Origin of the sequence: Nocardioides deserti (assembly GCF_014266025.1) — a bacterium.
GTDB lineage: Bacteria > Actinomycetota > Actinomycetes > Propionibacteriales > Nocardioidaceae > Nocardioides > Nocardioides deserti.
Genome location: NZ_JACMYC010000003.1, coordinates 1 through 55,772, shown reverse-complemented (window position 1 = coordinate 55,772; position 55,772 = coordinate 1). Strand labels below are relative to the sequence as shown.

57 protein-coding genes, 1 rRNA gene and 1 riboswitch are annotated in these 55,772 nt (G+C 73.4%); of the genes, 44 read left to right on the top strand and 14 right to left on the bottom strand.

What is annotated here, in order from left to right:
- Positions 1-76 precede the first annotated feature (76 nt).
- The 5 genes from H7344_RS05920 to H7344_RS05900 all read left to right on the top strand — a co-directional run bounded on the left by H7344_RS05920 (position 77) and on the right by H7344_RS05900 (position 5,573).
- Positions 77-2,143: a primosomal protein N' gene (locus H7344_RS05920; protein WP_186345113.1), complete on the top strand. Its 2,067-nt coding sequence runs from the start codon at positions 77-79 to the stop codon at positions 2,141-2,143.
- A gap of 128 nt (positions 2,144-2,271) precedes the next feature.
- On the top strand, positions 2,272-2,817 hold the full coding sequence (gene def, locus H7344_RS05915) for a peptide deformylase (RefSeq protein WP_186345112.1): 546 nt from the start codon (positions 2,272-2,274) through the stop codon (positions 2,815-2,817).
- Positions 2,818-2,820: 3 nt separating this feature from the next.
- Complete coding sequence (fmt, locus tag H7344_RS05910; RefSeq protein WP_186345111.1) at positions 2,821-3,747, top strand: methionyl-tRNA formyltransferase; 927 nt, start codon at positions 2,821-2,823, stop codon at positions 3,745-3,747.
- 4 nt (positions 3,748-3,751) lie between these two features.
- On the top strand, positions 3,752-4,174 hold the full coding sequence (locus H7344_RS05905; protein WP_186345110.1) for an MmcQ/YjbR family DNA-binding protein: 423 nt from the start codon (positions 3,752-3,754) through the stop codon (positions 4,172-4,174).
- Positions 4,167-5,573 carry an RsmB/NOP family class I SAM-dependent RNA methyltransferase gene (locus tag H7344_RS05900; RefSeq protein ID WP_186345109.1) on the top strand — a complete coding sequence of 469 codons (1,407 nt, stop codon included), beginning with the start codon at positions 4,167-4,169 and terminating at the stop codon, positions 5,571-5,573. Before H7344_RS05905 ends, H7344_RS05900 begins: the two co-directional genes overlap by 8 nt.
- 3 nt (positions 5,574-5,576) lie before the next feature.
- On the opposite strand, the gene H7344_RS05895 is transcribed toward H7344_RS05900, so the two are convergent.
- A complete protein-coding gene (locus H7344_RS05895; protein ID WP_186345108.1) occupies positions 5,577-6,311 on the bottom strand; it encodes an AAA family ATPase in 735 nt (244 codons plus the stop codon).
- Positions 6,312-6,344: 33 nt separating this feature from the next.
- Between H7344_RS05895 and ligD the strand changes: the two genes are divergently transcribed.
- The 3 genes from ligD to rpe all read left to right on the top strand — a co-directional run bounded on the left by ligD (position 6,345) and on the right by rpe (position 9,734).
- Positions 6,345-7,325 carry a non-homologous end-joining DNA ligase gene (gene ligD / locus H7344_RS05890; protein ID WP_186345107.1) on the top strand — a complete coding sequence of 327 codons (981 nt, stop codon included), beginning with the start codon at positions 6,345-6,347 and terminating at the stop codon, positions 7,323-7,325.
- A 70-nt stretch (positions 7,326-7,395) separates the two neighbouring features.
- Complete coding sequence (locus H7344_RS05885; RefSeq protein WP_222130327.1) at positions 7,396-9,015, top strand: RecQ family ATP-dependent DNA helicase; 1,620 nt, start codon at positions 7,396-7,398, stop codon at positions 9,013-9,015.
- Positions 9,016-9,068: 53 nt separating this feature from the next.
- Entirely contained in the window at positions 9,069-9,734 is a 666-nt protein-coding gene (gene rpe / locus H7344_RS05880; RefSeq protein WP_186345106.1) for a ribulose-phosphate 3-epimerase, read from the top strand.
- On the opposite strand, the gene H7344_RS05875 is transcribed toward rpe, so the two are convergent.
- Entirely contained in the window at positions 9,665-10,267 is a 603-nt protein-coding gene (locus tag H7344_RS05875; RefSeq protein ID WP_186345105.1) for a TetR family transcriptional regulator C-terminal domain-containing protein, read from the bottom strand. The two genes, rpe and H7344_RS05875, sit on opposite strands and share 70 nt — an antisense overlap.
- Before the next feature lie 213 nt (positions 10,268-10,480).
- Positions 10,481-10,624, top strand: a riboswitch (FMN riboswitch).
- A gap of 83 nt (positions 10,625-10,707) precedes the next feature.
- Between H7344_RS05875 and ribD the strand changes: the two genes are divergently transcribed.
- Genes ribD through ribH form a run of 5 tightly spaced genes read left to right on the top strand, consistent with a single transcriptional unit; the run spans position 10,708 to position 14,940 of the window.
- The gene (gene ribD / locus H7344_RS05870) at positions 10,708-11,817 is read left to right on the top strand and encodes a bifunctional diaminohydroxyphosphoribosylaminopyrimidine deaminase/5-amino-6-(5-phosphoribosylamino)uracil reductase RibD (RefSeq protein WP_229707082.1); all 1,110 of its coding nucleotides are present in this window, start codon (positions 10,708-10,710) and stop codon (positions 11,815-11,817) included.
- Between the two features lie 3 nt (positions 11,818-11,820).
- Positions 11,821-12,447: a riboflavin synthase gene (locus H7344_RS05865; RefSeq protein ID WP_186345104.1), complete on the top strand. Its 627-nt coding sequence runs from the start codon at positions 11,821-11,823 to the stop codon at positions 12,445-12,447.
- On the top strand, positions 12,447-13,130 hold the full coding sequence (locus H7344_RS05860) for a nicotinamide mononucleotide transporter family protein (protein ID WP_186345103.1): 684 nt from the start codon (positions 12,447-12,449) through the stop codon (positions 13,128-13,130). Before H7344_RS05865 ends, H7344_RS05860 begins: the two co-directional genes overlap by 1 nt.
- Positions 13,127-14,464 carry a bifunctional 3,4-dihydroxy-2-butanone-4-phosphate synthase/GTP cyclohydrolase II gene (locus H7344_RS05855; RefSeq protein ID WP_229707083.1) on the top strand — a complete coding sequence of 446 codons (1,338 nt, stop codon included), beginning with the start codon at positions 13,127-13,129 and terminating at the stop codon, positions 14,462-14,464. The genes H7344_RS05860 and H7344_RS05855 overlap by 4 nt, the downstream gene beginning before the upstream one ends.
- Complete coding sequence (gene ribH / locus H7344_RS05850) at positions 14,461-14,940, top strand: 6,7-dimethyl-8-ribityllumazine synthase (RefSeq protein ID WP_186345102.1); 480 nt, start codon at positions 14,461-14,463, stop codon at positions 14,938-14,940. Before H7344_RS05855 ends, ribH begins: the two co-directional genes overlap by 4 nt.
- Positions 14,941-14,952: 12 nt before the next feature.
- Here the strand turns inward: ribH and H7344_RS05845 are convergent, their stop codons facing one another.
- The 4 genes from H7344_RS05845 to H7344_RS05830 are packed head-to-tail and all read right to left on the bottom strand — an operon-like array spanning position 14,953 to position 19,331.
- Positions 14,953-15,324: a response regulator gene (locus tag H7344_RS05845; RefSeq protein WP_186345101.1), complete on the bottom strand. Its 372-nt coding sequence runs from the start codon at positions 15,322-15,324 to the stop codon at positions 14,953-14,955.
- Positions 15,324-15,899, bottom strand: a complete 576-nt coding sequence (locus H7344_RS05840) for a hypothetical protein (protein ID WP_186345100.1) — start codon at positions 15,897-15,899, stop codon at positions 15,324-15,326. Before H7344_RS05840 ends, H7344_RS05845 begins: the two co-directional genes overlap by 1 nt.
- Complete coding sequence (locus H7344_RS05835; protein WP_186345099.1) at positions 15,892-16,401, bottom strand: pyruvoyl-dependent arginine decarboxylase; 510 nt, start codon at positions 16,399-16,401, stop codon at positions 15,892-15,894. Before H7344_RS05835 ends, H7344_RS05840 begins: the two co-directional genes overlap by 8 nt.
- Positions 16,398-19,331, bottom strand: a complete 2,934-nt coding sequence (locus H7344_RS05830) for an ATP-binding protein (RefSeq protein WP_186345098.1) — start codon at positions 19,329-19,331, stop codon at positions 16,398-16,400. The genes H7344_RS05835 and H7344_RS05830 overlap by 4 nt, the downstream gene beginning before the upstream one ends.
- 97 nt (positions 19,332-19,428) lie before the next feature.
- Here H7344_RS05830 and H7344_RS05825 point away from each other — a divergent pair, with 97 nt between their 5' ends.
- The 3 genes from H7344_RS05825 to H7344_RS05815 are packed head-to-tail and all read left to right on the top strand — an operon-like array spanning position 19,429 to position 21,009.
- Positions 19,429-19,692: a phosphoribosyl-ATP diphosphatase gene (locus H7344_RS05825; protein ID WP_186345097.1), complete on the top strand. Its 264-nt coding sequence runs from the start codon at positions 19,429-19,431 to the stop codon at positions 19,690-19,692.
- Between the two features lie 17 nt (positions 19,693-19,709).
- Positions 19,710-20,561: an ATP phosphoribosyltransferase gene (gene hisG, locus H7344_RS05820; RefSeq protein ID WP_186345096.1), complete on the top strand. Its 852-nt coding sequence runs from the start codon at positions 19,710-19,712 to the stop codon at positions 20,559-20,561.
- Positions 20,545-21,009 (top strand): PH domain-containing protein, encoded by a 465-nt coding sequence (locus H7344_RS05815; RefSeq protein ID WP_186345095.1) that lies wholly within the window; start codon positions 20,545-20,547, stop codon positions 21,007-21,009. The genes hisG and H7344_RS05815 overlap by 17 nt, the downstream gene beginning before the upstream one ends.
- A gap of 42 nt (positions 21,010-21,051) precedes the next feature.
- Here the strand turns inward: H7344_RS05815 and H7344_RS05810 are convergent, their stop codons facing one another.
- The 4 genes from H7344_RS05810 to H7344_RS20480 are packed head-to-tail and all read right to left on the bottom strand — an operon-like array spanning position 21,052 to position 24,262.
- Positions 21,052-21,969, bottom strand: a complete 918-nt coding sequence (locus H7344_RS05810; protein WP_186345094.1) for an aldose 1-epimerase family protein — start codon at positions 21,967-21,969, stop codon at positions 21,052-21,054.
- A gap of 4 nt (positions 21,970-21,973) precedes the next feature.
- On the bottom strand, positions 21,974-22,555 hold the full coding sequence (locus tag H7344_RS05805; RefSeq protein ID WP_186345093.1) for a uridine kinase family protein: 582 nt from the start codon (positions 22,553-22,555) through the stop codon (positions 21,974-21,976).
- The gene (locus tag H7344_RS05800; protein WP_229707084.1) at positions 22,533-23,753 is read right to left on the bottom strand and encodes an amino acid deaminase/aldolase; all 1,221 of its coding nucleotides are present in this window, start codon (positions 23,751-23,753) and stop codon (positions 22,533-22,535) included. Before H7344_RS05800 ends, H7344_RS05805 begins: the two co-directional genes overlap by 23 nt.
- Before the next feature lie 56 nt (positions 23,754-23,809).
- On the bottom strand, positions 23,810-24,262 hold the full coding sequence (locus H7344_RS20480; protein ID WP_186345092.1) for a cellulose synthase: 453 nt from the start codon (positions 24,260-24,262) through the stop codon (positions 23,810-23,812).
- 46 nt (positions 24,263-24,308) lie between these two features.
- On the opposite strand from H7344_RS20480, the gene H7344_RS05790 reads away from it, so the two are divergent.
- The 7 genes from H7344_RS05790 (at position 24,309) to H7344_RS05760 (ending at position 28,906) form a co-directional block, all read left to right on the top strand.
- Positions 24,309-24,887, top strand: coding sequence for an SseB family protein (locus H7344_RS05790; RefSeq protein WP_186345091.1), 579 nt, complete (start codon positions 24,309-24,311; stop codon positions 24,885-24,887).
- Between the two features lie 290 nt (positions 24,888-25,177).
- Complete coding sequence (infC, locus tag H7344_RS05785) at positions 25,178-25,861, top strand: translation initiation factor IF-3 (RefSeq protein WP_186345441.1); 684 nt, start codon at positions 25,178-25,180, stop codon at positions 25,859-25,861.
- A gap of 91 nt (positions 25,862-25,952) precedes the next feature.
- Complete coding sequence (gene rpmI / locus H7344_RS05780) at positions 25,953-26,147, top strand: 50S ribosomal protein L35 (RefSeq protein ID WP_166195813.1); 195 nt, start codon at positions 25,953-25,955, stop codon at positions 26,145-26,147.
- A 119-nt stretch (positions 26,148-26,266) separates the two neighbouring features.
- On the top strand, positions 26,267-26,659 hold the full coding sequence (rplT, locus tag H7344_RS05775; RefSeq protein ID WP_166195815.1) for a 50S ribosomal protein L20: 393 nt from the start codon (positions 26,267-26,269) through the stop codon (positions 26,657-26,659).
- Entirely contained in the window at positions 26,656-27,483 is an 828-nt protein-coding gene (locus H7344_RS05770; protein ID WP_186345440.1) for a TrmH family RNA methyltransferase, read from the top strand. The genes rplT and H7344_RS05770 overlap by 4 nt, the downstream gene beginning before the upstream one ends.
- A 50-nt stretch (positions 27,484-27,533) precedes the next feature.
- Entirely contained in the window at positions 27,534-27,818 is a 285-nt protein-coding gene (locus H7344_RS05765; protein WP_186345090.1) for a hypothetical protein, read from the top strand.
- A 23-nt stretch (positions 27,819-27,841) separates the two neighbouring features.
- Entirely contained in the window at positions 27,842-28,906 is a 1,065-nt protein-coding gene (locus H7344_RS05760; protein ID WP_186345089.1) for a sensor histidine kinase, read from the top strand.
- 44 nt (positions 28,907-28,950) lie between these two features.
- Here the strand turns inward: H7344_RS05760 and H7344_RS05755 are convergent, their stop codons facing one another.
- Entirely contained in the window at positions 28,951-29,871 is a 921-nt protein-coding gene (locus H7344_RS05755; protein WP_186345088.1) for an aldose 1-epimerase family protein, read from the bottom strand.
- A complete protein-coding gene (locus H7344_RS05750; protein ID WP_186345087.1) occupies positions 29,868-30,692 on the bottom strand; it encodes a DeoR/GlpR family DNA-binding transcription regulator in 825 nt (274 codons plus the stop codon). The genes H7344_RS05755 and H7344_RS05750 overlap by 4 nt, the downstream gene beginning before the upstream one ends.
- A 317-nt stretch (positions 30,693-31,009) precedes the next feature.
- Between H7344_RS05750 and H7344_RS05745 the strand changes: the two genes are divergently transcribed.
- From H7344_RS05745 to H7344_RS05720, 6 genes are all read left to right on the top strand, one after another.
- On the top strand, positions 31,010-32,089 hold the full coding sequence (locus tag H7344_RS05745) for an ABC transporter substrate-binding protein (protein WP_186345086.1): 1,080 nt from the start codon (positions 31,010-31,012) through the stop codon (positions 32,087-32,089).
- A gap of 7 nt (positions 32,090-32,096) precedes the next feature.
- Complete coding sequence (locus tag H7344_RS05740) at positions 32,097-33,734, top strand: sugar ABC transporter ATP-binding protein (protein ID WP_229707085.1); 1,638 nt, start codon at positions 32,097-32,099, stop codon at positions 33,732-33,734.
- Entirely contained in the window at positions 33,731-34,720 is a 990-nt protein-coding gene (locus H7344_RS05735) for an ABC transporter permease (RefSeq protein WP_222130324.1), read from the top strand. Before H7344_RS05740 ends, H7344_RS05735 begins: the two co-directional genes overlap by 4 nt.
- Positions 34,717-35,724 carry an ABC transporter permease gene (locus tag H7344_RS05730; RefSeq protein ID WP_222130323.1) on the top strand — a complete coding sequence of 336 codons (1,008 nt, stop codon included), beginning with the start codon at positions 34,717-34,719 and terminating at the stop codon, positions 35,722-35,724. The genes H7344_RS05735 and H7344_RS05730 overlap by 4 nt, the downstream gene beginning before the upstream one ends.
- Before the next feature lie 92 nt (positions 35,725-35,816).
- Positions 35,817-36,752, top strand: a complete 936-nt coding sequence (locus tag H7344_RS05725; protein WP_186345085.1) for a TolB family protein — start codon at positions 35,817-35,819, stop codon at positions 36,750-36,752.
- On the top strand, positions 36,749-37,957 hold the full coding sequence (locus H7344_RS05720) for a hypothetical protein (RefSeq protein WP_186345084.1): 1,209 nt from the start codon (positions 36,749-36,751) through the stop codon (positions 37,955-37,957). The genes H7344_RS05725 and H7344_RS05720 overlap by 4 nt, the downstream gene beginning before the upstream one ends.
- A gap of 28 nt (positions 37,958-37,985) precedes the next feature.
- On the opposite strand, the gene H7344_RS05715 is transcribed toward H7344_RS05720, so the two are convergent.
- The gene (locus tag H7344_RS05715; protein WP_186345083.1) at positions 37,986-38,819 is read right to left on the bottom strand and encodes a phytanoyl-CoA dioxygenase family protein; all 834 of its coding nucleotides are present in this window, start codon (positions 38,817-38,819) and stop codon (positions 37,986-37,988) included.
- Between the two features lie 137 nt (positions 38,820-38,956).
- Here H7344_RS05715 and H7344_RS05710 point away from each other — a divergent pair, with 137 nt between their 5' ends.
- The 4 genes from H7344_RS05710 to H7344_RS05695 all read left to right on the top strand — a co-directional run bounded on the left by H7344_RS05710 (position 38,957) and on the right by H7344_RS05695 (position 44,358).
- Positions 38,957-39,964: a LacI family DNA-binding transcriptional regulator gene (locus H7344_RS05710; RefSeq protein WP_186345082.1), complete on the top strand. Its 1,008-nt coding sequence runs from the start codon at positions 38,957-38,959 to the stop codon at positions 39,962-39,964.
- Between the two features lie 115 nt (positions 39,965-40,079).
- Positions 40,080-41,186 carry a phenylalanine--tRNA ligase subunit alpha gene (gene pheS / locus H7344_RS05705; RefSeq protein ID WP_186345081.1) on the top strand — a complete coding sequence of 369 codons (1,107 nt, stop codon included), beginning with the start codon at positions 40,080-40,082 and terminating at the stop codon, positions 41,184-41,186.
- Between the two features lie 7 nt (positions 41,187-41,193).
- Positions 41,194-43,689: a phenylalanine--tRNA ligase subunit beta gene (pheT, locus tag H7344_RS05700; protein ID WP_186345080.1), complete on the top strand. Its 2,496-nt coding sequence runs from the start codon at positions 41,194-41,196 to the stop codon at positions 43,687-43,689.
- A gap of 48 nt (positions 43,690-43,737) precedes the next feature.
- The gene (locus H7344_RS05695; protein WP_186345079.1) at positions 43,738-44,358 is read left to right on the top strand and encodes a maleylpyruvate isomerase family mycothiol-dependent enzyme; all 621 of its coding nucleotides are present in this window, start codon (positions 43,738-43,740) and stop codon (positions 44,356-44,358) included.
- Positions 44,359-44,382: 24 nt separating this feature from the next.
- Here H7344_RS05695 and H7344_RS05690 read toward each other — a convergent pair whose 3' ends face one another.
- Positions 44,383-45,189, bottom strand: coding sequence for a maleylpyruvate isomerase family mycothiol-dependent enzyme (locus tag H7344_RS05690; RefSeq protein ID WP_186345078.1), 807 nt, complete (start codon positions 45,187-45,189; stop codon positions 44,383-44,385).
- 134 nt (positions 45,190-45,323) lie between these two features.
- On the opposite strand from H7344_RS05690, the gene argC reads away from it, so the two are divergent.
- The 11 genes from argC to H7344_RS05635 all read left to right on the top strand — a co-directional run.
- Positions 45,324-46,382 carry an N-acetyl-gamma-glutamyl-phosphate reductase gene (gene argC / locus H7344_RS05685; protein ID WP_222130322.1) on the top strand — a complete coding sequence of 353 codons (1,059 nt, stop codon included), beginning with the start codon at positions 45,324-45,326 and terminating at the stop codon, positions 46,380-46,382.
- The gene (gene argJ, locus H7344_RS05680) at positions 46,379-47,530 is read left to right on the top strand and encodes a bifunctional glutamate N-acetyltransferase/amino-acid acetyltransferase ArgJ (RefSeq protein ID WP_186345076.1); all 1,152 of its coding nucleotides are present in this window, start codon (positions 46,379-46,381) and stop codon (positions 47,528-47,530) included. Before argC ends, argJ begins: the two co-directional genes overlap by 4 nt.
- Positions 47,527-48,471, top strand: coding sequence for an acetylglutamate kinase (gene argB / locus H7344_RS05675; protein WP_166195848.1), 945 nt, complete (start codon positions 47,527-47,529; stop codon positions 48,469-48,471). The genes argJ and argB overlap by 4 nt, the downstream gene beginning before the upstream one ends.
- Entirely contained in the window at positions 48,468-49,697 is a 1,230-nt protein-coding gene (locus H7344_RS05670) for an acetylornithine transaminase (protein WP_268238547.1), read from the top strand. The genes argB and H7344_RS05670 overlap by 4 nt, the downstream gene beginning before the upstream one ends.
- A complete protein-coding gene (argF, locus tag H7344_RS05665) occupies positions 49,694-50,629 on the top strand; it encodes an ornithine carbamoyltransferase (RefSeq protein ID WP_186345435.1) in 936 nt (311 codons plus the stop codon). The genes H7344_RS05670 and argF overlap by 4 nt, the downstream gene beginning before the upstream one ends.
- On the top strand, positions 50,629-51,168 hold the full coding sequence (locus H7344_RS05660; protein ID WP_186345075.1) for an arginine repressor: 540 nt from the start codon (positions 50,629-50,631) through the stop codon (positions 51,166-51,168). The genes argF and H7344_RS05660 overlap by 1 nt, the downstream gene beginning before the upstream one ends.
- A gap of 3 nt (positions 51,169-51,171) precedes the next feature.
- The gene (gene argG / locus H7344_RS05655; protein ID WP_186345074.1) at positions 51,172-52,605 is read left to right on the top strand and encodes an argininosuccinate synthase; all 1,434 of its coding nucleotides are present in this window, start codon (positions 51,172-51,174) and stop codon (positions 52,603-52,605) included.
- The gene (locus tag H7344_RS05650) at positions 52,605-53,117 is read left to right on the top strand and encodes an NUDIX hydrolase (RefSeq protein WP_186345073.1); all 513 of its coding nucleotides are present in this window, start codon (positions 52,605-52,607) and stop codon (positions 53,115-53,117) included. Before argG ends, H7344_RS05650 begins: the two co-directional genes overlap by 1 nt.
- Entirely contained in the window at positions 53,117-54,538 is a 1,422-nt protein-coding gene (gene argH / locus H7344_RS05645; RefSeq protein ID WP_186345072.1) for an argininosuccinate lyase, read from the top strand. The genes H7344_RS05650 and argH overlap by 1 nt, the downstream gene beginning before the upstream one ends.
- Positions 54,525-55,106, top strand: a complete 582-nt coding sequence (locus tag H7344_RS05640; RefSeq protein WP_186345071.1) for a DNA-3-methyladenine glycosylase — start codon at positions 54,525-54,527, stop codon at positions 55,104-55,106. The genes argH and H7344_RS05640 overlap by 14 nt, the downstream gene beginning before the upstream one ends.
- A 439-nt stretch (positions 55,107-55,545) precedes the next feature.
- Positions 55,546-55,772: ribosomal RNA gene (locus H7344_RS05635) — 16S ribosomal RNA — on the top strand; the annotation flags it as partial.

The window sequence follows — 55,772 nt, the reverse complement described above, 5'->3', positions numbered from 1 at the left end:
ACGCGTCACGGACTCCCCGCTGTGCCCTCTCGGGCCTGCCGCGTGCACCGTCGGCGCCCGCTGGGAGACTTCGCTCGTGAGCGGACCGGAGGAGCAGCCCGAGCTGCTGCCCGGCCATGAATGGCGGAGCGTCCGGGCGAGCGTGAAGGAGTCGCAGGCCAAGGCGCGGGCGACCCGTGCCCGCAAGGCGGCGGAGGCGGAGGTCGCCGAGGTCGACCCGGTGGCGCGGGTGCTGGTCGACGTGCCGCTGGCGCACCTCGACCGCCCCTTCGACTACGCCGTGCCGGCGTCGATGGCCGAGGCGGCGCGGCCGGGCGTCCGGGTGAAGGTGCGATTCGCCGGCCAGGACGTCGACGGCTACCTCGTCGAGCGCGCCGCCACCTCCGACCACACCGGCCGGCTCGCGCCGCTGCGGCGGGTGGTGAGCGACGAGCCGGTGCTGAGCCCCGCGGTCGCGGGTCTGGTCGCCGCGGTGGCGGAGCGGTACGCCGGGAGCCGCTCCGACGTGCTCCGGCTGGCGGTCCCGCCGCGGCACGCGACCACCGAGAAGGAGCCGTCCCCGACGGAGCCGCCCGTGCCTCCCGCCGGCCCGGGCGAGGCCGCCGGCTGGCCCACCTACGAGCACGCGGCGGCGTACCTCTCCCACCTCGCCGGCGGCGGCGCCCCGCGCGCGGTCTGGTCGGTCGCGCCGGGGGAGGACTGGCCGCGCCGGCTGGCCGAGGCGGCCGCCGCGACCCGGCGGGCGGGGCGCGGGACGTTGATCTGCGTGCCCGACGGCAAGGACGTCGACCGGGTCGACCGGGCGCTGACCGACCTGCTCGGGGCGGACCACCACGTCACGCTGACGGCGGACGCGGGGCCGGCGCAGCGCTACCGGGACTTCCTGGCCGTCAGCCGCGGGACCCGCCGGATCGTCGTCGGCACGCGGGCGGCTGCCTTCGCGCCCGTCCACGACCTCGGCCTCGTCGTCGTGTGGGACGACGGGGACGACCTGCACGCCGAGCCGCGGGCGCCGTACCCCCACACCCGCGAGACGCTCCTGCTGCGCGCCGAGCGGGAGGGCGCGGCCGCGCTGGTCGCGGGGTTCGCGCGCAGCGTCGAGGCGGAGTACCTCCTGCGCACCGGCTGGGCCCACGAGCTCGCCGCCCCGCGCCCGGTGGTGCGCGAGCGGGTGCGCGTGACCGTCGCGGGTGCCAGCGAGCTCGACCTGCGCAGGGACCCGCTCGCTCGCGCGGCGCGCCTGCCGCACCAGGCGCTCGAGGCGATCCGCGAGGCCGTGGCCGAGGGGCCGGTGCTGGTGCAGAACCCCCGGCTCGGGTACGTCGCCGCGCTGGCCTGCGAGCGCTGCCGGACACCGGCGCGGTGCGACGTGTGTCGCGGCCCGCTCGCGCTGACCGGGCCGACCACCCCGCCGGCCTGTCGCTGGTGCGGCACGGAGGTGCCGGGCTGGGCGTGCGGCGAGTGCGGCCACCGGGGGCTGCGCGCGCCGGTCATCGGTGACGCGCGGACCGCCGAGGAGATCGGCCGGGCGCTGCCGCGGGTGCGGGTGCTCACCAGCTCGCGGGACCGGGTGCTCGCGACCGTGGACGCACGGCCGGGCGTCGTCGTGGCGACGCCGGGGGCGGAGCCGGTCGCGGAGGGCGGCTACGCGGCGGTCGTGCTGCTCGACGCGTGGCTGCTGCTCGGCCGCACGGACCTGCGCACCGAGGAGGAGGCGCTGCGCCGCTGGTGCGACGCGGTCGGGCTGGTGCGCCCCGGTGGCCGGGCGCTCGTCGTCGGCGACCCCGCGCACCCGGCCGTGCAGGCGCTCGTCCGGTGGGACCCGGGCGGCTTCGCGGCCCGGGAGACCGTCGAGCGCCAGGAGGCCCACCTGCCGCCGGCGAGCCGGCTGGCGACCATCACCGGCGAGCCCGGCGCCGTCGACGACGCGCTGACCCTGCTGAGCCTGCCCGAGGTCGGGGAGGTGCTCGGACCGGTCCCCACCTCGCTCGGCGAGCAGGAGGAGCCGGAGGTCCGCGCCGTCGTGCGTGTCCCGAGGGCGCAGGGCGCCGCGCTGGGGCGCGCCCTCGGCGAGCTGCAGCGCGTCCGCTCCGCCCGCAAGCTCGACGCCGTCCGGATCCAGGTCGACCCGCCGTCGCTGTAGCGCGGTGGGTCGTCTGCCGGAGGACGCGGGCGCGCGCGTGCAGGGGCACACGACCGGCGCTGGTGGGTCGACGCCGGCCCACTAGAGTGGACCGCTGCCCCGCACGACCACCGACCGACAGGAGAACCGTGGCCATCCAGCCGATCCGACTCTTCGGGGACCCGGTGCTGCGCAAGCCCGCGGTGGAGGTCGTCGACTTCGACAAGGAGCTGCGCCAGCTGGTCTCGGACCTCACCGACACCATGCTCGACGCGCCCGGCGCGGGCCTCGCGGCGCCGCAGATCGGCGTCGGGCTGCGGGTGTTCACCTGGTACGTCGACGGCGAGGTCGGCCACCTGGTCAACCCGACGCTGGAGCTGTCCGAGGAGGTCCAGGACGGTCTCGAGGGCTGCCTGTCGCTCCCGGAGCTCACCTACGAGTGCCGGCGGGCGATGTCGGTGGTGGCGCAGGGGTTCGACATGCACGGCGAGCCGCTGACGATCCACGGCTCCGAGCTGCTCGCCCGCGCCATCCAGCACGAGACCGACCACCTCGACGGGGTCCTCTTCATCGACCGTCTCGACCAGGCAGCCCGCAAGGCCGCGATGAAGGAGATCCGCGAGTCCGAGTGGTTCGGCCTCGAGAAGCCCCAGGTCAAGATCAGCCCCCATCCCACGAACGGTTTCGGTCTCTAGTCCATGCGCCTCGTCTTCGCCGGCACCCCCGAGGTCGCCGTGCCCTCCCTGAACGCCATCGCCGACTCCGGCCACGAGCTGGTCGGCGTCGTCACCCGCCCCGACGCCCCGGCGGGTCGCGGCCGCAAGCTCGTCGTCAGCCCGGTCGCCCAGCGCGCGGAGGAGCTCGGCGTCCCGGTGCTGAAGCCCGACCACCCGCGCGACCCGGAGTTCCAGGAGCAGCTCAAGGCGCTGCGCCCGGACTGCTGCCCGGTCGTGGCGTACGGCGCCCTCCTGCCGCAGTCGGCCCTCGACATCCCGCCGCACGGCTGGGTCAACCTGCACTTCTCGTGCCTGCCCGCGTGGCGCGGTGCGGCGCCGGTGCAGCACGCGATCTGGGCCGGTGACGAGGTCACCGGCGCGACGACGTTCCGCATCGTCAAGGCGATGGACGCCGGCCCGACGTTCGGCGTGATGACCGAGCGGATCCGCCCCACCGACACCGCCGGCGACCTGCTGGGCCGCCTTGCGGAGGGCGGCGCCGGGCTGCTCGTCGCCACCCTGGACGGCATCGAGGACGGCTCGCTCGTCGCCCGCGAGCAGCCCGAGGACGGCGTCAGCGTCGCCCCGAAGATCCTCGTCGAGGACGCCGAGGTCGACTGGACCGAGCCGGCCGTCGCCGTCGACCGGCGCATCCGCGCGTGCACGCCCGGCCCCGGTGCCTGGTCGACCCACGAGGGCGAGCGGCTCAAGGTCGGCCCGGTGAGGATCGAGGAGGGCACCCGGCTCGAGCCCGGTGTGCTCGAGGTCCGCAAGAACGCCGTGCTCGTCGGCACCGGCACCGACGCGGTCCTGCTCGGCGAGGTCAAGGCGTTCGGGAAGAAGCAGATGGGCGCGGCCGACTGGGCCCGCGGCGTACGGCTGGAGTCCGGCACCCGCCTCGGTGCCTGAGCGCATGGGCCGCCCCGCGACACCCGACGACGTCGACACGATCTGCCGGTCGCTGCCCGAGGTCGAGCTCGGTGTGACGTGGGGCGACCGGCCGACGTACGTCGTCCGCGGCCGCGGCTTCGTGCTCTTCCGCGCGGCCGACCACCACGCGGTGGACCCGGCGACCGGTGAGCCGTACGAGGACCTGCTGGTGATCACCACGCCGACGACGGACGCCAAGGAGGCGCTCGTCGCCGACCCGTCGACGCCGTTCTTCACGATCGACCACTTCCGCCGCACCAGCGCCGTGCTCGTCTCGCGGTCCCGGCTCGGCGAGCTCGACGTCGAGGAGCTGCGCGAGGTCATCACCGAGGCCTGGGCCGCCCGCGCGCCGAAGCGCCTGGTCCGCGAGCACCTGGCTCACGTCGAGGGGGAGACCGATGGTTGACCGGCGCCGACCGGGGTCGCGGAACCAGAAGGCGAAGCCGAAGGCCAAGCCGAAGATGGACGTCCCGCGGCTGGCGGCGTGGGAGGTGCTCAAGGCGGTCCGCGTCGACGACGCCTACACCAACCTCGTGCTCCCGTCGGTGCTGGCCGAGCACGGGCTGACCGGCCGCGACGCGGCGTTCGTCACCGAGCTCGTGTCCGGCACGATCCGGCGCCAGGCGACGTACGACGCCGTGCTGGCCGCGTGCGTTGACCGGTCGCTGGCGAAGGTCGAGGCGAAGGTGCTCGACGCGCTGCGGCTCGGGACGCACCAGCTGCTCTCGATGCGCGTGCCCGCCCACGCGGCGATCAGCACGACCGTCGACCTGGTCCGCAGCAAGGTCGGGCCCGGGGCGGCCGGCTTCGCCAACGCCGTGCTGCGCAAGGTGACCGCCCACGACCTCGACGCCTGGGTCGACCGGGTCGCGCCCGACCGCGGGACCGACCCGACCGGGCACGCCGCGGTGGCGTCCAGCCACCCCCGGTGGGTCGTCGACGAGCTGCGCCGCGCGGTGGGCGCCGACGAGCTCGACGCGCTGCTGGCCGCCGACAACGAGCCGCCGCGGGTCACCCTCGTCGCCCGTCCGGGCCGCGCGACCCTTGAGGAGCTGCCGGGGCAGCCGACCCCGTGGTCGCCCTACGGCGTGGTGCTGGAGTCCGGCGACCCCGGCGCGGTGCCGGCCGTCGCCGAGGGCCGTGCCGGGGTGCAGGACGAGGGCTCGCAGCTTGTCGCCGAGGCGGCCGCCGCCGCCGCGGTCGAGGGCCGCGACGAGCGGTGGCTCGACCTGTGCGCCGGTCCGGGCGGCAAGTCCGCGCTGCTGGCGGCGTTGGCCGCCGGGCGTGGCGCGCGGCTCGTCGCCGGCGAGCGCCAGCCCCACCGCGCCCGCCTGGTGGCGCGCAACCTCCGCGGTGCCGACGGTCCGGTCGCAGGGGTGGCCGGCGTGCTGACCGCGGACGGCACCCGGCCGCCGTTCCGCGAGGGCACCTTCGACCGCGTCCTGGTCGACGCGCCGTGCACCGGCCTGGGGGCGCTGCGCCGCCGGCCGGAGGCCCGCTGGCGACGCCGGCCCCAGGACCTCGCCGACCTGGTGGCGCTCCAGCGTGCGCTGGTCGGCTCCGCGCTGGACCTGGTGCGGCCCGGCGGCGCGGTGCTCTACGCGACCTGCTCGCCGGTGCTGGCCGAGACCGCCGAGGTCGTCGAGGCGGTGCTGGGGTCGCGCGGCGACGTACGCCTCGAGGACGCCTCGGGGCTGCTCGCGCACGTGCCGGACGCCGCCGGTCCGCTCGAGGGCACCCTGCAGCTGTGGCCGCACCGGCACGGCACCGACGCGATGTTCCTCGCGCTGATGCGCCGCACGTGACCGTCAGTCGAGCACGTGGCGCAGGTACCGCTGCGGGTCGGTGAGGTACGCGCGCCAGTGCTCGACCAGCTCGAGCTCCTCCCACCCGGCCGGGCGCAGGCCCCACGGGCCCACCTCGAGGATCGTCGCCCCGGGCATGGCGGCGAGCACGGGGGAGTGCGTCGCGCACAGCACCTGCCCGCCGCGGCCGACCACCTCGTGCAGCACCGAGACCAGCCCCAGGGTCGAGGAGAACGACAACGCGGCCTCCGGCTCGTCGAGGCAGTAGAACCCCGGCGAGGAGAAGCGCGTGCGCAGCACCTCGAGGAACGACTCCCCGTGGCTCATCTCGTGCAGCAGCGCCTCGCCGGCGTCGAGCCGGTTCTCCTCCAGGTAGGTGTAGAAGGAGTGCATCGTCTCGGCACGCAGGAAGAAGCCCCAACGCGGCGCACCGATCCCGCGGCGCAGCTCCAGCGCCGCACCGAGCGGCGACTCGGACGGCCTGGTGCGGTGCCGGGCGCCGGTCGAGCCGCCCTCGACGCCCATGCCGTAGGCCTCGGCCACCGCCTCGACGATCGTCGACTTGCCCGAGCCGTTCTCGCCGACCAGGAACGTCACCCCCGGAGCGAGGTCGAGCCCGCGCCGCACGACGTGCTCGACGGCCGGCACGGTCATCGGCCACTGGCGCAGCGGCAGCTTGTCCGCCCGGCCCTCCCGCGGCACGGACACGCGGACCACGGGCGGTTGGTCGAAGCGCACGGGCCTCACCGTACGGCCCACTACGGTGGACGCGTGGCTGCCTCGAAGTCCGCGTCGAAGTCCCCGTCCGTCGAGATCGAGGTCGACGACCGCGTCGTGCGGGTGAGCAATCCGGACCGCGTCTATTTTCCGGAGTCGGGTGCGACGAAGCTCGACCTGGTCGAGTACTACCTCGCCGTCGGCCCCGGCATCGTCAACGCGCTGGAGGAGCGGCCCTGCATGCTGCACCGCTTCCCGAAGGGCCTCGCCGGGGACAAGGTGCACCAGAAGCGGCTGCCGCAGGGCGCGCCGCCGTGGGTGGAGACCGTCCGGCTGCACTTCCCGCGCTGGAACCGCACCGCCGACGAGCTGTGCGTGACCGAGCTGGCGAGCGTCATCTGGGCGGTGCAGATGTCGACGGTCGAGTTCCACCCGTGGAACAGCCGGCGTGCCGACACCGAGAAGCCCGACGAGTGGCGCATCGACCTCGACCCGGGGCCGGACTGCGACTTCGACCGGGTACGCCGCGTGGCCGGCGTCGTCCACGAGGTGCTCGACGAGCTCGGCGTCACCGGCTACCCGAAGACGAGCGGCAGCAAGGGCATCCACGTCTACGTCCGGATCCGTCCCGACCACGGGTTCAAGGAGGTGCGCCGTGCCGCGCTGGCCTTCGCCCGCGAGGTCGAGCGGCGCGCACCCGACGACGTCGACCTGACCTGGTGGCGCAAGGACCGGGACCCCGCGACGGTCTTCGTCGACTACAACCAGAACGCGCGCGACCACACCATCGCCGCGGCGTACTCCGTGCGCGGCCTGCCCGACGCCCGCGTCTCCACCCCGATCCGCTGGGACGAGGTCGCCGACGTGGACCCGCGTGACTTCACGATCTTCACCGTCCCGCAGCGCTTCGCCGAGCTCGGCGACCTGCACGCCGACATCGACGACCACCCCTGGGACATCGCGCCGCTGCTGGAGTGGGCCGAGCGCGACGAGGCGGAGGGCGCCGAGCCGCCCGCGGACCCCGACGGCGAGTGACGAGTGACGAGTGACGGGCGTCCCCCGGAGGGGTGAGGTCCGAGGGGAGACGGCTGGGTAACGGCTCGCGGTGACCTCGCGACAGCAGCTCCTGACCAGGGTCGAGAAGGCCGCCCGCGAGGTCTTCGGACACGAGCACCTGCTCGGCGGCCAGGCCGAGGCGATGACCGCGCTGCTCGACGGCCACGACGTGCTGCTGGTCTCGCCGACCGGGTCGGGCAAGTCGCTGGTCTACCAGGTCGCCGGCGTCCTCACCGAGGGCTGCACGCTCGTCGTCTCGCCGCTGCTCGCGCTCCAGCAGGACCAGGTCGACGGCATCCGCTCGGCGCCCGGCGGCCTGACCGCGTGCCGGCTCAGCTCGGCGGAGTCGGAGGCGGAGAAGCGCGAGGTGGTCGAGCGGGCCACGGCCGGAGAGGTCGACTTCCTCTTCTGCTCGCCCGAGCAGCTGGCCAACGACGAGGTGCGCGCCGCGATCGGCGCCGCCGGCATCCGGCTGGTCGCCGTCGACGAGGCGCACTGCGTCTCGGCGTGGGGCCACGACTTCCGGCCCGACTACTTCCGCCTCGGAGTCCTCCTCGCCGACCTGGTCGACGAGCACGGTGCCCCGCCCCGCGTGGTCGCGATGACGGCCACCGCCGCCCCGCCGGTGCAGGAGGACATCGTCGACCGGCTCGACCTCCGCGAGCCGCGGACCGTCCTGACCGGGTTCGCCCGCGACAACCTCGCGCTCGAGGTGACTCGCGTCAACGAGGAGGCCGACCAGCACCGCGCGGTGGTCGAGCTGGTCGCCGCGGCCGAGGGGTCGGGCATCGTCTACTGCCGCACCCGCCCCAAGGCCGAGGAGTACGCCACCGCGCTGGCCGAGGCGGGCCGGCGCACGGCGGTCTACCACGCGGGCCTGACCCACCGTCGCCGCGAGGAGACCCACGAGGCGTTCATGGCCGACGAGGTCGACGTCGTGGTGGCGACCTCCGCCTTCGGCATGGGCATCGACAAGCCCGACGTGCGGTTCGTGGTGCACGCGCAGGTCCCGGAGTCGCCCGACACCTACTACCAGGAGGTGGGCCGGGCCGGCCGCGACGGCGAGCCGGCGACCGCCACCCTGGTCTACCGGCCCGAGGACCTCGCCCTGGGCCGCTTCTTCTCCGGCGGCATCCCGAAGAAGAAGGACGTGCACGCCGTGCTCCGCGCCGCGGGCGAGGTCGGCACCGAGCCGAAGGACGTCGCCGAGGCGTCCGGCTTCGGACCGCGCAAGACGGGCCGGATCCTCAACCTGCTGGCACTGGTCCACGAGACCCGCCCGGAGGCCAACGCGCCGGACGACGCCGTCGCCGCGGTGGTCGAGGTGGCGGAGTCGCACCGCCAGCTCGAGCGGTCGCGGGTCGACATGATGCGCGGCTACGCCGAGACCGACCGGTGCCGCGCGGCGTATCTCCAGGGCTACTTCGGGGAGCAGGCGGAGCAGCGCTGCGGCCGCTGCGACAACTGCCGCGCCGGAGTCGCGGAGGATCCCGTCGTCGAGCAGGACGCGGCGTACCCCGTCCAGAGCGACGTCGTTCACACCGAGTTCGGCCCCGGCGTCGTCACCGACGTCGAGGACGACCGGGTCACGGTGCTCTTCGACTCGGTCGGCTACCGCACGCTGTCGCTGGACGTCCTCGACGAGCAGGACCTGCTCGAGCTGGCCTGACTCGACCTACCTGACCTGCTCGGCGGACCGCGCGCTCCCTAGACTGACGGCCCGTGGGCCACCTCCAGATCACGCCGAGCATCCTCAACGCCGACTTCGCGAACCTCGGGGCGGAGGTGGCGCGGATCCCCGGCGCGGACTGGGTCCACGTCGACGTCATGGACAACCACTTCGTCCCGAACCTCACCTTCGGCCCGACGATGGTCGAGGCGCTGGCGCGCAGCACCGACACCCCGCTCGACGCCCACCTGATGATCGAGGACCCCGACCGCAACGCCGTGACGTACGTCGAGGCCGGCTGCGGCTCGGTCACCTTCCACGTCGAGGCCACTCGCGCGCCGGTCCGGCTGGCCCGCGAGATCCGCTCCCACGGCGCCCGCGCGTCGATGGCGCTGCGTCCCGCGACGCCGATCGAGCCCTACGCCGACCTGCTGCCCGAGCTCGACATGGTGCTGCTGATGACCGTGGAGCCGGGCTTCGGCGGACAGAAGTTCCTCGACCTGGTGCTGCCGAAGATCCGGCGCACCCGCGCGCTGCTCGACGCCCACGGCGTCGAGACCTGGCTCCAGGTCGACGGCGGCGTCTCGCTCGAGACCATCGGCCGCTGCGCGGAGGCCGGCGCCGACGTCTTCGTCGCGGGCTCGGCCGTCTACTCCGCCGACGACCCCGACGCCATGGTCGCCTCGCTGCGGGAGGCCGCGGCCGCTGCCGTCAGCTGAGGGACGCCCTCGACCAGGGCCGTGCGCGCGAGCTCTGGGTCCAGCCCGCGCGGCCGGAGGGTCACCGCGAGCTGGAGGCCGCGCACGAGGGCCAGCACGGACTCGACGAGCGCGTCGGTCGGCTCGTGGTCCAGCTGGCGCTGGAGCCGGCCGGTCACCACGGAGCGCTCGCGGGCGTGCCGCACGTCGAGCACGTCGCCGAGCTCTCGGTCGGCTCGCCCGAGCTCGCTCCAGGCGAGCCAGGCCCGGAGCACGAGGAGGTCCTCCTCGTCCCGTGGGAGGAAGCCCGCCCATCCCTCGGTGAGCGAGCGGACCTGCGTCCGGGCGAGGTGCTCGTCGTTGGTCATCACCGCGAGGACCCGGACCAGCCGCTCCCGGTTGGTCAGCTGGTGGACGATCGACGATGGTGCGATTCCGACCTCGTCGCCCAGACGGCGGAGGGTCACCGCGCGCGTGCCGCCCTCGTCGATGAGTCGCCACGAGGCGTGCATCAGCTCCTCGGCGCGTGACCGGGTGTCCGTGAGATGCGGCATGGCGCCAGCCCACCACGGACGAGGGTCTGTCGGCGCGGGCCATCCACAGCCTCGGTCTTGATCGAACGTTCGATCAAGACGCGAGGTGCACCCTGCTCGCCGGCCGCGACCGGCTCGGACCAGCTCGGCCCCGACGCCGTCCCACCCTGTGGGCCGCCTCACGCCGCCGGCGAGGGACCGCTGTGGCAGACTCGGCCGCAGACGAGCGAATGCTCGCGTGCTCTGGGGTCGGTGAAATTCCGAGCCGGCGGTGACTGGAGGGATCCAGAAGTCCGCGACCCGGTCACAGCCAGTGACCGGTTGACCAGGTGAGAGTCCTGGACCGACGGTCAAAGTCCGGATGGGAAGCGCACGCAGGCGGCTCGGCACGCCACGCACGTGCCTGCGCCGCCGTCAGGCCCCGGAGTCCGCGACGACACCGGACACGAGGGGCCAGCGAGATGAGCACCAGCGACGCGGAGCTGCGCGCGATGCGCCGCGCCCTCGCGCTCGCCGCGAGCCCCGGCGTTCCCCTCGGGCCGAACCCGCGGGTCGGGTGCGTGCTGCTCGCCGACGACGGCACGACCGTGGCGGAGGGCTACCACCGCGGCGCGGGCACCGCCCACGCCGAGGCGGACGCGCTGGCGCAGGCGGGGGAGCGGGCGCGGGGGACGACCGCAGTCGTCACCCTCGAGCCGTGCAACCACACCGGCCGCACCGGGCCGTGCGCGCGAGCGCTGGTGGAGGCGGGGGTACGTCGCGTGGTGTACGCCGCGGCCGACACCAACCCGGTGGCCGTCGGCGGCGCGCAGACGCTCCGCGCGGCCGGCGTCGACGTGGAGGCCGGGCTGCTCGCGGACGAGTCGCGCGCGCTCAACCGGACCTGGACCTTCGCCGTCGAGCACGGCCGCCCGTTCGTCACCTGGAAGCTCGCGACCACCCTCGACGGCCGGAGTGCCGCGGCAGACGGCACCAGCCGCTGGATCTCCAGCCGCGCCGCCCGGCTCGACACCCACCGTCTCCGCGGGCAGGCCGACACCATGCTGGTCGGCACCGGCACGGTCGCGGTCGACGACCCGGCCCTCACCGTCCGCGACGAGCACGACGTACCGCTGCCCGACCAGCCGCTGCGCGCGGTCATGGGCCTGCGCGACCTCGACCCCGGCCGCCGCGTGCTCGACGACCACGCCGAGACGGTGCTGCTGCGCACCCGTGACCCGCACGAGGCGCTGGCCGCGCTGCGCGCCCGCGACCGCCAGCACGTCTTCCTCGAGGGCGGCCCGACCCTGGCCGCGGCGTTCCTGCGCGCCGGCCTGGTCGACGAGGTGGTGGCGTACGTCGCGCCGATGTTCCTCGGCGCCGGTCTCGGCGCCGTCGCCGACCTCGGAATCACCACCATCGCCGACGCGTTCCGACCCACGGTCACCGACGTGGCCGTGCTCGACCCGGTCGAGGCCGGCGAGCAGCCGAACCTGCGGCTGACCATGACGCCCGCACCGAGACCCGCACCGAGACCCGCACCGACACCCGCGCCGGCCACGGCGACGGTCCAGCACGACGAGGAGCGCTGAGCAATGTTCACAGGGATCGTCGAGGAGCTCGGCACCGTCGCGGCCGTCGAGGACCAGGGCGACGCGATCCGGCTCACGATCCGCGCCGCCACCGTCCTCGAGGACGCCGCGCTCGGTGACTCCATCGCCGTCAACGGGTGCTGCCTGACCGTGGCCGCCCGCGACGAGGACACCTGGACCGCCGACGTCATGCAGGAGACGCTCGACAAGACCAGCCTCCGCGGCGTCCAGCCGGGCGACACGGTCAACCTCGAGCGCGCCGTGACCGCCGCGACCCGGCTCGGGGGGCACATCGTGCAGGGCCACGTCGACGGCGTCGGCGAGGTGCTGCGGCGCACCCCGAGCGAGCACTGGGAGGTCGTCGAGGTCTCGTTGCCGGCCGACCTCGCGCGGTACCTCGTCGACAAGGGCTCCATCACCGTCGACGGGGTCAGCCTGACCGTCGTGGAGGCGGGGGCGGCCTCGTTCACCGTCAGCCTCATCCCCGAGACCCTCGCGCGCACCACCCTCGGCAGCCGGCAGGTCGGCGACCGCGTCAACCTCGAGACCGACGTCATCGCCAAGCACGTCGAGAAGCTGCTCGCCGGCCACCTGCCCGCCGCCACCCCGAGCACCACCGAGGAGGCCTGATGCTCGACTGGCTGCTGCACGGCACCATCGCCGTCGGCGACGGCACGCTCGCGGTCCGCGAGGTCGTCGGCAACGGCTTCGGCCTGGCCAGCGCGCTGCTCGGCATGCGCCGGCTGGTGTGGGCCTGGCCGATCGGCCTGGTCGGGAACGTCCTGCTGTTCACCGTGTTCGTGAGCGGCGAGCTCAGCGGCGCGACCTCCGAGCCGCTGTGGGGCCAGGCCGGCCGACAGGTGATGTTCGCGCTGGTCGGCGTCTACGGCTGGTGGCGCTGGCGCTCGGCACGCCGCTCGCCCGACGAGGCCGCGGTCGAGCCTCGCTGGGCGACCGGCCGCGAGCGGCTCGCGCTGCTCGGCGCCGCCGCGGTCGGGTACGCCGCGGCGTACGCGCTGCTCGTCCGGATCGGCTCGTGGGGTCCCACCACCGAGGCGTGGATCCTCGCCGGCTCGCTCATCGCGACCTACGGCATGGCCCGCGGGTGGGTGGAGTTCTGGCTGGTGTGGATCGCCGTCGACGTCGTCGGCGTGACCACGTTGCTCCGCGCCGGCTACTACCCGACCGCCGGCATGTACCTGTTCTACGGCGCGTTCTGCGTCCTCGGCCTGATCACCTGGTGGCGCGTCGAACGCGCCTCGCACCAGCCGGCGGCGACCCCGCTGCCGGTCGACGAAGGAGTCCCCGCATGAGCGCCCAGCAGTCGGCAGGTCCGTCCGCCCCGCAGCACGAGAAGGTCCGCCTCGACGACGTCGAGCGCGCGATCGCCGACATCGCGGCCGGCAGGGCCGTCATCGTCGTCGACGACGAGGACCGGGAGAACGAGGGCGACATCATCTTCGCCGCCAGCAAGGCGACGCCGGAGCTCATGGCCTGGACGATCCGGCACAGCAGCGGGGTGATCTGCGTGCCGATGCCGGCCGACATGCTCGACCGGCTCGAGATCCCCCTGATGACGCCGCACAACAAGGACAAGCTGCGCACGGCGTACACGATCTCGGTCGACGCCCGCGACGGCGTCAGCACCGGCATCTCCGCCGCCGACCGCGCGCACACCGTCCGGGTCCTCGCCGACTCCGCGACCGAGCCGTGGGAGGTGACCCGGCCCGGGCACGTGTTCCCGCTGCGCTACCGCGAGGGTGGCGTGCTCGTCCGGCGCGGCCACACCGAGGCCGCGGTCGACCTGGCCCGGCTCGCCGGGCTCACCCCGGCCGGCGTCCTGGTCGAGGTCGTCAACGACGACGGGACGATGAAGCGGGCGCCGGAGCTGCGCGAGTTCGCCGACGAGCACGGCCTGGCGATGATCTCGATCGAGCAGCTGGTCAAGCACCGCCGCCGCCACGAGAACCTCGTCGAGCGCGTCGCCGAGACCCGCCTGCCGACCCGCCACGGCGACTTCACGGCGTACGGCTACCGCATCACCGTCGACGGCTCCGAGCACATCGCGCTGGTCCACGGAGACCCGGAGTCCCTGCGCGGAAGCGAGGAGCCAGTGCTGACCCGCGTGCACTCGGAGTGCCTGACCGGCGACGTGTTCGGCAGCCACCGCTGCGACTGTGGCCCGCAGCTCGACGAGGCCCTCGAGCGGATCGTCGCGGAAGGGCGTGGCGTGGTCGTCTACCTCCGCGGCCACGAGGGCCGGGGGATCGGCCTGGTCGCCAAGCTGCAGGCCTACCAGCTCCAGGACGGCGGCCGCGACACCGTCGACGCCAACCTCGACCTCGGGCTGCCGGCCGACGCGCGCCACTACGGCACCGCGACGCAGGTGCTGCGGGACCTCGGCGTCACCAGCGTCCGGCTGCTCACCAACAACCCGGAGAAGGTCAGCAGCCTCGAGGACTTCGGCGTCCCCGTCGCCGAGCGGGTCCCGCTGACCCCGCACCCCAACGACCACAACCTGGCCTACCTGCGCACCAAGCGCGACCGGATGGGCCACGTCCTGCCCGGCCTGACTTCCGTCGAGCCGGCCCCGAGCACGACTGTCGTGGACCCCCTCGACACCACCGACCAGGAGATCGACGCATGAGCGGACACGGCGCCCCCACCCTCCAGCCCGTCGACTGCAGCGACCTGCGCGTCGCCGTCGTCGCCGCCAGCTGGCACACCGAGGTCATGGACGGCCTCCTCGCCGGCGCCGAGCGCGCGCTCGACGACCACCAGGTGGGGGAGTCGACCGTCGTCCGCGTGCCGGGCACGTTCGAGCTGCCGGTCGTCGCCGCGGCGCTCGCCGAGGAGCGGTACGACGCCGTGGTCGCCCTCGGCGTCGTGGTGCGGGGCGGCACGCCCCACTTCGAGTACGTCTGCTCCGCCGCCACCGACGGCCTGACCCGCGTCGCCCTCGACCACCGCACCCCGGTCGGCTTCGGCGTGCTCACCTGCGACACCGACGAGCAGGCGCTCGACCGCGCCGGGCTGCCCGGGTCGAAGGAGGACAAGGGCTACGAGGCGACGGCCGCCGCCCTCCTCACCGCCCGCACCCTCCGCGGCCTGACCCGCCGCTGAGCGAGCGGCGGGTCAGGTCCAGCCGAGCATCGTGGAGATCTCGCCGGCGAGGGACATGGGGTCGAAGGGCTTGGAGATGACGCCGGCGACGGCCATCTCGTCCCAGAGCTGACGGTCCCCGACCTGGACCTTGGCGGTGAGCAGCACGACCGGGATGCCCGTGGTCGACTCCTGCGCCTGGAGGTGCCGGAAGGTGGTGAGGCCGTCCATGCCGGGCATCATCAGGTCGAGCACGACCACGTCGGGCTGGTGCTTGGCGGCCAGGTCGATGGCCTGCGCCCCGCTCTCGGCGGTGACGACCTCCCAGCCGGCGACGACCTCCAGCGCGAGCTGGGTGATCTCGCGGATGGAGTCGTCGTCGTCCACGACGAGGGCGCGGGGCATCAGCGCGCCCGCGGTCCGGCGAAGAGCGCTCGGTAGTACGTCTGCGTGTCCGCGGCGTCCACCTCCACGTCGGCGATCCGGTGCAGCAGTGCCTCGGTACCCGGACCGAGGCCGAGCACCTCGTTGTTGAACTTGCAGTAGTCGTACCCGCAGACCGCACGTTCCTCCACGAGCATCTCCACGATGGTGGAGATCATGGACCACATGACGTTGGTCTGTCGCTGGTCGTGGCGCACCAACGTGAACCCGAGGTAGTAGACGGCGTCCCGGGCGGTGTGCTCGGGGTAGTGGTGCGCCCACCAGCCGGGGCTGATCCACGGCACGGTCTCCAGGTCGCGGGTGAGCGTGGAGAGGCCGACGACCTCGCCGGCGGCGTCGCGGGCGACGTACTTCATCACCCGCGCGTCCTTCATCTCCTCGACGAACTCGTGCTCGTGGAGCAGGTGGCGCGCCATCGCGCGGACCTCCAGCTCGGCGAACGTCTCGCGGTAGAGCGCCCAGTACGCCGCGATCGTCTCGTCGTCGAGCTCGCGCTCGACGACGATGTCCAGGGTGGGGGCGGCCGCCTCAGGCACGGTGCTGCTCCTTCGGGCTCCAGTCCTCGACGGCGTACGCCGCCACCACCAGCGCGCAGACGGGCCGGTCGATGCAGTGGGCGGACGCGGTCGCGGACTCGACGGGCCCGTAGCCACCGCCGCGGTTCTCGTCCATGTCGTGCAGGCTCAGGGTGATCTGCTCCAGCAGCGACTCCTCGCTGCCGCCGTGGTGCTCGACGAACAGCCCGCCGGTCGTGTCGTCCCGCGTCCATCCGAGCCCGGCCCACACCGTCTCGCCGCTGTGCTCGGCGAACACCGCCGACTCCACGCAGTAGAGCTTGTCGCCGTGCCCACCCGCGAGCACCTCGCGGGCGCCGTCCTCGAGCACCCGGACGGTGCTGTGCGGCGGGATCACCGAGGAGAGCTTGATCAGGTTGAAGTTGCCGACTCCGGCGTTGAGCAGGGCGTGGTCGTACGCCGCCAGCTTCGTGCGTCCGACCCCGGTGGCGGCGCGGACGGTGATGTCGAGGCGGGTGGTCACATTTCCTCCTGGGAGGCGACGGGGGACAGGGAAGCAGAGGTCTCGGCGAAGGACGCGGCCGGACGGCCGGTGACGGCGTCGAGCAGGCCGAGGACGCGGTCCTCGAGCGCCTCGGGTCCGCTGCGGCCCTTGGTGAGGAAGACGGTCGGCCCGAGCGCGAGGGACGCGCGGCGGTCGACCTCGACGTCGGCGGCGCTGTAGACGACCAGCGGGGTCGCCGCGAGCACCGGGTCCTGCTGGAACGCCGCCACGACGGCCGAGCCGTCCTCGTCGGGCAGGTGCAGGTCGAGGACCAGCACGTGCGGACGCAGGGTGCGCCCGGCCTCGATCGCGGCAGCCGCGGTGGGAGCGTGGTCGACCCGGAGGCCGTGGCCGCGGAGCAGGGCGATGATCACCTCGGCGAGGTCCTCGTCGTCCTCGACCAGCAGCACGGTGCTCTCGCGCATCCGACCGGCGAGGGCGACGTCGACGGCCTGGATCAGCTGCTCCTCGGTGACCGGCTTGACCAGCCAGCCCTCGGTCTGGCGGTCCAGCTCGGGCGCGGTCTCGGGACCGAGGCCGGAGACGACGACGACGGGGATGCCGCGGGTGCGCTCACCGCCCCGCAGCTGGGCGACGACCTCGGCGCCCGAGGTGCCGGGCAGGCGCAGGTCGAGCAGGACCGCAGCGGGCCGCTCGGCGGTGGCGCGGGCGATCGCCTCGTCGCCGTCGCCGACCCCGATCGGCCGGTAGCCGTGCTCGAGGAGCATGGTCGACAGCGTCCCGACCACCGCCGGCTCGTCGTCGCACACGAGAATCGTGGGGGCGTCGACGGGCTCGGCGCCGGCGGCCGGCCGGGTGCGCTGCGCCACCGGGAGCGTGAATTGGACGGTCGCTCCCTGGCCCGGCCGGCTCTCCGCCCAGATCCGTCCGCCGTGGCGCTCGACGATGCCGCGGCTGATGGCCAGGCCGAGGCCCGTGCCACCCTTCTGGCGGGCGTCGGAGGAGTCGACCTGGTGGAAGCGGTTGAAGATGGTGCCGATCTGGTCCTCGGGGATCCCGCGGCCCTCGTCGCGCACCCGGAACAGGACCGTGGTGCCGGTGGGCTGCACGGCGGCGTCGACGACGACCCGGCCGCCGGCGGTGGAGAACTTGATCGCGTTGTTGAGCAGGTTCGTCAGCGTCTGCACGATCCGGTCGGCGTCGACGAGCACCTCGCCGGAGATCGGGCCGACCTCGAGGCGCACGTCGGCGCCCCGCGCCATCGCGTCCATCTCGGCGGTGGCCGCCTCGACCAGCGCACGGGCGTCGGTCGCCGCCAGCTCCATCGGCCGGGTCCCGGACTCGATCCGCTCGAGGTCGAGGATGTCGTTGATCAGCCGGGTCAGCCGCTCGCTGCTCTCCAGGGCGATCCGGGCCATCGACGTCGCGCGCGGGCTCAGGTCGCCCAGCTGACCACCGGCCAGCAGGCCCAGCGAGCCGCGGATCGAGGTGAGCGGCGTGCGCAGCTCGTGGCTGACGACCGAGAGGAACTCGTTCTTCATCCGGTCGACCTCGCGACGCTGCGTGACGTCGCGGAACACCACCACCGCACCGGTGACCACGTCGTCGTCCACCAGCGGGCTGGCCGTGATCTCGACGGGGAACGTGCCGCCGTCGGCACGCACGTAGACGTCCTCCTCGGCGCTGGTCACCGTTCCCGAGGCGATCGCCTCGGCGATGTAGCACCCGTCGTACGGGAAGGTGGTTCCGTCGACCTCGGGGGCGTGGAAGAGGTCGTGGGCACGCTGTCCCACCAGCGCCCCGATCGGGTGGCCGAGCGCGCGGGCGCCTGACGGGTTGACCCAGGTGATCAGCCCGTCGGCGTCGACGCCGTAGATGCCGTCGCCGACGGAGGTCAGCAGGGTCTCGGTACGACGCGCCATCCGCCGCAGGTCGGCGGTCTGCTCCTCGACCCGGAGCTCCAACCCTCGGCGCAGCTGGGTGTTGTCGAGGGTCAGCAGGACCTGGCGGAGCCCGGCGGCGAGGCCGAGCGCCAGCCACAGCACCACCTGGGCGCGCTGCAGGTCGGTGCCCGGGTTCAGCACGGTCTGCACCACGACGGCCACGCCCACGGTGGCGAAGACCAGGATCGTGTCCCGGGCGTCGGCGACGGCACGGCTCTCCTCGGCGTCCTCGGCGCCCGGGCGGGCCGGGTACCACGCCGCGACACCGATGAGGACGTAGCCCGCGATCCACCCCAGGTCGGGCAGGTCCCCGAACTGGAACGTCCCCTCGCTCACCCGCACCGCGTAGGAGAGGTCGGCGACGGCGTACAGGAAGAAGCCGAGCGCCACCAGCGCCAGTGCGGGCCGGCTCTCGCCGCGGCTTCGCAGCACGAGGAGGAGCCCAACGGTGACCAGCGCGACGTCGAGGAACGGGATGAGCACGCTGAAGAACTCCGGGCCGAACAGCCCGTCGATCGACCGCAGCAGCTCGTCGTAGAGCAGCACCGAGGCCACGATCAAGACTGCCGCGCCACCCACGACACCGTCGAGGATCAGGACGACGAGGTCGCGCCCCCGCCGACGCGCCGTGGGGAAGGACAGCAGGCCGGCGATGGAGAAGGCCAGGGCTGCCGAGATGGTGAGGTCGCTGACCAGGCTCGAGCCGGTCGCGGTGTCCACGCCGCTCACCGCGCCCCAGGCGTTGCCCGCGACCGCGACCAGCGCTGCCACGACGAGCCACGACCAGGCGCGGCGCTGGTCGGTGGACTGTCGGGCGCGCACCGCGAGGCCTACCGCCGTCGACGCCCCGGCGAGCATCAACCCGATGCCGCTGGCCGCTTCTGCCACGTCCTGCGGGGTGCCGGGGGAGAGGAGCGCCGCGAACAGCGCGATGAAGACCACCGCCGCCATGACGGCGACGTGGAAGCGACGTCGCTGCGCCTCGAGCGACAGCGATGTGCCCATACCCCGGACGGTATCAGCAGGTCAGAGGGGTCCCGCGGTCCGTCCCCGAGGACACCGACGGACGCCGACGGACCGCCGTCACCTAGGCTGGTGACCCGTGAAGACGTTCGACGAGCTGTGGGCCGAGCTGCAGGAGAAGGCCCGGACGCGTCCGGCGGGATCGGGCACGGTCGCCCAGCTCGACGCCGGCGTCCATGCCATCGGCAAGAAGCTGGTCGAGGAGGCTGCCGAGTCCTGGATGGCCGCCGAGCACGAGGGCAAGGAGCGGGCGGCCGAGGAGATCAGCCAGCTGCTCTACCACGCCCAGTGCCTGATGCTGGCCAGCGGCCTCGAGCTCGACGACGTCTACGCCCACCTCTGAACCCGAACAGGACTCCCATGTCCCTCCTCCGCGTCGCCGTCCCCAACAAGGGGTCGCTCTCCACGTCCGCCTCGGAGATCCTGCGCGAGTCCGGCTACCGGCAGCGCGACGACAGCAAGCAGCTGACGCTGGTCGACGACGAGAACGGCGTCGAGTTCTTCTACCTGCGTCCGCGCGACATCGCGCTGTACGTCGGCGAGGGCACGCTCGACGTCGGCATCACCGGCCGCGACCTCCTGCGCGACTCCGGCGCGCAGGCCGACGAGGTCCGCCCGCTCGGCTTCGGCCGCAGCCGGTTCCGGTTCGCCGGTCCGGCCGGGCGCTACACCGACCTGTCCCAGCTCGCGGGGCTGCGCATCGCGACGTCGTACGTCGGGGTCGTCCGGGCCTTCCTCGCCGAGCACGGCATCGAGGCGTCCGTGGTGCGGCTCGACGGCGCGGTCGAGACGAGCATCCAGCTCGGCGTCGCCGACGTCGTCGCGGACGTGGTGGAGACCGGCAGCACGCTGCGGCAGGCCGGGCTCGAGGTCTTCGGCGAGACGATCCTCGACTCCGAGGCCGTGCTCATCAAGCGCGCCACCGGCGACCCGCCGCCCGGCTTCGAGGTGTTCAAGCGGCGCCTCGACGGCGTGCTGGTGGCCCGCAGCTACGTGATGATGGACTACGACATCGAGAGCCAGCACGTCTCCGCCGCGGTCGCGCTGACGCCCGGCATCGAGAGCCCCACGGTCTCCCCGCTCCACAAGGACGGCTGGGTCGCCGTGCGGGCGATGGTCCCGAGCCAGGGTGCCCAGCGGTTGATGGACGAGCTGTGGGAGCTGGGCGCGCGCGGCATCCTCCTCACCGAGATCAATGCCTGCCGGCTCTGAGGCCGGCCGCGGCGCCGTGGAGCTGCCGCGGACCTGGCGCCCGCTCGGCCCACGGATCGTCGCGACCGTCCTGAGCATCGGGATGCTGGTCATCCTCGCCACCGCCTGGATCTCCCTCGGTGCCGAGACGCGCGCGAAGTTCACGCCGTTCCAGATCGGGACGATCGTCTTCTTCGTCATCGCCGGCGGCGTCGTGCTGCACGCGCTCACCCGGTCGCGGGTCACCGCGACCCGCGACGGGCTGACCGTCGTCAACGGCTACCGCAGCCGGTCCTTCGACTGGGCCGAGGTCGTCTCCGTCAACCTCCCGCCCGGCGCTCCCTGGGTCACCCTCGACCTCTCCGACGGTCGCACGGTCTCCGCCATGGGCATCCAGGGCTCCGACGGCGAACGCTCCCGCCAGGCCGTCCGCGACCTCCGCCGCCTGGCCGACGAGCTCACCCGCTAGCCCACCGCGCTGCACTCCACCCACCCCGTCAGCCGGGCTGGGTCAGTCCTCGAGGGCGCGGATGCCCCAGACGACGGAGACGGTCTCGTCGGGGGCGAGGGTGAAGAGGTCCTCGCCGGAGCGGAGGGCGTCGGGGGGAGCGGTCATGGGCTCGACGGCGAGCGACCTGCGGGCGGTCGCCGGGACGTCGTCGGCGGTGTAGAGGAGCAGCCAGGGGTGGTGGCCGTCGACCCAGAGGGTGACGCCGTCGCCGCTGGCCGGGTCGCGGAGCACCGCGGTGGTGTTGCCCTCGGGGTCGCGCTCCAGATCGGTGAAGCAGTGGTTGAGCGCCAGGTCGCGGAGAGGGCGGGCGACGCGGAAGTCGTACGGCGTGCCCTCCACCGCCTCGCGGCCCACCGGCAGCAGCCGCTCGTCGTCGACGAGCAGGCGGGTGGCGGCGGGAAGGGTGAGCTCCCAGCGGTCGACCGGGCCGTCGCCGACGCGGAGGTACGGGTGCGCGCCCGAGGCGTACGGCGCCGGGCGGCCGGAGTCGTTCGTCGCGGTCTGGGTGACGGTGAGGCCGTCGGCGGAGAGGTCGTAGGCGACGTGCAGGTCGAGCGTCCACGGGTAGCCGGTCTGCGCCATCAGCCGGTAGGTCAGCGACACCGAGTGCCCGGTGTGCTCCTCGACGCTCCAGGCGACCCAGCGGGCCAGCCCGTGCGAGGAGTTGTGCCGCGACGGCTCGGTCAGCGGGAGCTGGAGGTCGCGACCCTCGAAGGCGTACTGCCCGTCGCGGACCCGGTTCGGCCACGGCACCAACAGCTGCCCCCGGCCTCCGGAGGACATCTCGTCCTCGCCGAAGCCGTCGACGAGGTCGCGACCGCGGAAGGAGAGCGCGCGCAGCGCAGCCCCGCTCTCGGTCACGACGGCGCGGTAGCCGCCGCCCTCGATCTCGAACTGTTCGCCGCTCGGAGGTAGCACCGGCTCACCCTAGGCGCAGGGGCGGACGACGCCCGGTCCCGTCCACGAGCAGGTCGGCGCGCTCGCGGGTGCGGTCGGCGGCGAAGTGCGCGGCCTCCGCGACCGTCCAGCGCCGCCAGTGCGGCTCGGCCTCGGCACCGTCGCGCGCCAGCCCGCGCTCGAGCCGCAGGTCGGCCGGCGTCTCGACCCAGACGAGCACCCCCGCCAGCGAGGAGTACGCCGCCAGGCCGGCGCCGACGCCCTCGAGCACGAGCAGCGGGGCGGGCGCCACGGCGACCGTCTCGGCGTACGCCCCCGCGTGCCAGTCGTAGCGCCGGTAGGACCCGGCCTGCCCGCGGGCGAGCGGCAGCAGCAGGCGGTCGAGCTGCTCACCGACGCGGGGGAGCCCGTCCCACCCGTCGTACAGGTCGTCCATGTGCAGCACGGGCGCGGCGGCCAGCGCTCCGATGCGCCCGGCGAGCGTGGTCTTGCCCGAGCCCGCCGGTCCGTCGACGCAGAGCAACCGTCCGACGCCGAGCGTGGGCGGGCGGGACCGGACGAGGTCGAGCGCGACCGCGGCCGGGTCAGGAGACGAGGCCGTGCCCACGGTAGGTGGGGACCTCCTCGACGAACCGCTCGCCGCGGAGCAGGTGCACGCGGTCGGTGTGCTCGAAGAGCTCGCCGGACTTCGCGTGCCGGAACCACACCAGGTCGCCGATCGCGAGGTGGCCGGCGGCGGGGCCGGTGAGCGGCGTCTGCACCTCGCCCGCGCCCTCGAGCCCGGTGAGCCGGAGCCCGGCGGGCGCCCACGGCGTGGGGAGCCGGTCGGGGCCGGCCGCGCCGGAGGCGACGAACCCCCCGCCGTGGACGGTCGCGACGTCCGCGGAGGGCCGCCGGACCACCGGCACGCCGAAGAACGCGGCCGGCCGGGGGTCGAACGAGCGGTAGTGGTCGAACAGCGTCGGCACCAGCAGCCCCGAACCGGCTGCGACCTCGGTGACGACCGGGTCGGCGACGGTCGTCTCGATCGACCCCGTCCCGCCGCCGTTCCACAGCTCGAGGTCGACCAGCGGGCGCAGGGCGTCCGCGACCGCCTGCCGCCGCTTCGACAGCTGGGTCACCGAGGCGGACTTGAGGCCGCGCACGACCGCGGAGCGGGCGCGCTGCGTGGGCATTGCGTCCGGCACGCCGGCGACCTGGCCCTCGTAGGTCATCACGCCGACGAGCCGGAAGCCCGGCCGCTCGAGCACCTCGCGCGCCAGCCGCACCACCCGGTCCGCCTCGTGCAGCGGGCTGCGCTTGGGCCCGACGTGCTGGCCACGGACCCGGAGGCCGGCGTCGACCTCCAGCGCGACCCGCACCGGCACGGCCGAGGACGAGCGGACGGAGTCGACGACGTCGAGATGGGCGACGTCGTCGACCATGATCGTGACGTGCGCGGCCGCCGCCGGCGAGGCGACGAGCCGCGCGAGCGCGGAGCGGTCGACCGTCGGGTAGGCCACCAGCACGTCGTCGGTGACGCCCTGCTCCTCCAGCCAGAGCGCCTCGCGCAGCGTGTAGCCGAGGACGCCGGCGAACCCGGGGGTGGCCAGCGCGCGCCGCAGCAGCGCGGGGACGCGGATCGACTTCGACGCCACCCGCACGGGCTTGCCCGCGGCGCGGCGCACCAGGTCCGCGGCGTTGGCGTCGAAGGCGTCGAGGTCGACCACCGCGACCGGGGTGGGCAGGTCGCCCGGAGCGGCTGCGGCGGCGGCCGACAGCCGGGCCCAGAGCCGGTTGCGGGCGACGTCGTCGAGGTGGGTCACCCCCGGGACTCTAGGAGACGCGGAGCGGCCGGGTCAGGACTTGGTGAGGACTCGGGTCAGGAGATGCCGCGCTTGCGCAGCAGCGCCTCGATGTCGGCGAGCTCGTCGTCCCCGCCGGCGGCGCTGCCGATCGCCGGCTCGCCCTTCCCCTTGCCACGGCGTACCGCCTTGTCGTCGGCGGCGGCCGCTCCGCCGCCGACCGCACGGGCCCGCTCGCGGTCGCGCACGAGGCCCGAGACCACCAGCAGCACGACGCCGAGGCCCGCCAGGACGATCCCGACCCACACCGACGGGCTGAGCACCAGCCCGGTGACCCAGTCGCCGACCGCGGTGCCGATGCGGGTGAACATCCGCAGCGTGTCCGTGAGGTACGCCGCCGCCGGCAGCAGGGTGAGCCCCGCCCCGCGCAGGCCGGACGCCACGCCGCGCTTGCGGAACGCGTGCCACGTCCACACCGCCCCCAGCACGGTGAGGGTGAGTGCGAGGGCGGCCCACGTCGCGTCGTCCACGGGTCCAGCCTGCCATGCCGCCGGGGACTTCTGGGACGATCGGCGGGTGGAGAACGAGCGCGGGCACGACGACCGGCCGCAGCGTCCCGACCAGAAGCGGCTGCTCGGGCCGGGATTCCCCGACGACACCGGCGAGGCGCCGCCCGCCCTCGTCGCGGCGGCGACGGCGTACGCCTCGGACCGGCGCCGGTACGGCGACGTGCTGGCCGCCCTGACCGGGTGCCGGCTCCTCGTGCCGGTGGTCGCGGTGCTCGGCGAGGTCGAGGTGGACGAGCACGGCCTGGCGCACGACAAGAGCTCCGACATGGCGGCGGTCCTGCTGACCGGCGCCGACGGGCGGCTGGCGCTGCTGTCGTTCTCCGGCACCGCGGCGATGGCCCTGTGGGACCCGGCCGCCCGGCCGGTGCCGGTCCCGGCGCGGGTGGCCGCGCAGTCCGCGGTGCAGGAGGGCGCGGCCGCCCTGCTGGTCGACGTCGCCGGCCCCGTGCGCGTCGTGGTCGAGGGCGAGGACCTGCACGCGCTGGCGGCCGGCTGGACCCTGGCGCGCGTGGGGGAGCGCCAGGTGTGGGTCCGGCCCGGGGAGATGGCCGGGGAGATGGGTGGGGATTCGCCCGGCCCGGAATGATCGGCTAGTCTCCTGTGTTGACCGATCAGTGACCTGGGTCAGGCATGTCCTGGACCGGGGAGCAGATCCACAAGCGGGGACCAGCACCATCCGTCTCCCACCCGCATCGACCGCGAGGTCGTCGGGTCCGGTCCTGCAAGGCTCCGGCCGTGGCATGCACGTTCGTCGTGCGTGTCGTGGCGACAGGTAGTGATCAGGCCTCCGCTTGCGTCAGCGGAGGCCTTTCGTCGTTCCGGGACCGAACCGGGACAGGCGCTGGGACTCCGGCCACGTAGCCACCAGGAGGACACATCAGCACCGAGCTTCGTATCAACGACCGGATCCGGGTTTCCGAGGTCCGCCTCGTTGGACCCAACGGCGAGACCGTCGGCATCGTCCCGACGGCGGACGCCCTTCGCCTCGCGCAGGAGGCCGACCTCGACCTGGTCGAGGTGGCTCCCATGGCGCGCCCGCCGGTCTGCAAGCTCATGGACTACGGCAAGTTCAAGTACGAGAACGCCCAGAAGGCCCGTGAGGCCCGTCGGAACCAGACGAACGTGATCATCAAGGAGATGAAGCTTCGTCCGAAGATCGACGCGCACGACTACGAGACCAAGAAGGGTCACGTCGTGCGGTTCCTCAAGGCCGGGGACAAGGTCAAGATCACGATCATGTTCCGCGGTCGTGAGCAGCACCGCCCCGAGCTGGGCTTCCGCCTGCTGCAGCGCCTGGCCGAGGACGTCACCGACCTCGGGTTCGTCGAGTCCTCGCCCAAGCAGGACGGCCGCAACATGGTCATGGTCCTCGGCCCGCACAAGAAGAAGGCCGACGCCAAGGTCGACGTGCAGGCGGCCAAGGACGCCCGCACCGCCGAGCGCGCAGCGGCCGAGGCCGAGGAGCAGGCCGAGCGCGATGCCGCCCACGCCGCAGGCCCGGTGGCGCAGAAGAAGGAGCGCGGCCGCTCCGAGAACCTCGACCCCGAGATCGACGCCTGACGTCACGCGACGGGGCCCCGCCCCGCTCGCCCGACAGACTTCCGCCGCAGCACCACCGTGCCGTCGGCAGGACGACGAGAGAGAGACAGAGATGCCGAAGAACAAGACGCACTCCGGTGCCAGCAAGCGCTTCAAGGTGACCGGCTCCGGCAAGATCCTTCGCGAGAAGGCCGGCAAGCGCCACAACCTCGAGAAGAAGCCCTCGAAGGTCACCCGCCGGATGACCGGCACGGTCGAGCTGGCCAAGGCTGACGTCAAGCGCGCGAAGAAGATGCTGGGTCTCTGACCTCACGCCCGGGGGCTCCGCCCCCGTGTACCCCCGCTGGGGCTCCGCCCCAGACCCCGTACCTGTGGTTGCGGTCGTCGCGCCGGCACCCAGCAGATCAGTAGCAAGGAGCAACACAGATGGCACGCGTCAAGCGGGCAGTCAACGCCCAGAAGAAGCGCCGTACGACCCTCGAGCGCGCCAGCGGCTACCGCGGCCAGCGTTCGCGCCTGTACCGCAAGGCCAAGGAGCAGGTCACCCACTCGCTGGTCTACAGCTACAACGACCGGCGCAAGAACAAGGGCAACTTCCGCAAGCTGTGGATCCAGCGGATCAACGCTGCGGCCCGCGCCCAGGGGATGACCTACAACCGCTTCATCCAGGGCCTCAACCTCGCCGGTGTCGAGGTCGACCGCAAGATCCTGGCCGAGCTGGCCGTCAACGACATCGCCGCGTTCAACGCGCTCGTCGAGGTCGCCAAGGCCGCTCTCCCGGCGGACGTCAACGCCCCCAAGGCGGAGGCCTCGGCCTGACGACCACCCCGCCCCTCGCCGCGAGCAACGCTCGCGTCAAGGACGCACGCAGGCTCAGCCGCCGCTCGGTACGCACCGAGCGGCGGCTGTTCCTCGCTGACGGCCCCAAGGCCGTCGAGGGCGCCCTCGGCTCACCGGGCACCGCCGTCGAGGTCTTCGCGACGGTCGCCGCCACCGAGACGTACGCCGCGCTGGCGGCCGCCGCCGATGGCGCCGGGGTCCGCTGGACCCTGGTCGAGGACAAGGCGCTCGCCTCGCTGAGCGACAGCGTCACCCCGGCCGGTGTCGTCGCGGTCTGCCGGCACCTCGACCGGCCGCTGGCGGACCTCCTCGCATCCGACCGACCGCGCCGGCTCGTCGCGATCTGCGCCGACGTCCGCGACCCCGGCAACGCCGGCACCGTGGTGCGCTGCGCCGACGCCGCGGGCGCGGACCTCGTGGTGCTGGCCGGCAGCTCGGTCGACGCCCACAACCCCAAGACCGTGCGCGCGAGCGTCGGCAGCGTCTTCCACCTGCCGCTGGCCGTCGAGGCGGACGCGGCCTCGGCCGTCCGCGCCGCCCAGGCCGCCGGGCTCGTCGTCCTCGCGGCCGACGGCGCCGGCGAGGTCGACCTGCACGCCCCCGAGGCCGAGCCGCTGCTCGCCCGGCCGACCGCGTGGCTGTTCGGCAACGAGGCCTGGGGCCTCCCGGCCGAGCTCGCGGAGCTCGCTGACCACCGCGTCCGCATCCCCATCCACGGCCGCGCCGAGAGCCTCAACCTCTCCACCGCCGCCGCCCTCTGCCTCTACGCCTCGGCCCGGGCCCAGCGCTCGCCCGCCGGCTGAGCGAGGCGCCGGGCGGTATGCCGGCGCGGGTCGGGGGACACCAGCAGGGCATGCGCACGATGGTGGCCGCCACGGACTCCTGGACCGACCCCGACGGGTTCCGGACGCCGGCCGGCGAGGTGCACGCCTGGCTGCCGGGGACGAACCAGACCCTCTGCGGCGTGCCGGTGAGGAAGGCCGGGCTGGGGCGGTTCTCCCACGTCGAGTGGGCCGACGTGCAGCCGGCGACGGGCCGGGACGCCGACCGGATCACGAACGTGTGCCACCGGTGCCTCGCCGTCACCGGTCACCGCCGTGACGAGAAGCGCTGGACCCGGACCAACCCACGACCCTGACGACCCGACCTAGGGTGGCGCTCATGGACGCCCAGGACCTCGCCGACTCGTTGCCCGATGGGGTCGTCGTCGCCGACGCCGACCAGCAGGTGGTGCTGGCCTCCGCCGTGGCCGGGCGGATGCTCGGCGTCGCCCCCGCGGACGCGGTCGGTCGCCCGCTCTCCGACGTGCTCGCGCTGCGCGACCAGGACGGCCGGGCGTGGGCGGCCTGCAACACGCCGTACGCCGGCATCGCCACGCGCACCGCGGTCCCCGAGCAGTCCTGGCTGCTCCCCGATGGCACCGAGGTGCTCGTCGCCGCACGGATGCACCGCGCCGCGCCGACCGAGCCGGTGCACCGCGTGGCGGTCACCCTCCGGTCCGGGCGCGGCCGCGCGCGGCTCGACCGCGAGCGCTCCGACCTCGTCGCGACCGTCGCCCACGAGCTCCGCTCACCGCTGACCGGCGTCAAGGGCTTCGTCCAGGCGCTGCTCAACCGCTGGGACAAGCTCAACGACGAGCAGAAGAAGCTGATGCTCACCACCGTCAGCGCCGACTCCGACCGGTTGAGCCGGCTCATCGCCGAGCTCCTCGACGTCGCGCGGATCGACACCGGCCGCCTCCAGCTCTATCCGCGCCCCTCCGACGTCACGGTGCTCGTGACCCGGATCGTGGAGTCGGTGCGGGCCGGCACCGCCCGTCCGATCGACCTCGACCTCGGCCTCGACGGCGGAGCGGGCCTGCCGTCGGTCCACGTCGACCCCGACAAGTTCACCCAGGTCGTCACCAACCTGGTCGAGAACGGCGTGCGGCACGGCGACGGTGCCGTCCGCGTCCACCTCGAGACGGTCCCCGAGGGGCACGAGTCCGACCCGCCCGGCGTGCGGATCACCGTCGACGACGAGGGCACCGGCATCCCCGAGGAGATGCGCCGCCGGGTCTTCACGAAGTTCTGGAAGGGCGGCGCCCGCGGCGGCTCCGGCCTCGGCCTCTACATCGTCCACGGCCTCGTCCGCGCCCACGGCGGCACGGTCACCATCGCCGACGCCCCCGGCGGCGGCGCCCGGCTCGTCACCACCTGGCCCACCGACGACCGACGCCAGGACTGACGCCGAAGTGGCGCCCCCGCAGGTCGAGGTGGCGGCGGACGCTCCTACCCGGCGTACGCGCCGATCGTCCACGCGGCGACGTGCTCCTCGCCGGGAGCGAGCACGACGAGGTCCTCGCCGGAGTTGAACGCGTCGGGCGGGCACGTCATCGGCTCGACCGCGAGGCCCCGGCGGTGGTTGTCCGGCTCGAGCGGCAGGTCCCCGGTGTGGACCTGCAGCCAGGGCAGCACCGCTGGGTCCCAGGTGCACACCACGCCGACGCCGGTTTCGTCGTGCAGGACGACTCGCGCGCGGCCGTCGTGGTCGGCCGAGACACCGGTGAAGGCGTGGTCGAGCTCGGTGCCGGCGATGAGGCGGGCCGTGCGGAAGTCGCGGTCGGTCCCGGCGACGGGGGAGCGGTCCAGCGGCAGCAGCCGGTCCGGCGTCACCTCCAGCACCTCGGCGACGGGCAGCCGCAACGTCCAGCCGTCGACCGGGCCGGCCCCGGCGACGAGGTAGGGGTGCGGTGCGACGCCGTACGGCGCGTTCGCGGCGCCCACGTTGCGGGTGGTGACCGTGGTCGTCAGGCCGTCGTCGGCGAGCGCGTGGCGCACCCGCATGTCGAGGTCAAACGGGTAGCCCTGCTGCGGGACGAGCCGGTGGGCGAGCGTGATCGAGGATCGGCCGCGCTCGACCACCTCGAAGCGGACCCAGCAGATCAGCCCGTGCAGGGCGTTCCCGCGCTCGGGCTCGGTCAGGGCGAGCTGGTGCTCCTCGCCGCCGGAGCGGTAGCGCCCGTCGGCGACCCGGTTGGGCCAGGGGAGGAGCACCGACCCGCGGAAGCGCGGACGGACCTCGTCGGCGGCGTACGGCCGCACCAGGTCGCGGCGACCGTGGCGCACCTGGCGCAGCCCGCCGCCCACCTCGGTCGCGACAGCGGTGTACTCGCCGTGCTCGAGCAGGTGCTCGGCCCCACCGCGGCTCACGAGACGCTCGCCGCGTCGCGTGCGGTGCCCGCCCGGACCCCGGCGACCGGAGCCACGACGAGCTCGACGCCGAGCTCACGCACCGTCGCGCGGCCGTCCTCGTGCAGCCCGTCGTCGGTGACGACGACGTCGGCTCGGTCCAGCGGCGCGATCGTGCTGATGCCGATCATCCCCCACTTGGTGTGGTCGGCGAGGACCACCAGGCGCTGCCCGGCGGCGACCAGCGCCTGGTCGGTGTCGGCCTCGAGGAGGTTGGGGGTGGTGAAGCCGGCCCGCGGGTGGATGCCGTGCACCCCGAGGAAGACCAGGTCGAGGTGGAGCAGCCGCAGGGAGGAGACCGCGACCGGACCGACCAGCGCGTCGGACGGCGTGCGGACGCCGCCGGTGAGCACGACGTTGGGGGCGCCGCCAGGAGCCTTGTGCAGCACGTCGGCGACCCGCATGGAGTTCGTGACGACGGTCAGCCCCGGGATCGAGCGCAGGTGGTGCGCCAACGTCCAGGTCGTGGTGCCCGCGGACAGGCCGACGGCGGAGCCGGGGCGCACCATCGCGGCCGCGGCAGCGGCGATCGCCTCCTTCTCGGCCGTCTCCTGGGCCCACTTCGCCTCGAAGCCCGGCTCGTCGGTGCTCGGCCGGGTGCCGCCGGCGACCGTCGCTCCGCCGTGGACCTTCTCCAGCGAGCCCTTGGCGGCGAGGTTGTCGAGGTCGCGCCGGATGGTCATCTCCGAGACCTCGAGGAGGCGCGCGAGCTGGCTGACCCGGACGGCCCCGAGGTGCTCGACCTCCTGCAGGATGCGCGCTTGACGCTCGGCGGCGAGCATGGGGCCCCTCTCGAGCCGTCCCGTTGGTCCTGCGGACGGCGTGTTGGCGTTGGATGCAGACGCGATGTTCGAATGTGGTGTGCGTTCGCACGTGTACGGACCAGCCGTGTTCCGGTGTGTCCCAGCCCACTTTCCTGGCGGGACCGTACGCCATCACGCCGGATCCCGTCGAGTGGCACGGCGCTTCTGGTGTGCGTTCGGGTGAACTTCGCGCACACCGTTGCGCTTTCGTGTGCGGTCATGTTTGCTTGTCCGAGGCTGTGACGGCGATCTCACGCGATTCCGCGCAGCTGCATCGACCACTTCGAGGAGCAGAGATGACGAGCAAGAAGTCCACCGCCGCGTGGAGGTCCCTCGCGGCGGTCGCCGCAGCCGGCCTGGCGCTGTCGGGGTGCACCAACTCCGGCGACGACACCGCCTCCGACGCGGGCAGCGGCAACGACGAGCAGGTCGTCAAGGAGACCGAGAGCTCCGGTCCTGGTTGCACCCTGGAGAAGTACGGCGCCGAGAAGCTCGACCTGGAGAACGCCGTCGTCGGCTTCTCCCAGTCCGAGCCGGACACCGCCGCCTTCCGGGCGGCGGAGACCGAGTCGATCAAGGCCGCCGCGCAGGAGGTGGGCGTCAAGAAGCTCATCACGACCAACGCCAACGCCGAGCTGCCCAAGCAGATCGCCGACATCCAGGACATGCTCAACCAGGGCGCCCAGTTCCTGATCGTCGCGCCGGTCAACTCCGACGGCCTCGACCCGGCGCTCGACGCGGCGAAGAGGAAGGGTGTCCCGGTCCTCACCATCGACCGCAAGGTCACCAACGAGCCCTGCTCGGACTACGTCGCGTTCCTCGGCTCGGACTTCTACGACCAGGGCAAGCGCGCCGCCGACGAGCTCGCCACCGCCACCGACGGCGAGGCCAAGGTCGCGATCCTCCTCGGCTCCTCGGGCAACAACGTCACCGACGAGCGCAACGCCGGCTTCAAGGACCGGGTCGAGGAGGAGTACCCCGACCTGGAGATCATCGCCGAGCAGACCGCGAACTTCGCCCGCGACGAGGGCCAGTCGGTCACCGAGCAGCTGCTGCAGTCCAACCCCGACATCACCGCGATCTACGCGCACAACGACGAGATGGCGCTCGGCGCCGTCACCGCCGTCCGCGCCGCGGGCATGGACCCGGGCCAGGACATCAAGATCGTCTCCATCGACGGCACGCGCAACGCGGTCCAGGCGATCGTCGACGGCGACATCAACGCCGTCATCGAGTCCAACCCGCGCTTCGGCCCGCTGGCGTTCCAGACCGCTGAGGACTTCTTCGCCGGTGAGGAGATCCCCGAGGACGTCATCATCGAGGACGACTCCTACACCAGCGAGAACGCCGAGCAGGACCTCGGCAAGGCGTTCTGAGCGACCCGTGACCCAGCATTCCAGCGCGGCCGCCGCGGCCGCCGTGGGCGCCGTGGGCGCCGTGGGCGTCGGTGACCCCGTCCTCCAGACGGTCGGGGTCACCAAGTCCTTCGGCGGCGTCCACGCCCTCAAGGGCGTCGACTTCGAGCTCCGGGCCGGCGAGATCCACACGCTCGTCGGCGAGAACGGCGCGGGCAAGTCGACCCTCATCAAGGTCCTCACCGGCGTCTACACCCCCGACGGCGGCGAGGTCCGGTACGCCGGCGAGACGGTGCACTTCCGCCGCCCCGCCGACGCCCAGCACGTCGGCATCTCGACGATCTACCAGGAGGTCAACCTCGTCCCGCTGCTGAGCGTGGCGCGCAACATCTTCCTGGGCCGCGAGCCGCGGCGGTTCGGGCTCATCGACGTCCGGGCCATGAACAAGCGGGCCCGCGAGCTGATGGCCGAGCTGGGGATCGACATCGACGTGACCGCCGAGCTCGGGCGCCTCGGGCTGGGATCGCAGCAGATGGTGGCCCTGGCCCGCGCGATGTCGGTCGACAGCCGCGTGGTCATCATGGACGAGCCGACCTCGTCGCTGGAGACCGCAGAGGTCGAGACGCTCTTCCGCGTCGCCCGCGGCCTGCGCGACCGCGGCGTCGGCCTGGTCTTCGTCTCCCACCGGCTCGACGAGCTGTGGGAGCTGTGCGACCGGGTCACCATCCTCCGCGACGGGGAGTGGGTCCACACCGAGCCCATGTCCGAGATGACCCGCCTGGACCTCGTCTCGAAGATGCTCGGGCGCGACGTCGAGGAGGTGCGCGCCGAGGGCGCCACCGAGTTCGGGTCGTCCCACCGCCAGGCCGGTGAGCCGGCCCTGGTCGTCTCCGGGCTCGAGGTGGCCAACCGGTTGCACGGCGTCGACCTGACCGTGCGTCCCGGCGAGGTGGTCGGCCTCGCCGGACTGCTCGGCTCCGGCCGCAGCGAGACGGTCAAGGCGGTGTACGGCGCGCTCAAGGCGCGCTCGGGCGAAATCACCGTCGCCGGGCGCAAGGTGCGGACCGGGTCGGTGCGCGGCGCGCTCGCCTCGGGCGTCGCGCTGCTCTCCGAGGACCGCAAGGCGGAGGGGATCGTCCCGGACCTCTCGGTCCGCGACAACATCGCGCTGGCCGTCCTCCCGCGGATGTCGCGGGCGGGGGTCGTCTCCGAGGCGCGCATCGACGCGCTGGTCGACACCTTCATGAAGCGACTGCGGATCAAGGCCTCGAGCCCCGACCAGAAGGTCCGCGAGCTCTCCGGCGGCAACCAGCAGAAGGTCCTCATCGCCCGGTGGCTGGCCACCGAGCCGACGGTCTTCCTCCTCGACGAGCCGACCCGCGGCATCGACGTGGGCGCCAAGGCCGAGGTCCAGGGACTCATCGACGAGCTGGCCGACCAGGGCCTCGCGGTCGTGCTCATCTCCAGCGAGATGGACGAGCTCGTCGAAGGGGCCGACCGCATCGTCGTGCTGCACGACGGCCACGTCCAGGCGGAGCTCGACAGCACCGACCTCAGCAGCAGCGAGCTGCTGGCGGCCCTCGCGGGCGACCGCGAGCGCGACTCCCGGCCAGCGAGCCAGGCACCGAACCAGGCACCCACCCAGACAGAGGGGCAGCACGCGTGAGTGACGGCACCGCGACGGCCACCGTGGCCGAGCGCTCCGAGCGGTCCGGGACGAGGTTCGACATCGACTGGGTGCGCCGCAACGGCGTGTTCGTCGCCCTCGGTCTCCTCCTGCTCGCCAACGTCTTCCTGACCGACAACTTCGTCAGCACCGGCACGCTGCGGCTGCAGCTGGTCCAGGTGGCCCCGGTCGTCATCGTGGCGCTCGGCATGGCCCTCGTCATCGGGACCGAGGGCATCGACCTCTCCGTCGGCGCGGTCATGGCCCTGGCCGCCGCGCTCATCCCGTTGTACGTCGGCTACGGCTCGGTCGGCGCCATCGTCATCGGCCTCGTGGCCGGAGCCGTCGTGGGGCTGATCGCCGGCGTGCTGGTCGGGGTGGTGGGCGTCCAACCGATCGTCGCGACGCTGGGCCTCATGGTGGCGATCCGCGGCGTGGCCAACCTGTTCGGCGGCGAGATCAAGAGCATCCGCGAGCCCGGACTGGTCTCCCTCGGCACCGGCGACGTGGTGGGCGTGCCCTACGTGGTGGTCATCGCCGCGGTCGTCTCCTTGGCGGTGTGGCTCGTCGTGCGGCGCTCGACCTACGGTCGCCAGCTCGTGGCGGTCGGCGGCAACAAGTTGGCCGCCCGCCTCGCGGGGCTGCCGGTGCGGCGCGTGCTCGTGACGACGTACGTCGTGTCCGGGCTGCTCGCTGCGATGGCCGGCATCCTGCTGGCGGCGCGGTCGCAGGCCAGCGACCCGACCAAGCTCGGCCAGCTGATGGAGCTCTCCGCCATCACCGCCGTGGTCATCGGCGGCACCCCGCTCTCCGGCGGGCAGGTGCGGATCCTCGGCACGATCGCGGGTGCGCTGCTGATGCAGCTGATCACCGCGACGCTCATCTTCCACGACATCCCCGACTCGACCGCGCAGATCGTCCAGGCGGTCATCGTCATCGTCGCGGTCTACGTCCAGCTCGGGCGAGGAAAGGCACGGCGCTCATGAGCACCACCATGGTCGACCCCGCGACCGCCAACGCGCCCGAGACGGCGCTGGCGAACCGCGCGCGCTTCGCCTCGCTCGTCCAGCGCCAGGGGGCCCTGGCGATCTTCGTGGTCGTCGTCGCTGTCGCGAGCGTCAGCTTCGACACCTTCGCGAGCCAGGGCAACATCACCGGCATCGCGGTCCAGGCGTCCTTCCTCGCCATGCTCGCGCTGGGCATGACCTTCGTGATCATGACCGGCGGCATCGACCTCTCGGTCGGCAGCGTCTTCGCGCTCGGCGGGGTGCTCGCCGCGTGGGGCGCCCAGCACGGCACGCTCGTCGCGTTCGTCCTGCCGCTCGCGGTCTGCGGCGCGATCGGGCTGGTCCAGGGCCTGATCATCGCCCGCGGCGGGCTGCCGCCGTTCATCGTCACCCTGGCCGGGCTGCTGTTCGCCCGCGGCCTCCTGCTGCTGCTCAGCGACGAGGGCGCGACGACGTACAAGGTGCCCCGGGGCTCCTCGTTCCGCGAGCTCGCGCAGGGTGAGCTGCTCGGCATCCCCTATCCGGTGGTCCTGGTCGTGGTGTTCTTCGCGATCGGCGGGCTGGTGCTGCACCGCACGTCCTACGGCGCCTCGGTGCTCGCGATCGGCGGCCAGGAGGACGCCGCGGACCTCATGGGCCTGCCCGTGGTGCGCACCAAGGTGCTGACGTACGTCGCCTCCGCGCTGCTCGCCGGCTTCGGTGGTGTGATGATCGCCAGCTACACCTCCTCGGGCGTCACCATCCTCGGCGTCGGCACCGAGCTCGAGGCGATCGCCGCGGTCGTCTTGGGCGGCACCCTGCTCACGGGTGGGGCCGGCACCGTGCTCGGCACGTTGGTCGGCGTCCTGCTGCTGCAGGTCATCAAGAACGTCATCAACCAGGTCGGCTCGCTCGACTCCGACTGGCAGTCGGTCGTCAGCGGCACGATCTTGCTGCTGGTCGTCACGCTCCAGCGGGCCCTGACCCGCGGGGACCGGGCCTAGCGCAGCCGACCGCTGGTGGAACACGACCGGCGCCCGGAGGTTCACCACTATCGGTGACGCCGGGCGCCGGTGCCGTTCCCTACCGTCGCGCCATGGGCATCGGTCGGCGGGCATGCGTGGCGTTCCTCGTGCTCGGGACGGCCGTGGTCGGTCCTGGTCCGGCGGTCGCGGCCGAGGGGCGGGCGGTGCCGGCGGTCAGGAACGGCGACCTCGTCTTCGTCAGCAACGGCGCGACGGTGGCCACCCAGGCCCCGCGCGCCGCGGCGTACGACCGGCTCACCGACGGCGGGGTGCCGCAGTACTCCCCCGACGGTCGCTGGATCGCCTTCGCCCGGGACGGCGTCCGGGTCCGCTCGGTCGCGGACGGCACGGAGCGGCTGATCAGCGAGCTGGACCCGCCGGGGATGCCGGCCGGGCTGGCCTGGTCACCGGACGGGCGCCGGATCGCGGTGGCGGCGGGGGCCGACCTCGTCGAGGTCGACGTCGCGACCGGTGCGACCCGTCTCGTCCACACCTCCACCGACGGGCCGGTGCAGGAGCCGGCCTGGTCGCCGGACGGCAGCCGCATCGCCTACAGCACCGGGTCGGTGATCCGGCTGGTGCGCCCGGACGGCACGGGCCTGCGGAAGCTGACGACGGGCGGCACCATCAACAGCGACCCGGACTGGTCCCCGGACTCCCGCCGCGTCGCCTTCATCACCAACCGGTACGCCGCGCCCGACGCGCACCCGCGCGCCGCCACGGAGCTGGTCGTCCTGCCGCGGAGCGGTCAGGGGAGCCCCGTGCGGGTCAGCCACCTCGCCCGCCCGCAGGGCATCTTCTTCATCGACGTCGCCTGGTCCCCGGACGGCCGCAAGATCGCGGCGCTGCAGTTCAACGCCGACCAGCTGCCCACGCCGGAGGACACCGACGAGCGGTTCAAGGTGCGCGCCTACCTGCCCGACGGGTCGCACAGCTACTCGCTCACCGGACCGATCGTCGGTGACGACGGGCCCGAGGGCCTGGACTGGGCGCCCCTGGTCCGATGAGCCGGACCTCCCGCCGGGCCGTCCTGGGGTGCCTGGCGGTGCTCGTGCTCGCGACGGTGCTCCAAGCCGTCGCACTCCTGATCGGCGCGGGCCCGTCCACGGCGACCTCCGCGGCTACCGCGGTCGACGGCCACCCGCAGCGGATCGGGTTCGTCCGGCCGGCGCCGCCGCTGCCGGACCGGCCCGGACCGCTGGCCGGCACGTTCTACGACAACGACTTCGGCAACCGTCGCAACCTCGGCCTCGGGCCGCAGGGACAGGTGTGGGCGCTGCCGCCCGGCGGCGAACCGTCCCTCTCGCCCGACGGACGGCTGCTGCTCACGGCCACCGCCGGCGAGCCGAGCGGGCGGTGGCAGCTCCACGACCTGGTGACGGGTGCGCGGAAAGTCTTCCTCCGCATCGCGGTCTCGTCCGACCGGCAGGAGCTGCGCGGCGCGCCGTACCGCCTCGGCTCGCGGGGCGTGCGGTGGTCGTCCGACGGCCGTGCGGTCCTGGCGCTCCTCGGCGTGCGACCGCGCTTCGGTCAGGACGTCCCGGCCGTCATCGACCTCGGCACGGGCCGGGTCCGCCTCGTCGCCGACGGCGCGGCGGCGGGCTTCGACCGCGCGGGACGTGCGGTGACGGTCCAGGCCGGGGGGACGGCCGCGTCGGACCAGGACTGGACGGCGACCTCGACCGACGTGCACACCGGCGCGGTCGAGCGTCTCGTCCTCCGGCCGCACGGGCCGTGGCGCGGCCTCGCCGAGCCGCAACCCGGCGCCAGCGTCTCGCCCGACGGCAGGACCCTGCTGCTGGTCGAGGCGGGCCTCGGGAGCACACCGGACGTCACGGTGCGGCGCTTCTCGCTCGACGGCGGTCGTGAGCTGGACGCCCGGGAGGTCGCCGACTGGGACCACTGCGACCCCACCTGGTCCGGCGCCGATCCGGTCGTGCCCACCAGGACCGACACGGCGCACAGCGTCCTGCTCGGCGCGGACGGCCCGCGGTCGCTGGTCGCGGTGCACCACCGGATGCAGTCGTTCTGCCTCGTCCTGGCCGCCGACGCCGTGGCGGCCGGTCCGCACACGTCGTTCCTCGGGACGCGCGACGCGCTGTGGACCTGGTACTGGCGCGAGCTGCTGCTCGGCCTCACCGTCGCCGCGACTGCCGCGGTCATCGTCGCGCTGCGGCTCCTGCGCCGCCGCCAGGCGGACATCTCGGGGTAGTCCTGCACACGCCCGAACGAGCGGAGGCTCAGGCCTCGCCCATCACCAGGCCCTCGATCGTGTGCTTCTGGGTGATCGGGGTGAGCTCGTCGACGATCGGGCAGGCCAGGTGGTCGCGCACCCGCTGGGGCAGGTTCTCCCAGTAGGTGCGGGTCACCGCGAGGTCGTGGTGCTCGTCGTTGCCCGCCCCGGGGGCGTCGACGCCGAGCACCAGCACGGGCCGGGACTTGGTCGACTCGTTCTTGGTGCCGCGGTGGACCGTGAGCGCGGAGCGGGCGGAGATGTCACCCATCTGCGGGTACTTCCGCACGGCGCGCTCCTCGAAGCGGCCGTACTCCTTCTTCAGCGGGAACATCCCGTGGTTGAACTCCTCGCCCTTGTCCCAGTGCGTGCCGGGCGCGATCTCGAAGGGACCCATGTCCTCCTCGGTGTCGACGCAGGTCACGTTGAACGCGAGCGAGGTGAGCCGCCCTTCCTCGGTGGTCTCCTTCGGGGCCGGGAAGTCGCGGTGCCAGGGCTGGTTCTTCGCGCCCTCGAAGGGGATGTCGAAGCCGACCTCGACGATCTTGTAGTCGGGGCCGAGGATCGCCTCGCACGTGGCGCGGACCCAGGGGTGGTCGACGAGGTCGACGAAGCCGCGCAGCGCCTCGGGGTGGATCTCCACGTAGTAGCGGTTGGGGCCGCGACCGACCGAGCCGCCCTCGCGGGACTGGGCCTCCTCGAAGGCCGCCTCGACGTCCTCGCGCAGCTGCTCGACCCACTCGCGGGAGAAGGCGCCCTTGCAGCCGATGATCCCGTCCTCGTGGATGGTGCGGCGGATGGCCTCGGTGTCGATCGGTACGTCGAGTGCTGCGGCGGTCATGGGTCCTCCCGGGATGGCTGTGGTCGGTCGTCGTGCTGCTGCGATGTGATCTCCGGTACCCAGTTTGCAACGTTGCAATGCGACGTTGCAATACCCTGCGGCGAAGAACTTCGCGGACCACCCCGAAGGAGGGGCGCATGAACCGGGCCAACCTGCGTGACGTCGCCGAGCGGGCGGGCGTCAGCGTGCGCACGGTCTCGAACGTCGTGAACGCGCCCGAGGTCGTGGCGCCTGCAACCCGCGAGCGCGTGCAGCGCGTGATCGAGGAGGTCGGCTACCGGCCCAACATCGCGGCCCGCCAGCTCCGGCGGGGGCGCGGCGACGTCATCGGCCTCGTCGTGCCGGAGATCGACTCGCCGTACTTCGCCGAGCTCGCCGCCCACGTGGTGCGCGCCGCCGAGGAGCTCGGCTGGACCGTGCTCGTCGAGCAGACCGACGGTGACCCGGCCCGCGAGCGCGACCTGCTCGACGGCGCTCGCGGCCACGGGGTGGACGGCGTCGTCTTCAGCCCCTGGGCGCTGACGCCCGCGGAGGTCTCGCGGCGCGCCGGCGCGCCCCCGGTGGTGATGCTGGGGGAGCAGGCCGGCTTCGGGCACGTCGACCGGGTCGCCATCGACAACCAGGCTGCGGCGCGCGAGGCGACCGCCCACCTCGTCGCCACCGGCCGCCGCAGGATCGCGGCCGTCGGCCTCCAGCCCCACCTGAGCAACGAGACCGCCCGGCACCGGTTGGCCGGCTACCGCGAGGCGCTCGCCGCCGGTGGACTGTCGCCCGATGCCGCCCTCGAGGTGCCGGTCGACCGTCTCCACCACGCCGACGGCGCCCGTGCGACGGAGTCGCTGTTGTCCCTGCCGGAGCCGCCTGACGCGATCTTCTGCTTCACCGACCAGCTCGCGCTGGGCGCGCTCCGGGCCTGTGCCGACCGCGGCCTCCGGGTCCCCGACGACGTCGCGCTCGTCGGGTTCGACGACATCGAGGCGGGGCGCTACTCGGTCCCGGCGCTCACGACCGTCGCGCCCGACAAGCAGCGGCTCGCGGAGCTGGCCCTGACGACGCTGGGGGAGCGGATGGCCGACCGGTCGCTGCCGGGCCGCGACCTCGTGGTCCCGCATCGCCTGGTCGTGCGCGAGAGCGCCCCCGTCTGACCGCTCTCGGCCGGGGAGGAACCGGTTCGCGGGCGGCGTACGCCGCTTCCTAGACTGACCCCTCGACCGGGCCTGCCCGACGACACCCCCGGCCACCAGCTCCGAGAGGCACGCCATGTCCGGACCCAACACCGACTACGACCCCGTGGAGGTCACTCCCTTGAAGCCCGAGGAGGTCGAGTCCGCGCGCGATGCCGCGCTCGCCGCCATCGCCGCCGCGACCGACCTCGCCGAGCTCAAGCAGGTCCGCATCGACCACACCGGTGACCGGTCGCCGCTGGCGCTCGCCAACCGGGAGATCGGTGCGCTGCCGCCGCAGGCGCGCAAGGAGGCCGGCCAGCGGATCGGCCAGGCGCGCGGCGCGGTCGCGAAGGCGCTGGGGGAGCGGCAGGCCGTGCTCGAGGTCGAGCACGAGGAGCGGATGCTGGTCGAGGAGACCGTCGACGTCACCCTGCCGACCGACCGCGTGCCCGCCGGTGCGCGGCACCCGCTGACCACCGGGGCCGAGCTGATCGCCGACATCTTCGTGGCGATGGGCTGGGAGGTCGCCGAGGGGCCGGTCATCGAGGCGGAGTGGCTGAACTTCGATGCGCTCAACCTCGGTCCGGACCACCCGGCCCGCACCATGCAGGACACCTTCTGGACCGACCCGCAGGACAACGGCGTCGTCCTCCGCACCCACACCTCGCCGGTGCAGGCGCGCACGATGCTGACCCGCACCCCGCCGATCTACGTCGTCTGCCCCGGTCGCGTCTTCCGCACTGACGAGTACGACGCCACGCACAGCCCGATGTTCCACCAGGTCGAAGGCCTCGCCATCGACGAGGGCATCACGATGGCGCACCTCAAGGGCACCCTCGACCACTTCGCCACCTCGATGTTCGGCGAGGGCATCACGACGCGCTTCCGCCCGTCGTTCTTTCCCTTCACCGAGCCGTCGGCCGAGGTCGACCTGCTCTGCTTCGTGTGCCGCGGTGCCGGCGAGCTCGACGGTGCCCGCTGCCGCACCTGCCGCGGCGAGGGCTGGATCGAGTGGGGCGGCTGCGGCGTCGTCAACCCGCGCGTGCTCACCGCGTGCGGCGTCGACGCCGAGCGCTACACCGGCTTCGCGTTCGGCATGGGCATCGACCGCACCCTGATGTTCCGCCACGGCGTGGAGGACCTCCGCGGGTTCTTCGAGGGCGACGTCCGGTTCACCACCGCTTTCGGAAGCGAGCTCTGAGCACCCCATGAAGACCCCTGTCTCCTGGATCCGCGAGTACGTCGACCTCCCGGCCGACCTCACCACCGAGGCGCTGGCCGCCGAGCTGACCGACCTCGGGCTCAAGCTCGAGGCGATCGAGAAGCCCGGCGACCAGATCACCGGGCCGCTCGTCGTCGGCCGCGTGCTCACGATGGAGCCCGAGCCGCAGAAGAACGGCAAGACGATCAACTGGTGCACCGTCGACGTCGCCGACGCCAACGGCACGGGCGAGCCCCAAGGCATCGTCTGCGGCGCGCACAACTTCGCGCCCGGCGACCTCGTCGTGGTCGTCCTGCCCGGCGGCGTGCTGCCCGGGAACTTCGCCATCTCTGCACGCAAGACCTACGGCCACGTCTCCGCCGGCATGATCTGCTCGGCCGCTGAGCTCGGCCTCGGCGAGGACGCTCTGTCGTCGGGGGGCGGCATCATCGTGCTGCCCGAGGACGCCGGGAAGCCGGGGGAGAGCGCGTTCGGCGTGCTCGGTCTCGACGAGGAGGTCATCGAGTTCGAGATCAACCCCGACCGCGCCTACGCGCTGTCCCTGCGCGGCGTCGCCCGCGAGGCGGCCCTGGCGTACGACGCGTCGTACACCGACCCGACGCAGCGCGACGTCCCGCCGGCGGACGACCAGGGGTACCCGGTCGTCGTCGACGACCCGGCCGGCTGCCCCGTCTTCGTCGCACGGACCGTGTCCGGCTTCGACCCGGCCGCGCCGACCCCGGACTGGATGGTCCGGCGGATCCAGCTGGCCGGCATGCGGCCGATCTCGTTGGCCGTCGACGTCACCAACTACGTGATGCTCGAGACCGGCCGGCCGATCCACGGCTACGACGCCGACAAGCTGCAGGGCCCGATCCGCGTCCGGCGCGCCCGCGAGGGTGAGCGGCTGACCACGCTCGACGGCACCGACCGCGCGCTCTCGACCGAGGACCTGGTCGTCACTGACGACTCGGGGATCATCGGCCTCGGCGGCGTCATGGGCGGCGAGGCGACCGAGATGTCGGAGACGACGACCCGGGTGCTGGTCGAGGCCGCGCACTGGGACGCGGTCGCGATGTTCCGGACCGGCAAGCGCCACAAGATCTCCTCGGAGGCCGGCAAGCGAAACGAGCGCGGTGTCGACCCGACGATCTGCGAGGCCGCGGCCGACCGCGTCGTCGAGCTGCTGACGACGTACGGCGGCGGGACTGCCGAGCCGGGCGTCACCGTCGTCGGCACGCCGCCGGAGCGCAGGACGATCACGATCGAGGCCGACCTCCCCGCCCGGGTGACCGGCATGGAGATCGACCCGGCCACGACGATCCGCCACCTGCGCGCCGTCGGCTGCGACGTGGCCGAGGACGGCACGAAGCTGACCGCGACCGTCCCGCCGTGGCGTCCCGACCTCGTCGACCCGTTCGACCTGGTCGAGGAGGTCGCGCGCGTCGTCGGCTACCGCAACGTGCCGTCGGTGCTCCCGACCCCGGGCGCCGGCCGCGGCCTCACCCGCGAGCAGCGCCTGCGCCGCCGCGTCGGCCGCACGCTCGCCGGCGCGGGCTGCGTCGAGGTGGTGAGCTTCCCGTTCGTCGGCGAGGCGGCCTTCGACCAGCTCGGCCTGCCCGCGGACGACCCGCTGCGCCACACCGTGCGTCTGGCCAACCCGCTCTCGAACGAGGAGCCGGCCTACGCCACCACGCTCCTGCCCGGCCTGCTCAAGGCCGCGGCACGCAATGTCGGCCGCGGCGCGAGCGGTGTCGCGCTCTTCGAGACCGGCACCGTCGCGTTCCCCACCGACCGCGGCGCGGCGCCGATCTACGGCGTCGACCGGCGCCCGACCGAGGAGGAGCTGGCCGCGCTGCTCGACGCGCTGCCCGCCCAGCCGCTGCACCTCGCGGTGGTCCTCGCCGGCGAGCGCGAGCGCGCCGGCTGGTGGGGCGAGGGCCGCGAGGCCGGCTGGGCCGACGCCGTCGGTGTCGTGCGCCGGCTGGCGACCGAGCTCGGGGTGACGGTGACGGTCGAGGCCGACGCCCGGCTGCCGTGGCACCCGGGCCGTTGTGCCCGCGTGCTCGTCGACGGCACCGAGATCGGGCGGGCCGGTGAGCTGCACCCGAAGGTCTGTGCGTCCTTCGGGCTGCCCAAGCGCTCCGCCGCGGTCGAGCTCGACCTCGTCGCTCTGCTGCGGTACGCCGTCGACGTTGTCCCCGCGCCGGAGTTCTCCACCTATCCGGTCGCCAAGGAGGACGTCGCGCTCGTCGTCGACGACTCTGTCCGCGCCGCCGCCGTGGAGGCCGCGCTGCGGGAGGGAGCCGGGGAGCTGCTGGAGTCGATCCGGCTCTTCGACGTCTACACCGGCGAGCAGGTCGGCGAGGGGCGCACGTCGCTCGCCTTCGCCCTCCGCTTCCGGGCTCCCGACCGCACGCTCACCGAGGACGAGACCGCCGCGGCCCGCGAGGCCGCCGTCGCCCGCGCCGCCGAGCTCACCGGAGCCCAGCAGCGCAGCTGACACGTACGTCCGGTGACGTGGGGACCGCAGGAGGCTACGGTCGGCCGCATGGACCTCATGCGCGAGGCCGAGCGCGAGCGCGCCGAGCTGGCCGGACTGCTCGCCGAGCTGCGTCCGGACGAGTGGCTCCTGCCGTCACTGTGCGCGGGTTGGACGGTGCGCGACGTGGTCGCCCACGTGCTCAGCTACGAGGGCCTCGGGCCGCGCGAGGTCGTGGGCCGGATGGTGCGCGGCCGACTGGTGCTCGGCCGTATCAACGACGTGGCGCTCCGGGCGCAGGGGCCGGCGAGCCCGGCGGAGCTCCTGGAGCGCCTCCGTGCGTTCCCCCGGCCCACCGGGCTCACCGCCGCCCGCGGCGGTGCCGTGGGACTGGTGGACGCGCTGATCCACCAGCAGGACATCCGGCGCCCGCTCGGCCGGCCGAGGACGGTCGACCCCGCACGTCTGCGGTTCGCACTCGACTTCACCCGAACGGCGCCGCCTCTGCGCGGGTTCTGGAAGGCGCGCGGCGTGCGTCTCGTCGCGACCGACGTCGACTGGACCGCGGGGCGGGGTCCGGAGGCGCGCGGTCCCGGCGAGGCGGTGCTGATGGCCATGGCTGGACGCCGCGGGGCGGCCGCTGACCTCGCGGGCCCCGGCGCCGCGGTCCTCGGGCGGCGCCACGGCTGACGAGCGACGGAGGCGGCGGAGGGCTCAGTCGAGGGGCTGGGACACCGCCGCGCGGAACGCGTCGTACGCCGCGGGGTCGCCGGTGACGGTGATCCCGGCGGCGTCGCGGCGGTTCCACAGCCAGGCGTCCAGGTCGGCGGCTGCACCGGCGACGACCGCCGACGCGGCGGCGTCGGGCTCGTCGACCACCTGCAGGTGCGGGCCGTCGTGGACCTCGCCGGTGTCCGGGTCGGTGCCGGAGAGCGTCCCCGGGCGCACCCAGATGGCGGCGTCAGGGTCGGCCAGGTCGATGCGGACGAGGTGGTCCGACGGCTCGAACCGTCCCCACCCGGGTGCGTCGCCGCCGTACATCACGTCGACCACCTCGAGCACGCCGTCGGCCGCCAGCGCGGGGTCGAGCGGCGTCACGGAGCCGGCGGTCTGCTCGGCGTCGAGCCGGTGGATGAGCGCCTCGTGCGCCTGCCGGCGGTAGCTCGTGCCGACCGTCTGCACCGGAGCCCAGTGCCACGCCTCGGCATCCGGCCCGGCCGCCTCGAGCTCCGCGACCAGCGACGCGGAGTGCTCGTCGAAGGCCGCCAGCAGCCCGTCGTACGTCGCCGGGCGCTCCGGCGCGAGCAGGTCCTCGCTCGGCGGGGCCGGCCGGGTGCGCGCCGTCCGCGCCCAGAACCACTGGACCCCCGCGAGGTGCCAGAGCAGGTCGGCCGCGGTCCAGTCCGGGCACGCAGGCACCCGCGCGTCCGGGTCGCACGTGGCCAGCGCCTCTCGGAACCGGCGTGACTCGGTGCGGATGTGGTCGAGGTAGACCGGGTACGGGAGCGCGAGCGGCGGCATGCTCCGCACGCTAGGCGGAAGCACCGACGGTCCGCACCCGCGTTCGTGACGGGTTCGGGACCGGTTCGTGACGGACGCCACGCAGGCCGACCCCTGCCCTGGTGTCGCATAGTCATTCGGCGTTCGGTATGGTCATGCACATGACCAGGAAGCGCGTCGCTGTCGCCGGAGCCAGCGGGTACGCCGGGGGCGAGGTCCTCCGCCACCTGCTCGCCCATCCCGATGTCGAGATCGGTGCCCTGACCGGCGCCTCGAACGCGGGGGAGCGCCTCGGCGTCCTGCAGCCGCACCTGGTGCCGCTGGCCGAGCGCGTGCTCGTCGAGACGAACCTCGACACCCTCGGCGGCCACGACGTCGTCTTCCTCGCGCTGCCGCACGGCCAGTCCGGCGCGATCGCCCAGCAGCTCCAGGCGCAGGACCCGAGCACGGTCGTCATCGACTGCGGCGCGGACTTCCGGCTCCAGGACGCCGAGGAGTGGACGAGGTTCTACGGTGGCGACCACGCCGGCACCTGGCCCTACGGCCTCCCCGAGCTGCCCGGCCAGCGCGAGCAGCTGCGCGGTGCGACCCGGATCGCCGTGCCCGGCTGCTACCCGACCGTCTCGACCCTGACGCTCGCACCGGCGATCGCCGCCGGCATCGTCGAGCCCGACGTCGTCGTGGTCGCCGCCTCCGGCACCAGCGGCGCGGGCAAGGCCGCCAAGCCGCACCTGCTGGGGAGCGAGGTGATGGGCAACGCCAGCGCGTACGCCGTCGGGGGCTCCCACCGCCACACCCCCGAGATCACCCAGAACCTCACCGGCGTCCTCGCCGAGGCGACCGGGCGGAAGGTCACGGTCAGCTTCACGCCGCTGCTCGTCCCCATGCCGCGCGGCATCCTCGCGACCTGCTCGGCCCGCGTCGTGGACGGCGTCACCGCCGACGACGTGCGCGAGACCTACGTGAAGGCCTACGCCGACGAGCCGTTCGTCCACGTCCTCCCCGACGGTCTCTGGCCGCAGACGAAGTCCGTGACCGGCTCGAACGCCGTGCACGTGCAGGCCACGCTCGACGAGGCCGCTCGCCGGCTGGTCGCCGTCGGCGCGGTCGACAACCTCGCCAAGGGCACCGCCGGCGCCGCCGTGCAGTGCATGAACCTCGCCCTCGGCCTCGACGAGGGCACCGGCCTCACCACGATCGGACTCGCACCATGAGCGTCACCACCCCGCAGGGCTTCCGCGCCGCCGGCGTCGAGGCCGGCCTCAAGACCAGTGGCGGCAAGGACGTCGCTCTCGTCGTCAACGACGGCCCCACCTTCGACTCCGCCACGGTCTTCACCGCCAATCGCTGCAAGGCGAACCCGGTCCTGTGGAGCCAGGAGGTCGTCAAGGACGGCACCGTCCGCGCGGTCGTCCTCAACTCCGGCGGCGCCAACTGCTACACCGGCCCCGAGGGCTTCCAGACCACCCACGCGGTCGCCGAGCAGGTCGCCGGCCACCTCGGGTTCGGGGCGGTCGACGTGGTCGTCTGCTCGACCGGCCTCATCGGTCTGACCAACGATCGCGACCAGCTGCTCGCCGGTGTCGACGCGGCGTACGCCGGGTTGTCGCCGCAGGGCGGGCAGGACGCCGCCGAGGCGATCATGACCACCGACTCGGTGAGCAAGCAGGTCGTCGTCGAGGGCGCCGGCTGGTCGATCGGCGGGATGGCCAAGGGCGCGGGCATGCTCGCCCCGCAGCTGGCCACGATGCTGGTCGTCCTCACGACCGACGCCGTCGTGCCGGCCGCCGACCTCGACACCGCGCTGCGCGCCGCGACCCGCGTCTCCTTCGATCGGCTCGACTCCGACGGCTGCATGTCGACCAACGACACCGTGACCGTCATGGCCAGCGGCGCCAGCGGCATCACGCCGAGCCTCGACGACTTCACCCAAGCGCTCACGCAAGCATGCACGGACCTCGCGATGCAGCTGCTCAAGGACGCCGAGGGCGCCGACCACGAGATCGCGATCACGACGCTCAACGCGGCCACCGAGGACGAGGCCGTCGAGGTCAGCCGCAGCGTGGCGCGGAGCAACCTGTTCAAGGCCGCGATCTTCGGCAACGACCCCAACTGGGGCCGGGTGCTGGCCAGCATCGGCACCACGTCGGCGCAGTTCGACCCCGCCGACCTCGACGTCGCGATGAACGGCGTCTGGGTCTGCAAGCAGTCCACGCCGCACGCAGACCCGGCGACCGTCGACCTTCAGGGTCGCGAGGTCAGCGTGACCATCGACCTCAAGACCGGGTCCGAGCGGGCGACCGTCTGGACCAACGACCTCACCCACGCCTACGTCCACGAGAACAGCGCGTACTCCTCATGAACGACTCCAGCAGCCCCACGGGCGCCTTCGACACCAGCAAGCCCGACCAGGCCAAGGCCCGCACGCTCGCCGCCGCGCTGCCGTGGCTGAAGCAGTACCACGGCAAGATCGTCGTGGTGAAGTACGGCGGCAACGCCATGACCGACGACACGCTCAAGCGTGCCTTCGCCGAGGACATCGCGTTCCTCCGCTTCGCCGGGTTCAAGCCCGTCGTGGTGCACGGCGGCGGCCCGCAGATCTCCTCGATGCTCGACAAGCTCGGCATCGAGTCGGAGTTCCGAGGCGGCCTGCGCGTGACGACCCCCGAGGCGATGGACGTCGTCCGGATGGTCCTCGTGGGCCAGGTGCAGCGCGAGCTGGTCGGCCTCATCAACGAGCACGGCCCGCTCGCGGTCGGCTGCTCGGGCGAGGACGCCGGCCTGTTCACCGCCGTCCCGGCCAGCACGGTCATCGAGGGCGAGGAGGTCGACCTCGGCCTCGTCGGCGAGGTGACGAAGGTGCGCCCCGAGTCGGTGCTCGACCTCATCGAGGCCGGCCGGATCCCGGTCGTCTCCAGCGTCGCGCCCGACGTCCACGGCACCGTCCACAACGTCAACGCCGACACCGCCGCCGCCGCGCTCGCGGTCGCGCTGCAGGCCGAGAAGCTTCTCGTCCTCACCGACGTCGAGGGGCTCTACCTCGACTGGCCCGACCCGACCGACGTCATCGGCGAGATCAGCCCGGAGGCGCTGGACGAGCTCATGCCGACGCTCGCGTCCGGCATGGTCCCCAAGATGGGCGCCTGCCTGAAGGCGGTCCGCGGCGGCGTGCCCCGCGCCACCGTCGTCGACGGCCGCGAGCCGCACGCCGTCATCCTCGAGCTCTTCACCAAGGAGGGCGTCGGCACCCAGGTCCTCCCGGGTGTCGAGACCAAGACCCGGAAGGTCAGGGACGCGCAGTGAGCACCCCCACGAGCCACAGCACGCTCGACCAGGCCCAGCAGCGGTACGCCGCCAGCCTGATGAACACCTTCGGCCCGCCCAAGCTGCAGCTGGTCCGCGGCGAGGGCGCCCACGTGTGGGACGCCGACGGCAACGAGTACGTCGACTACCTCGGCGGCATCGCGGTCAACGCGCTCGGCCACGCCCACCCGGCGCTGGTCGAGGCGGTCACCACCCAGCTGCAGACGCTCGGCCACGTGTCGAACTTCTTCACCACCGAGCCCCAGGTCGAGCTGGCCGAGAAGCTGCTCGAGCTGGTCGGCGGCGGCACCCGCGCCGACGGCCGGGTGTTCTTCACCAGCTCCGGCACCGAGGCCAACGAGGCGGCGTTCAAGCTGACCCGCCGCACCGGCCGCACCCATGTCGTCGCGACCGACGGCGGTTTCCACGGCCGGACGATGGGCGCGCTCGCGCTGACGTCCAAGGAGGCCTACCGCACGCCGTTCGCGCCGCTGCCCGGCGACGTGACCTTCGTGCCGTACGGCGACGCCGACGCGCTCGCCGCCGCGGTCACCGACGAGACCGCCGCGGTGCTGGTCGAGCCGATCCAGGGCGAGGCCGGCGTCGTCGTGCCGCCCGCGGGCTACCTGGCCGCGGCTCGCAGCATCGCCGACGAGCACGGCGCGCTGCTGTGGGTCGACGAGGTGCAGACCGGCATGGGCCGGACCGGTCGCTGGTTCGCCGGCGAGGGCGTCCGTGCCGACATCGTGACCGTCGCCAAGGGACTCGGCGGCGGCTTCCCGATCGGCGCGTGCATCGGCCTGGGCGAGGCCGGCGCGCTGCTCCAGCCGGGCAACCACGGCACCACGTTCGGCGGCAACCCGGTCGCGTGCGCGGCCGGCCTGGCCGTCATCCGCACGATCGAGGCCGAGGGCCTGCTCGAGCGCGCCACCACCCTCGGCGAGCGGCTCCGCACGGGCCTCGCCACCGACGACCGCGTCACCGAGGTCCGCGGCGCCGGCCTGATGATCGGCCTCGACATCTCCGCCGAGGCCGCCGCCGAGGTGGTCGCGGCCGGCCTGCGCCACGGGTTCGTGCTCAACAACACGACGCCCTCGCGGATCCGCCTCGTGCCGCCGCTGGTGCTCACGGACGCCGACGTCGACGCGCTGCTGGCCGCCTGGCCGGCGATCCTCGACGACGCCTACGCCGCTGCCTCCGAGGCAGCCGCAGGGAAGGACTCCTGATGCGCCACTTCCTGCGCGACGACGACCTCACCCCGGCCGAGCAGGCCGAGGTGCTCGAGCTCGCGGCGACCATGAAGTCCGCGCCGTTCGAGCACCGCCCGCTCGAGGGTCCGCAGACGGTCGCGATGGTCTTCGACAAGCCGACGCTGCGCACCCAGGCCTCCTTCGCCGCCGGCGTCGCCGAGCTCGGCGGGTTCCCGATGGTCGTCGACGGCCGCCTGGCCGGCATCGGCGAGCGCGAGTCGGTCGCCGACGTCGCCCGGATCCTGGGTCGCCAGGCGTCGGTGATCGCCTGGCGCACCTTCGCCCAGGCCGACCTGGAGCAGATGGCCGAGCACTCCGGCGTACCCGTCGTCAACGCGCTCACCGACGACTTCCACCCCTGCCAGCTGCTCGCCGACCTGATGACGATCCGCGAGCACAAGCCGGAGCTCGCCGGCCTGACCGCGACGTTCTTCGGCGACGGCGCCTGCAACATGGGCAACTCCTGGCTGCTCGCCGGCGCCACCGCCGGCATGCACGTGCGGATCAGCGCGCCGGAGGGCTACACGCCGCCGCAGGAGGTCTTCGACCGCGCCCGCGAGATCGGCGAGCAGACCGGCGGCACCGCCACCTGGGTCGAGGACCCCCGCGAGGCCGCCGAGGGCAGCGACGTGGTCATCACCGACACGTGGGTCTCGATGGGCAAGGAGGAGGAGGCCGCGGCGCGCACCGAGGTGTTCGCGCCGTACGCCGTCACCCAGGCGCTCTTCGAGACGGCCAAGCCCGACGCGATCGCGATGCACTGTCTGCCGGCGTACCGCGGCAAGGAGATCGCCGCCGAGGTGCTCGACGGCATCCAGAGCGTCGTGTGGGACGAGGCCGAGAACCGCCGCCACGCCCAGAAGGCCGTCCTCGCCTGGCTGCTCGCGAAGGCCGGGGCGGGGGAGTGATGACCGAGCACGCGCTGCGCCCGGCCACCAAGAACGCCCGGCACCGCCGGATCGTCGAGCTGGTCACGCACCGCGAGATCCGCTCGCAGTCCGAGCTCGCCGAGGCGCTGGCCGAGAGCGGCATGCGCGTCACCCAGGCCACGCTCTCGCGCGACCTGGTCGAGCTCGACGCGGTCAAGGTGCGTGCCTCCTCCGGTGCGCTCGTCTACGCCGTGCCGGCCGAGGGCGGCGACCGCCGCCCGGCGGCCCCCACCGACACCGCCGCCGCCTCCCAGCGCCTGGCCCGCCTGCTCGGCGAGCTGCTGGTCTCGGCGGAGGCCAGCGCCAACCTCGTCGTCCTGCGCACCCCGCCGGGCGCCGCCCAGTTCCTCGGCTCCGCCTTCGACGGCGCCGGCCTGCCCGAGATCCTCGGCACCATCGCCGGGGACGACACCATCCTCGTCATCGGGCGCGACCCGGCCGGGGGCGATGCGCTCGCGCAGCGCTTCCTCGCCCTGGCCGACTCCTCCGCCCCCACCAGCCCCCTCAAGGAGTTCTGAACCGTGAGCAAGGTCCTCACCAGCCTGCCCAAGGGCGAGCGCGTCGGCATCGCGTTCTCCGGCGGCCTCGACACGTCCGTCGCCGTCGCCTGGATGCGTGACAAGGGCGCCGTGCCCTGCACCTACACCGCCGACATCGGACAGTACGACGAGCCCGACATCTCCGGCGTCCCCGACCGGGCGATGCAGTACGGCGCCGAGATCGCGCGCGCCGTCGACTGCCGCGGCCCGCTGGTCGAGGAGGGCCTGGCCGCGCTGGCGTGCGGCGCGTTCCACATCCGCTCCGGCGGCCGCGCCTACTTCAACACCACCCCGCTCGGCCGCGCGGTCACCGGCACCATGCTGGTGCGCGCCATGCAGGCCGACGGCGTCGACATCTGGGGCGACGGGTCGACCTTCAAGGGCAACGACATCGAGCGGTTCTACCGCTACGGCCTGCTGGCCAACCCCGACCTGCGCATCTACAAGCCGTGGCTGGACCACGAGTTCGTCACCGAGCTCGGCGGCCGCGCGGAGATGAGCCAGTGGCTCACCGAGCACGGCCTGCCCTACCGCGACAGCAAGGAGAAGGCCTACTCCACCGACGCCAACATCTGGGGCGCGACGCACGAGGCCAAGACCCTCGAGCACCTCGACGTCTCGCTGGAGACCGTCGAGCCGATCATGGGCGTCAAGTTCTGGGACCCCACGGTCGACATCGCGACCGAGGACGTCTCGATCCGCTTCGAGGCGGGCCGCCCGGTGGCGATCAACGGCACGACGTACGACGACGCGGTGGCGCTGGTCCACGAGGCCAACACCATCGGCGGCCGCCACGGCCTGGGCATGTCCGACCAGATCGAGAACCGGATCATCGAGGCCAAGTCGCGCGGCATCTACGAGGCCCCGGGCATGGCGCTGCTGTGGATCGCCTACGAGCGGCTGGTCAACGCGGTGCACAACGAGGACACCATCGCCAGCTACCACAGCGAGGGCCGTCGCCTCGGCCGGCTGCTCTACGAGGGCCGCTGGCTGGACCCGCAGGCGCTGATGATCCGCGAGTCCATCCAGCGCTGGATCGCCTCGCTGGTCACCGGTGAGGTCGTCATCCGGCTGCGCCGCGGTGAGGACTACACCGTGCTCAGCACTGACGGACCGGCGTTCTCCTACCACCCCGACAAGCTGTCGATGGAGCGCACCGAGAACGCCGCGTTCGGCCCGGTCGACCGGATCGGCCAGCTCACGATGCGCAACCTCGACATCGCCGACTCCCGCGCCAAGCTCGAGCAGTACGCCGGTCAGCCGCTCGACCAGGGCCAGGTGCTCGTCGAGAACGGCACGCTCTTCGGCGAGCTCCCGGCCGGCGGCTACGACCGGATCACCGACAACCCGGCGTACGAGCCCGGCACCGAGGAGGAGGCGCTCGACGCCGCGGCGATGGAGTTCGGCACCGACTGATGGAGCGGCCCGACGGGACGGTGGGCACGGCCTCCACCCGGCCGGTCCGTGAGCGCACGTGCGCCCGCGTGCTCCCGGTCAACGCGGCCGGCGAGGTCCTGCTGCTGCACGGGTGGGACCCCGTCGACCCCGGCTCGCCGTACTGGTTCTCGATCGGCGGTGGCGCCGACCCGGGCGAGCCGCTGGTCGACGCCGCCGCGCGGGAGATGCGCGAGGAGACCGGGCTGGTCGTCGCCGCAGCCGACCTGGTCGGGCCGGTCCACCACGAGGTCGTCGCGTTCGACTGGGGGCTGTGGCACCTGGTGCAGGACCAGACGTACTTCGCGGTCCGGTTCGACCTCGCGCCGGGGGAGGAGGTCCACTTCGGCGGGCTGGAACCTCTCGAGGTCGGGACGATCGACCGGGCCGCGTGGTGGACGCCCGAGGCGCTGGACGAGGATGGCACCGCCGTGAGCGAGGACCTCACGACGATCATGCGGGCCGCGGTCGACGCGGTCGGAGGAGGCAGGTAGTGAGCACCACCAACGAGGGCAAGCTCTGGGGCGGCCGGTTCGCCGGCGGTCCGTCGCCCGAGCTCGACGCGCTGTCGCGCTCGACGCACTTCGACTGGCGGCTCACCCCCTACGACCTCGCCGGTTCCCGTGCGCACGCCAATGCGCTGCACCGCGCCGGGCTGCTCTCCGACGCCGACCTGGCCGAGCTCCAGCGTGGGCTCGACGTGCTGGGGGAGCGGTACGCCGCCGGCGAGCTCCACCCGGACCCCTCCGACGAGGACGTGCACGGCGCGCTCGAGCGGCTGCTCCTCGAGGAGGTCGGCCCCGAGGTCGGCGGACGGCTCCGCGCCGGCCGCAGCCGCAACGACCAGATCGCGACGTTGTTCAAGGTCTTCCTGCGCGACCACGCCCGCGTGGTGGCCGGGCAGGTGCTCGACCTCGTCGACGTGCTGGCCGGTCAGGCCCGGGAGCACCTCGAGCCGGAGCCGACGATCATGCCCGGCCGCACCCACCTCCAGCACGCCCAGCCGGTGCTGCTGTCCCACCACCTGATGGCCCACGCCTGGCCGCTGCTGCGCGACGTCGACCGGCTGCTCGACTGGGACGCGCGGGTGGCCGCCGACTCGCCCTACGGCTCCGGCGCCCTGGCCGGCCAGTCGCTCGGGCTCGACCCGACCGGGGTCGCCGCCGAGCTCGGCTTCACCGGCTCGACCGCCAACTCCATCGACGGCACCGCCTCGCGCGACTTCGTCGCCGAGCTGGCCTTCGTCGCCGCCCAGGTGGGCATCGACGTCAGCCGGATCGCCGAGGAGGTCATCCTCTGGGCGACCAAGGAGTTCGGCTTCGTCACGCTGCACGACTCCTGGTCGACAGGGTCGAGCATCATGCCGCAGAAGAAGAACCCCGACATCGCCGAGCTCGCCCGCGGCAAGGCCGGCCGGCTCGTCGGCAACCTGTCCGGTCTGATGGCGACCCTCAAGGCGCTCCCGCTGGCCTACAACCGCGACCTGCAGGAGGACAAGGAGCCGGTCTTCGACTCCGTCGACACCCTCGAGGTGCTGCTGCCGGCCTTCACCGGCATGGTCGCCACGCTGGTCTTCGACCGCGACCGTCTCGCTGAGCTCGCGCCGCAGGGGTTCTCGCTCGCCACCGATGTCGCGGAGTGGCTGGTCCGCCAGGACGTCCCGTTCCGCGTCGCGCACGAGCTCGCCGGTGCCTGCGTCCGGGAGTGCGAGCAGCACGGCATCGAGCTGCACGAGCTGACCGACGACCAGCTGGCCGCGATCTCGCCGCACCTGACGCCGGCGGTCCACGAGGTGCTCACCGCCGAGGGATCCGTCGCCTCCCGCGACGGCCGCGGCGGGACGGCCCCGGTGCGGGTGCGCGAGCAGCTGGCCGAGCTGACCGAGCGCGCGGCGTCGTACCGTGCCCGCCTCTGAGCTCGCCGCCTTCCTCGCCGGCCCGGTCGACCAGGCCGCCCCGCGTCTGCTCGGCTCGGTCGTCCGGCACGGCGACGTCGCCGTCCGGCTCACCGAGGTCGAGGCGTACGCCGGCCCGGCCGACCCGGGCTCGCACGCGTTCCGCGGGATGACCAAGCGCAACGCGACGATGTTCGGCCCGCCGGCGCACCTGTACTGCTACTTCACCTACGGCATGCACGTGTGCTGCAACGTGGTGACCGGACCCGACGGTGACCCCAGCGCGGTCCTGCTGCGCGCCGGCGAGGTCGTCGAGGGCATCGAGGTCGTCCGCGAACGTCGCCTGGGATCGACCGACCGCGACCTGGCCCGCGGGCCCGCGCGGCTGTGCCGGGCGCTGGGCATCGGCCTCGACCACGACGGGGCGGACCTGGCCGCCGGGCCGGTCGTGCTCGAGCCCGGTACGCCGCCGGCCGACGTCTCGACCGGGCCGCGCGTCGGCCTCCGCGGAGCGCCCGAGCGACCCTGGCGGTTCTGGGAGACCGGGCACCCGAGCGTCTCGGCCTACCGCCCCGCCAAGCCCCGCTGAGCCCGGCGACGAAACCGATTTGGCACGACCCGGGAGCGCATGTAATGTTCTCTCTCGCCGCAGGACGCGGTTCTCGCCCCGGGCCGACAGGCCGAGGGACACGGGAGCCGCCGTTCCGGCTCAGATCCTCCGGATCGCCCAGCTCCTCGGAGTTGCGCAGGAGGATCGGAACCGGTAAGTTTCTGCAGGTTGCCTCCGGGCCGGCCCGCAAGGGTCTTGGGCGGTGTGCGTGTGATCCTTGAGAACTCAACAGTGTGTCATAGTCGACGAATTAGTTTGTTATGCCCCGTCGACTGCATGTCGCCTTTGTGGTGGTGTGTGGTTGATGGTTTCTTTGACAATGATTCTGGCTGACCCTTCGGGGTCTTAGTCAGTGTCGTCTGTCAGGGCATCTCTTTTTCCGGCATCGTCCTTCCGGGGGTGGTGTTGGTGTTGTTTTTCAACGGAGAGTTTGATCCTGGCTCAGGACGAACGCTGGCGGCGTGCTTAACACATGCAAGTCGAGCGGTAAGGCTCCTTCGGGGGTACACGAGCGGCGAACGGGTGAGTAACACGTGAGTAATCTGCCCTTCACTTCGGGATAAGCCTCGGAAACGGGGTCTAATACCGGATACGACACTCCTTCGCATGAGGTGGGTGTGGAAAGTTTTTCGGTGGGGGATGTGC

Coding starts and splice junctions, on each gene's coding strand:
- fmt (WP_186345111.1), top strand. CDS start 2,821: ATGCGCCTCGTCTTCGCCGGCACCCCCGAGGTCGCCGTGCCCTCCCTG.
- H7344_RS05905 (WP_186345110.1), top strand. CDS start 3,752: ATGGGCCGCCCCGCGACACCCGACGACGTCGACACGATCTGCCGGTCG.
- H7344_RS05900 (WP_186345109.1), top strand. CDS start 4,167: ATGGTTGACCGGCGCCGACCGGGGTCGCGGAACCAGAAGGCGAAGCCG.
- H7344_RS05875 (WP_186345105.1), bottom strand. CDS start 10,267: ATGCCGCATCTCACGGACACCCGGTCACGCGCCGAGGAGCTGATGCAC.
- ribD (WP_229707082.1), top strand. CDS start 10,708: ATGAGCACCAGCGACGCGGAGCTGCGCGCGATGCGCCGCGCCCTCGCG.
- H7344_RS05865 (WP_186345104.1), top strand. CDS start 11,821: ATGTTCACAGGGATCGTCGAGGAGCTCGGCACCGTCGCGGCCGTCGAG.
- H7344_RS05860 (WP_186345103.1), top strand. CDS start 12,447: ATGCTCGACTGGCTGCTGCACGGCACCATCGCCGTCGGCGACGGCACG.
- H7344_RS05855 (WP_229707083.1), top strand. CDS start 13,127: ATGAGCGCCCAGCAGTCGGCAGGTCCGTCCGCCCCGCAGCACGAGAAG.
- ribH (WP_186345102.1), top strand. CDS start 14,461: ATGAGCGGACACGGCGCCCCCACCCTCCAGCCCGTCGACTGCAGCGAC.
- H7344_RS05845 (WP_186345101.1), bottom strand. CDS start 15,324: ATGCCCCGCGCCCTCGTCGTGGACGACGACGACTCCATCCGCGAGATC.
- H7344_RS05830 (WP_186345098.1), bottom strand. CDS start 19,331: ATGGGCACATCGCTGTCGCTCGAGGCGCAGCGACGTCGCTTCCACGTC.
- hisG (WP_186345096.1), top strand. CDS start 19,710: ATGTCCCTCCTCCGCGTCGCCGTCCCCAACAAGGGGTCGCTCTCCACG.
- H7344_RS05815 (WP_186345095.1), top strand. CDS start 20,545: ATGCCTGCCGGCTCTGAGGCCGGCCGCGGCGCCGTGGAGCTGCCGCGG.
- rpmI (WP_166195813.1), top strand. CDS start 25,953: ATGCCGAAGAACAAGACGCACTCCGGTGCCAGCAAGCGCTTCAAGGTG.
- rplT (WP_166195815.1), top strand. CDS start 26,267: ATGGCACGCGTCAAGCGGGCAGTCAACGCCCAGAAGAAGCGCCGTACG.
- H7344_RS05765 (WP_186345090.1), top strand. CDS start 27,534: ATGCGCACGATGGTGGCCGCCACGGACTCCTGGACCGACCCCGACGGG.
- H7344_RS05760 (WP_186345089.1), top strand. CDS start 27,842: ATGGACGCCCAGGACCTCGCCGACTCGTTGCCCGATGGGGTCGTCGTC.
- H7344_RS05750 (WP_186345087.1), bottom strand. CDS start 30,692: ATGCTCGCCGCCGAGCGTCAAGCGCGCATCCTGCAGGAGGTCGAGCAC.
- H7344_RS05745 (WP_186345086.1), top strand. CDS start 31,010: ATGACGAGCAAGAAGTCCACCGCCGCGTGGAGGTCCCTCGCGGCGGTC.
- H7344_RS05730 (WP_222130323.1), top strand. CDS start 34,717: ATGAGCACCACCATGGTCGACCCCGCGACCGCCAACGCGCCCGAGACG.
- H7344_RS05725 (WP_186345085.1), top strand. CDS start 35,817: ATGGGCATCGGTCGGCGGGCATGCGTGGCGTTCCTCGTGCTCGGGACG.
- H7344_RS05720 (WP_186345084.1), top strand. CDS start 36,749: ATGAGCCGGACCTCCCGCCGGGCCGTCCTGGGGTGCCTGGCGGTGCTC.
- H7344_RS05715 (WP_186345083.1), bottom strand. CDS start 38,819: ATGACCGCCGCAGCACTCGACGTACCGATCGACACCGAGGCCATCCGC.
- H7344_RS05710 (WP_186345082.1), top strand. CDS start 38,957: ATGAACCGGGCCAACCTGCGTGACGTCGCCGAGCGGGCGGGCGTCAGC.
- pheS (WP_186345081.1), top strand. CDS start 40,080: ATGTCCGGACCCAACACCGACTACGACCCCGTGGAGGTCACTCCCTTG.
- pheT (WP_186345080.1), top strand. CDS start 41,194: ATGAAGACCCCTGTCTCCTGGATCCGCGAGTACGTCGACCTCCCGGCC.
- H7344_RS05695 (WP_186345079.1), top strand. CDS start 43,738: ATGGACCTCATGCGCGAGGCCGAGCGCGAGCGCGCCGAGCTGGCCGGA.
- H7344_RS05690 (WP_186345078.1), bottom strand. CDS start 45,189: ATGCCGCCGCTCGCGCTCCCGTACCCGGTCTACCTCGACCACATCCGC.
- argC (WP_222130322.1), top strand. CDS start 45,324: ATGCACATGACCAGGAAGCGCGTCGCTGTCGCCGGAGCCAGCGGGTAC.
- argJ (WP_186345076.1), top strand. CDS start 46,379: ATGAGCGTCACCACCCCGCAGGGCTTCCGCGCCGCCGGCGTCGAGGCC.
- argB (WP_166195848.1), top strand. CDS start 47,527: ATGAACGACTCCAGCAGCCCCACGGGCGCCTTCGACACCAGCAAGCCC.
- H7344_RS05660 (WP_186345075.1), top strand. CDS start 50,629: ATGACCGAGCACGCGCTGCGCCCGGCCACCAAGAACGCCCGGCACCGC.
- H7344_RS05650 (WP_186345073.1), top strand. CDS start 52,605: ATGGAGCGGCCCGACGGGACGGTGGGCACGGCCTCCACCCGGCCGGTC.